Here is a 54,922-nt window from a genome sequence, read left to right as displayed (position 1 = left end):
GAGCGCTGTACGCCGAGCCGGGCGAGCCTGGCCCGCACCCGGTTCGACGAGCCGCCGGAGCGGGTCGTGGGGGCGGTGGCGGGCACCGGGCGGCCCGCGGGCTTCGCCGGGGGCTTCGGGGCGGACGCGGCCGGGGAGACGGGCGCGGCCGGCTGGGCGGGCGAAGCGGGGGCGGCGCCGGATGCGGGGGCGCCCGCCCGGTCCGGCCCCGCGCCGGGCTCGGGCGCCGGGGGCTTCGGCTTGTCCGCGGGCTGCTTCTTCCCGGGCGTGGCTGGGGCCGCCGCGGGCTTGTCGGGCTGCGGGGCGGCGACTGGCTGGGCCTCGTCTGGCAAGAGCGCTCCTCGTGCGGATCCGGGTACCCGGAGAGGCCATCGTATCGAGCCTGCGGCCGGACCTCCCCCGGGGACCGCGGGACTCCTGAGAACGCGGGACGGGCACCCGGTTGTTCCCGGGTGCCCGTCCTGTGCGTGTGTACCCCTGCCGGGAGCGGCCCGGGCGGCTCAGACCGTGATGAGAACCTCCAGCGGGGCGCCGCGCAGGCCCTCCTCCAGCCGGGTGCGTCCGGGCAGGAAGCCGAGCTCCATGAGGACGGCGACGCCCGCGACCTCGGCACCGGCCCGCCGGATCAGCTCCAGCGAGGCCTCGGCGGTGCCACCCGTGGCGAGGACGTCGTCGATGACCATGATCCGGTCATCGGCGGACAGGTCCTCGGCGTGGACCTCGATCTCGGCGGTGCCGTACTCCAGCTCGTACGCCTGGGTGAGCGTGGCACCGGGCAGCTTGCCCGCCTTGCGGACGGGGACGAAGCCGAGCCCGGCCCGGACCGCGACCGGCGCGGCCAGGATGAAGCCGCGCGCCTCCAGGCCGACGACCTTGGTGGCGCCGTGCCGTACGCACAGCTCCGCCAGGGTGTCGGTGAGGGCCGCGAAGGCCACCGGGTCCGCGAGCAGCGGGGTGATGTCCTTGAAGAGCACCCCCGGCTTCGGGTAGTCCGGCACGTCGCGGATCCGGCTGAGCAGGAGCTCGCGGGTGCTCTGGGTGGTGCTGGTCATCGACGCTTCCCCGGGGTCCGGCCGTGGCCCCTGGGGGGCTGCTGGCGCTGGCCGACGACCGCGGCGGCGGGCGCGTCGTCCTGCGGGAAGCCGTCGTCCGACGACTCGTCCTCGGCGGACTCGCCCTTGGCGGCGGCTGCCGCGCGCTTGGCCAGGATCCGCTTCTTCAGGGCCTTCATCTGCGGGTCGTGTTCCTTGAGGTCGGCGACGAGCGGTGTGGCGATGAAGATCGAGGAGTAGGCACCGGCGGCGAGGCCGACGAAGAGCGCCAGGGAGATGTCGTTCAGCATGCCGGCGCCGAGGACGCCGCCACCGATGAACAGCAGGCCGGCCACCGGCAGCAGGGCCACGACGGTGGTGTTGATGGAACGGACCAGCGTGCCGTTGATGGAGCGGTTGGCGATCTCGCTGTACGTCCAGCGGGTCTGCTTGGTGATCCCCTTCGTGCCCTCCTTGAGGCTGTCGAAGACGACGACCGTGTCGTAGAGGGAGTAACCGAGGATGGTCAACAGACCGATCACGGTGCCCGGGGTGACCTCGAAGCCGACGAGGGCGTAGACACCGACCGTGATGGTGATGTCGTGGATCAGCGCGACCAGGGCCGCGATGGCCATGCGCCATTCGAAGGCGATGGCCAGATAGATCACGACGAGGACCATGAAGATGCCGAGGCCGGTCCAGGCCTTGTTGGCGATCTGCTCGCCCCAGCTGGGGCCGACCAGGTCGGCGGCGATCTTCTCCGCGGGGACGTTGAGGTCCTTGGAGAGCTTGCCCTTGATCTCGTCGGACTTCGCGGTGTCGACCTCGGTGATCTGGATGCGCAGACCGCCGTTGCCGAGCTTCTGGACGATCGCCTGGTGGCCGGAGGCCTCCGTGGCGAGGTCCTCCGCCTTGGCGACGGTGACGCTGGTCTTCGGGGTGGTGAAGACCGCGCCGCCCTTGAACTCGATGCCCATGTTGAGGCCGCTGACCGCCAGGCCGACGATGGCCGTGATGGTGATCAGGATCGAGATCCCGTACCAGATCTTGCGCTTGCCGATGAAGTCGTAGCCGACCTCGCCGCGGTAGAGACGGGCGCCGAGAGTGCCGAGTCGCGACATCTCACGCCTCCTTCGGGTCGGTGGGGGCGTTGACACGGCGCGAGCGGCGCAGCGGCGGCTTGGCACCGAGCCGCTTCGGGTCCAGTCCGGACCACGGGTGACCGCCGGCGAAGAACTTCGTACGGGCCATGAGGGTCATGACCGGCTTGGTGAAGAGGAAGACCACGACGACGTCGAGCAGGGTGGTGAGACCCAGCGTGAACGCGAAGCCCTGCACCTTGCCGACGGTGACGACGAAGAGCACCGCCGCGGCGAGGAAGGACACGAAGTCGGAGACCAGGATGGTGCGCCGGGCGCGCGGCCAGGCCCGCTCGACGGCGGGGCGGAGCGTGCGGCCCTCGCGGATCTCGTCGCGGACCCGCTCGAAGTACACGATGAAGGAGTCCGCGGTGATACCGATGGCCACGATGGCTCCGCAGACCGCCGGGAGGTTCAGCGCGAAGCCGATGGCCGGGCCGAGCAGCGACATGAGCGTGTAGGTCAGGATGCCGGAGACCAGGAGGCTCAGGAGCGCGATGAGCGCGAGGCCCCGGTAGTAGGCCACCAGGTAGATGACCACGAGGGCCAGACCGATGGCACCGGCGATCAGACCGGCCTGGAGCTGCTCACCGCCGAGCGCGGCGGTGACCGTGGTGACGCTCTGCTCCTTGAAGGAGAGCGGGAGCGCGCCGTAGGAGAGCACGTTGGCCAGGTCCTCGGCGGACTGCTGGGTGAAGCTGCCGGAGATCTCGGCGCTGCCGCTGAGCGTGGTGTTCACCTGGGGCGCGGAGACGACCTCGCCGTCCAGCGCGATGGCGAACTGGTTCTGCGGGGACTGCTGGGAGGAGAGCTTCTTGGTGATCGTCTGGAACTGCTTGGAGCCCTGCTTGGTGAACTCCATGTTGACGATCCACATGCCGCGCTGCTGGTCGAAGCCGGCCTTGGCGTTGTCGACCTCGGTGCCGGACACCTCCGACGGGCCGAGGATGTACTTCGCGTCGCCCTCGGAGCTGCATGCGACGACCGCGTCGGTGGGCTTGGCCCCCCGTGCGGCCGCGGCGCGGGACGCCTTGCTGGAGCAGTCGAGGGCCGCGAACTTCTTCTGCAGATCGGCCGCGGCGGCCTCGTCGGCGGCGGAGGCCGACGGCGTCGTGTCGGCCTTGGGGGTGTTGCTCGCCTTCGGCGTGCTGTCGGCCTTGAGGCCGTCGGTGACCGCGCGGCCCTGGGTCGTGGCGCTCGGATCCGGCGTCGACGAGCCCTTGCCCTTGTCGGCGGTGGGGGCGCTCGGGTCGGCGGACGAGGTGGGCTTGCCGGACGACGAGGCGCTGGGCGTCGGGGTGGGCGTGCCCTGGGCGACGGTCAGCACCGGCCGGAAGTAGAGCTTGGCCGTGGTGCCGACCTGCTCCCGGGCCTGGGCGGAGTTGGTGCCCTTGGGGATGTTGACGATGATGTTGCGATCGCCCTGTGTCTGGACCTCGGCCTCGGAGACACCAAGACCATTGACACGGCGTTCCATGATCTGGACCGCCGTGTCCATGTTGGTCTTGTTGATCGCCGACTCCTGGCCCGGCTCGCTCTTCGCCTCCAGCGTGATGGACGTGCCACCCGCCAGGTCGATGCCGAGCCGTGGGGTCGGCTGATCCGCCAGGAACATCCCGCCGGTGAGCGCGACCATGGCGATCAGGATCAGAGCCAGGGAACGCCCCGGCCTGCCCTGACCGCCGGCCGGTCCCCGGCTCTTCTTCGGTGCTGCCACCTTCTCGTTTCTCCCTGTCCAACCGCCCCGCGCCGGGTACGCGCCCGAGCGGCCACGAAGTGTAGTGGGGACCCGCCCCCGCAGAAGATCGCACGGACCGGGGAGTGCCGGACGCCGGTGGGCTCACGGCATTCCCCGGGCGTGGCTTACTTCGCGTCGGCCTCGCCGTCGTCCTTGCCCTCGGACTTCTTGCCGGAGTCGGCGTCCTTCGGCGCGGCCTCGTCGGACTTCTCCTCGGCCTTCTTGCCCAGGTCGATCCGGGAGTCGTCCGAGGTGTCCTCGTCGGTCTCGGTCAGCGAGGAGGCGTCGTCCGGGACGACCGTGCCGTCGAGGTCGAGGCCGCTCTCGTCGTCGCCGTGGACGATGCGGTTGTACTCCGCGTCGTCGAGGACGGCGCCGATGGCGTTCTTGGCGTAGATGGCGTGGACGCCGGGCGCGATCTCAAGGAGAACCGTGTCGTCGTGCAGCTCCTTGACGGTGGCGTACATGCCCCCGATCGTCCGGACGCCGGTGCCGGGCTGCATCTCGTTGCGCATCTGGGCGGCGGCCGCCTGCTTCTTCTTGGCGGACCGCGTCATCAGGAACATGGCCCCGATGAGCACGATGAAGGGGAGGAGAGTCACGGGATTCACGGGACGAGTTTCCTTCGCACGACCGCGCTGGAAGGCGGCCTGTATCTACGGGGGTGGGTACACCGACCTGTAAGGGCGGCATCGGCGGAGTCTAAGCGAGTCCGCATCGATGGAACAACGCCCAGCATGGCACCGGGGTTCCTGCTCCGGCCAACCTGTGACGGATCACGCCCCGAAGAGGCCCTGTTGTCCCTTTCCGCCGTGCTGCGGAGGCACCAGACCCAGATGGGCCCAGGCCGCGGGGGTCGCGACCCGGCCGCGCGGCGTCCTGGCCAGCAGCCCTTCCCGTACCAGGAAGGGCTCCGCGACCTCCTCGACCGTCTCGCGCTCCTCCCCCACGGCGACCGCGAGGGTGGAGAGGCCGACGGGGCCGCCGCCGAAGAGCTTCAGCAGGGCGCCGAGCACCGCGCGGTCGAGCCGGTCGAGGCCGCGGGCGTCGACCTCGTACACCCCGAGGGCCGTGGCCGCGACCGGGCGGTCGATCCGTCCGTCGGCCTTGACCTGGGCGTAGTCCCGGACGCGGCGCAGCAGCCGGTTGGCGATGCGGGGGGTGCCCCGGGAGCGTCCGGCGATCTCGGCGGCGCCGTCCACGTCTATCTCCACGTCGAGCAGGCGGGCCGAGCGGTGGATGACGCGTTCCAGCTCGGTGGGCGCGTAGAACTCCATGTGGCCGGTGAAGCCGAAGCGGTCGCGCAGCGGCGGCGGCAGCAGCCCTGCCCGGGTGGTCGCGCCGACCAGGGTGAAGGGCGGCAGTTCCAGCGGGATGGCGGTGGCGCCGGGACCCTTGCCGACGATGACGTCGACCCGGAAGTCCTCCATCGCCATGTAGAGCATTTCCTCGGCCGGCCGCGACATGCGGTGGATCTCGTCGAGGAAGAGAACTTCACCCTCCTGGAGGGACGAGAGGATCGCGGCGAGGTCGCCCGCGTGCTGGATGGCGGGGCCGGAGGTGATCCGGATCGGCGCGCCCATCTCCGCCGCGATGATCATGGAGAGGGTGGTCTTGCCGAGGCCGGGGGCGCCGGAGAGCAGGACGTGGTCGGCGGTGGCGCCGCGGGCGCGGGCCGCCTTGAGGACCAGGTCGAGCTGTTCGCGGACCTTCTCCTGGCCGACGAACTCGTCGAGGTCCTTCGGCCGCAGCGCCGCTTCGACCGCGGTGTCCTCGCCGTCCGCGTCGGCCTGGACGATCCGCTCGTCGAGCCGCTCGTCGGTGTCGGGTCCGGTCTCGTCCCAGTTCATTCGGTCTGTTCCCGCCTCGGGTGTCTCGGTGCCGTGCGGTGCCCGGCCCGGCGTCAGGGTGTCGCGGCGGGGTCAGCGCGCGCGGTTGAGGGTCTGGAGCGCGGCGCGCAGCAGCTGCGGCACGGGGGCCTGGCCGCCTTCCGCGATCGCCGCCTCGGCCCGGGGCGCGACGGCGGTGACCGCTTCGTCGGCCTCGCGGGTGGCGTAGCCGAGGCCGATCAGGGCGGCCTGGAGCTGATCGCGCCAGGAGGAGGTGACGGCGGTGCCGATGCCCTGGCGGCCGATGTGGGCACCGACGGGCTCGCCGAGTCTGTCCTTCAGTTCGAGGAGGAGTTTCTGCGCGCCCTTCTTGCCGATGCCGGAGACGGCGGTGAGCGCCTTCTCGTCGCCGGTGGCGACGGCGGTGCGCAGGGCGTCCGGGCTGTGGGTGGCGAGCATGGCCTGGGCGAGCCGGGGCCCCACCCCGCTGGCGGTCTGGAGCAGCTCGAAGACCTGCCGCTCGTCGTCGTCGGCGAAGCCGTAGAGCGTGAGGGAGTCCTCCCGGACGACGAGGGAGGTGGCGAGCCGGGCCTCCTTGCCGATCCGGAGACCGGCGAGAGTGTTCGGCGCGCACTGGACGGCCATGCCGATGCCGCCGACCTCGATCACGGCCGTGGTCGGGGCGAGGGCGGCCACGGGGCCGCTGACGAAGGCGATCATCGGGGGACCTTCCGGACGGGGACTGCGGGTGTACGGGGGGCGCGGGCCGCGGCGGCCGCCGCGTGCGCCTGCTGGAGGCGGTTGACCGCGGGGGCCCGCCAGATGTGGCAGATGGCGAGGGCGAGGGCGTCGGCCGCGTCGGCCGGTTTCGGCGGGGCGTCGAGCCGCAGCAGCCGGGTGACCATCGCGCCGACCTGCGCCTTGTCGGCGCGGCCGGTGCCGGTGACGGCCGCCTTGACCTCGCTGGGGGTGTGCAGGGCGACGGGGATGCCGCGGCGCGACGCGCAGAGCATGGCGACGGCGCTGGCCTGGGCGGTGCCCATCACCGTACGGACGTTGTGCTGGCTGAACACCCGCTCCACGGCGACGAACTCGGGCCGGTGCTCGTCGAGCCACTGCTCGATGCCGCGCTCGATGGCGACCAGCCGGTGACCGAGCTCCGCGTCGGCCGGGGTGCGGACGACGCCCACGCCGAGCATCGTCAGGGGGCGGCCGGCGACGCCCTCGACGACGCCGACACCGCACCGGGTCAGCCCCGGGTCCACGCCCAGCACCCGCATGGACGCCCCCTCCGTACCGATCGGTCAACTGTTCCCGCAGGCTATCGGCTCGCACTGACAATGCGACGGGCCGACGGGGTGTGTCCCCGTCGGCCCGTCCGTGGAGACCGCGCTGAGCGCGGCTCAGGCGTCGACCTTCTCCATGACCTCGTCCGAGACGTCGAAGTTGGCGAAGACGTTCTGCACGTCGTCGCTGTCCTCCAGCGCGTCGATCAGCTTGAAGATCTTGCGCGCGCCCTCCTCGTCCAGCTCGACCTGCATGGTGGGCAGGAAGTTGGCCTCGGCGGAGTCGTAGTCGATCCCGGCCTCCTGGAGCGCGGTGCGGACCGCGACCATGTCGGTGGCCTCGCTGACGACCTCGTACGTGTCACCGAGGTCGTTGACCTCCTCGGCGCCCGCGTCGAGCACCGCGCCCAGGACGTCGTCCTCGGACAGCTCGCCCTTGGGAACGATGACGACGCCCTTGCGGTTGAAGAGGTACGAGACCGAACCCGGGTCGGCCATCGAGCCCCCGTTACGCGTCATCGCGACGCGCACGTCGGACGCGGCACGGTTGCGGTTGTCGGTGAGGCACTCGATGAGCACCGCGACACCGTTCGGGCCGTAGCCCTCGTACATGATCGTCTGGTAGTCGACGCCGCCCGCTTCGAGACCGCCACCGCGCTTGACCGCGGAGTCGATGTTCTTGTTCGGTACGGAGCTCTTCTTCGCCTTCTGGATCGCGTCCACGAGGGTCGGGTTTCCCTCGGGGTCCACACCGCCGGTGCGGGCCGCGACCTCGATGTTCTTGATCAGCTTCGCGAAGAGCTTGCCGCGCTTGGCGTCAATCACGGCCTTCTTGTGCTTCGTCGTAGCCCATTTAGAGTGGCCGGACATCTGCCTTCTCCTTCGCGTCACCAAAAACGATTCGAACCCGAGAGATCCTACCGGGATCGAGTCAGCCGACTGCGCGCACCATGTCCACGAACAGGGCGTGAACACGGTGGTCGCCGGTCAATTCCGGGTGGAACGACGTGGCCAGGGCGTTTCCCTGGCGTACGGCGACGATGTGGCCTCCGTGCTCCGCCACGACCCTGGCCTGCGCACCGACCGATTCCACCCAGGGGGCGCGGATGAAGACGCCTTCCACGGGACCGCCCTCGACTCCGGCGACCTCGACGGCCGCCTCGAAGGACTCGTTCTGCCGTCCGAAGGCGTTGCGGCGCACGATCATGTCGATCCCGCCGACCGTCTCCTGGCCCGCGCGCGGGTCGAGGATCTTGTCGGCGAGCAGGATCATCCCGGCGCAGGTGCCGTAGACGGGCATCCCGTCCCGCACCCGCTCGCGCAGCGGGTCCAGCATGCCGAAGAGCGCGGCGAGCTTGGACATCGTGGTGGACTCGCCACCGGGGATGACCAGGCCGTCGACCTCGGCGAGTTCCTCGGGACGCCGGACCGGCCTGGCCAGGGCGTCCGCCGAGGCCAGGGCGATCAGGTGTTCCCGGACGTCGCCCTGGAGGGCCAGGACTCCGATCACAGGCGTGTCGCTCATCGGTGACTACCAGCCGCGGTTGGCGTAGCGCTCGGTCTCGGGCAGGGTGTCGCAGTTGATGCCGACCATGGCCTCGCCCAGGTTGCGAGAGGCGTCCGCGATGATCTTCGGGTCGTCGTAGAAGGTGGTGGCCTTCACGATCGCGGCGGCGCGCTTGGCCGGGTCCCCGGACTTGAAGATCCCGGAGCCGACGAAGACGCCCTCGGCGCCGAGCTGGCGCATCAGCGCGGCGTCGGCGGGGGTGGCGACACCGCCCGCGGAGAACAGCACGACGGGCAGCTTGCCGAGTTCCGCGACCTCCCTGACCAGCTCGTACGGGGCGCGGAGCTCCTTGGCGGCGGCGTACAGCTCGTTGTTGTCGTAGCCGTGCAGGCGGGCGATCTCGTTCTTGATCTGCCGCAGGTGGCGGACGGCCTCGACGACGTTGCCGGTGCCGGCCTCGCCCTTCGAGCGGATCATGGCGGCGCCCTCGGCGATCCGGCGCAGCGCCTCGCCCAGGTTGGTGGCACCGCAGACGAACGGGGTGGTGAAGGCGAACTTGTCGCTGTGGTTGACCTCGTCGGCCGGGGTGAGGACCTCGGACTCGTCGATGTAGTCGACACCGAGGGACTGGAGGACCTGGGCCTCGACGAAGTGGCCGATGCGGGACTTGGCCATCACCGGGATGGAGACGGCCTCGATGATCTCCTCGATCATGTTCGGGTCCGACATCCGGGCCACGCCGCCGTCCTTGCGGATGTCGGCGGGGACCCGCTCCAGGGCCATGACCGCCACGGCGCCCGCGTCCTCGGCGATCTTCGCCTGCTCGGCGTCGACGACGTCCATGATCACGCCGCCCTTGAGCTGCTCGGCCATGCCGCGCTTGACGCGCGCGGTGCCGGTGGCCGGGGAGTCCGAGGACTGCGAAGTGGTGGGAAGCGTGGACATGGATCGACCTCACTCGGAGAAAAGTTGCCGAAAAGCGCTGGTTGGTGCAGTGCTGAGCAAACTCTCCGGGACCAGTCCACTGCAAGGGCCAATGGCGGGCCGGTGGATCGTTTTGGACGCGTACGCGCGGGGATGTGGCCCCCGTCACGTACGGATACGGCCCCCGGGTCAGCCGACGGGCCGGTCGGCCAGGGCCACCGGGGGCTCGTCGTCCATCTCGAAGGCCAGCGGGAACGGGGCGTGCCCGGCCAGCCGGAACCACCGCACCTTGCGGTGCCGGCGCAGCGCGCGCGCCGCGCGCACGGCGTCGTTGTGGAACCGCCGGGCCATCGGCACACGGCGCACGGCGGCGGCGAGTTCGGAGGCCGCTTCCTCACCGCCGGGGATCTCCTTCACGGCCTCCACCTGCGCCGGCTCGCCGAAGACCGCCCGCAGCGCCGCGCTCAGCTCGCTCTCGGCGACCTCGCGGTGCTCCTCCTCGGCCTGCCGGGCGGCGTGCGCGGCCTCGTACAGGACGATGGAGGCGGCCGGGTCGAGGACACCCGACGTGGCCAGCTCCTGGGTGACCGACGCACGGCGCAGCAGCTGCGCGTCGAGGGCGGCCCGCGCGGCGTCGATGCGGGTGTGCAGCCGGTCCAGCCGGCCGGCGGTCCAGCTGAGGTACATACCGATCGCGACGACCGCGACGGCGATCCAGATGAGGGTTTCGATCACGGGCGGCAAGGCTACCGCCGGGGCGCGGGCGGCGGTGCCGCGCGGGCCCGCCCTACTCCCGTGCCAGCCCGAACCGGGCGCGCAGGCCCGTGCGCTCGTCGGCGGCGACCGAGGCCGCGCCGTCCGTCACCGTCTCGTACACCGCGAGGATGTCCGCCCCGACCGTCGACCAGTCGAACCGCCGGACGTGCGCGGAGCCGCGCTCGCGCAGTTCCGCGCGCCGCTCCGGGTCGCCGAGCAGCCGGACCGCGGCCGCCGCCAGCGCGTCCGCGTCCTCGTTGGCGAAGAGTTCGCCCGCCGCACCCTGGTCCAGCACCTGGGCGAACGCGTCCAGATCGCTGGCGAGGACCGGGGCGCCCGCCGACATCGCCTCGACCAGGATGATCCCGAAGCTCTCGCCGCCGGTGTTGGGCGCGACGTACACGTCCACGCTGCGCAGCAGCCGGGCCTTGTCCTCGTCGCTCACCATGCCGAGGAACTCGACCCGCTCGCGCATGGCCGCGGGCAGCGAGGCGACGGCCTCCTCCTCGTCGCCCCGGCCGGCGACCAGCAGCCTGGTGTCCGGGCGGGCGGCGAGGATCGCGGGCAGCGCCCTCATCAGGACCGGCAGGCCCTTGCGCGGCTCGTCGATGCGGCCGATGAAGCCGATCGTGCCGCCCTGCCATTCGGGCCTGGGCTCGGCGCGGTCGAAGAAGCCGACGTCGACCCCGTTCGGGATGACGACCGCGTCGCCGCCCAGGTGCTCGACCAGGGTGCGCCGGGCGTACTCGCTGACCGCGATGCGTGCGCTGATCTTCTCCAGGGCGGGCTGGAGGATCGGGTACGCCGCGATCATGGCCCGGGAGCGCGGGTTGGAGGTGTGGAAGGTGGCGACGATCGGCCCCTGTGCGGCCCAGCAGGCGAGCAGCCCCAGCGAGGGCGAGGTCGGCTCGTGGATGTGGATCACGTCGAAGGTGCCGTCGTGCAGCCAGCGGCGCACCCGGGCGGCCGAGAGGAAGCCGAAGTTCAGCCGGGCGACGGAGCCGTTGTACGGGACGGGCACGGCCCGGCCCGCCGACACCACGTACGGGGGCAGCGGGGTCTCGTCGTCGGCGGGTGCCAGCACGGACACCTGGTGTCCCAGCCGGATCAGGTGCTCGGCCAGGTCACGGATGTGGAACTGCACCCCGCCGGGCACGTCCCAGGAGTACGGGCAGACGATGCCGATCTTCACGTCCGGTCCTCCCGGGGCTCCAGATCGGCGAGCCAGAGCCGTTGCAGCATGTGCCAGTCCTCCGGGTGGTCGGCGATCCCGGCGGCGAAGGCATCGGCCAGCGCCTGTGTCATCGAGGACGTCTTCTCGGCGCGGTCCCCCGACTCGGGCGGCTGCACCGGGGCGTGGATCCGGGCCTTCATCACGGGCGTGTCGTCGTAGTGGAGCGTCACCGGCAGCAGCAGCGCCCCGGTCTGCTGGGCCAGCAGCGCGGGACCGGCGGGCATCCGCGCGGTGGAGCCGAAGAACGTCACCTCGACGCCGGAGGCGGACAGGTCACGGTCGGCGACCAGACAGACCAGGCCGCCCGCGCGCAGCCGGCGCGCCAGGGTGCCGAAGGCGGCGCCGCCGCTGTGCGGCAGGACCTCCATGCCCAGGCCCTCGCGGTAGGCCACGAACCGGTCGTACAGCGTCTCGGGCCTGAGCCGTTCGGCGACCGTGGTGAAGGGCACCTTCAGGTCGGTGGTGACCCAGGCTCCCGCCAGGTCCCAGTTGGCCAGGTGCGGCAGGGCGAGGACGACGCCGCGGCCGGTGTCGAGGCCGTCGGTCAGCCGGTGCGCGTCGGTCACCTCTATGGACGACCTGATCCGCTCCGGGCTCCAGGTGGGCAGCCGGAACGACTCCATCCAGTACCGCATGTACGAGCGCATCCCGGCCCTGGAGAGCTCCGCCAGCCGGGCCGGTGACGCACCGGGCACGACCCGGGCCAGATTCGACTCCAGCCGCAGCACGCTCTTGCCGCGCCGCCTCCACGCCTGGTCGGCGATGGTGCGGAAGAGCGTCCGGGCGACCGGCTCGGGGAGCTTCTTGACGGCGCCCCAGCCGAGCCCGTACAGCCCGTCGGTCAGCCGGTCCCGCAGACCGGGCCGCGCAGCCCCCGGGTCGTCGCTCACCGGGCGGTCCCGCTCCCCGGCCCGGCGGCGGCCTCGGCCGCGTCGGCCTCCGCGGACTCGCGGCGCACGGTCACCACCCGCTGCACCAGCGTGATCAGGCTGCCCACCGCGACGATCCACAGCGCGATCGGCAGCAGGACCTGGATCCCGGGGACGCCGAACTTGTGCAGGCCCGCGAATCCGGCCGCGACCAGCGAGATCACCAGCCGCTCGGCACGCTCCACGAGGCCGTTGACCGCGACCGGCAGCCCGATCGACTCGCCGCGCGCCTTCGTGTACGAGACCACCTGGCCGCTGGCCAGGCAGAAGATCGCGACGGCGCAGAGCACGTCGTCGTCGCCCTTGCCCGCGTACCAGAGGGCGAAGCCACCGAAGATCGCTCCGTCGGCGACCCGGTCCAGGGTCGAGTCCAGGAACGCGCCCCAGCGGCTGGAGATGCCGGCCTGCCGGGCCATGTTGCCGTCGACGAGGTCGGAGAAGACGAAGATCGTGATGACGATCGTGCCCCAGAAGAACTCTCCCCGCGGGAAGAAGACCAGCGCACCTGCCATCACCCCGGCCGTACCGATCAGAGTGACCGCGTCCGGGCTCACGCCGAGACGGAGCAGCAGCGCGGCGAACGGTGTGAGGACACGCGTAAAAAATGCACGCGCGTACTTGTTCAGCATGGCCTTCCCGAGGGTCGGTGGGCCGAGCGGCCCCTTCGGCCACCGGCTGGCCCATCGTAGTCACGCCCGCCGGACTCCACCGTCCGGGCACCCGGCCGCGCGCGGCGCAGTGCCTTGGATGGACGCGGCCCGGCCCGAGTGGAAAGCTCGAACTACCGCGGGCGTCGCAGAAGCCGCCGCGGCGGCTCCCCGGTTCCCGCGCACCTCTCCCCCACCTCGCGCCGGTATTTCCCCCGAATCCGCGCCATCACCCGGGAGGCACGCATCATGGGCGACAGGACACACGCACACACCGGCGCCGCCGGCAGGGCAGCGACGGCCGACCGGCCCTCATCCGTACGGAATGTGGTGCTGGTCGGCCACAGCGGCTCGGGAAAGACCACGCTCGTCGAGGCCCTCGCACAGACCGCGGGCGCGGTCAACCGGGCGGGCCGGGTCGAGGACGGCGCCACCGTCTCCGACTACGACGAGATCGAGCACCGCCAGCAGCGTTCCGTACAGCTCTCGCTGGTCCCCGTCGAGTGGGACGGGTGCCGGATCAACCTGCTGGACACCCCCGGGTACGCCGATTTCGTCGGGGAGCTCAGGGCCGGGCTGCGGGCGGCGGACGCGGCCCTGTTCGTGGTGTCCGCGGCCCAGGAGGCCGACGCGGTGGCGGGGACGACCCGGGCCGTGTGGGAGGAGTGCGCGGCGGTCGGCATGCCGCGCGCCATCGTCGTCACCCACCTGGACACGGCACGCACCTCCTTCGACGGGATGACCCGGATCTGCGGCGAGATCTTCGGCGGCGACGACCCCGACGCCGTGCTCCCTCTCTACCTCCCCGTCCACGGTCCCGAGGGCGCGGACGGCCATGCCCCGCTCACCGGGCTCACCGGGCTCCTCACCGAGCGGGTCTTCGACTACTCCTCGGGCGAGCGGCGGGAGAACCCTCCCCCGGAGGACCGGCGGGCGGCGCTGACGGAGGCCCGTGGACGGCTCATCGAGGGGATCATCGCCGAGAGCGAGGACGAGACCCTGATGGACCGCTACCTCGGCGGGGCCGAGGTCGACGTCGGGACGCTCGTCGACGATCTGGAGCGCGCCGTCGCCCGGGGCACCTTCCACCCGGTTCTCGCCGCGGCCCCGGCCGCCGCCGGTGCCCGCCAGGGCATCGGGACCGTCGAGCTCCTGGACCTGGTCACCCGCGGTTTCCCGACCCCGCTGGAGCGCCCGCTCCCGGGCGTCACCGGTCTGCACGGGGCGCCGCCGCCGGAGCTGACCTGCGATCCGGACGGACCGCTGGCCGCCGAGGTGGTCAAGACCGCCTCCGACCCGTACGTCGGCAGGGTCTCGCTGGTACGGGTCTTCTCCGGCACCCTGCGTTCCGACGAGACCGTCCATGTCTCCGGCCACGGCCTCGCCGACCACGGCCGGGAGGCGCCCTTCCACGAGACCGAGGCGCGCGTCGGCGCGCTCTCCTCCCCCTTCGGCAAGCAGCAGCGCCCGCTGGCCGCCTGTATCGCGGGAGATCTGGCCTGTGTGGCCAAGCTGGGCGGCGCCGAGACCGGGGACACCCTCTCCGATCCGGAGCGGCCGCTCCTGATGGACCCCTGGGACGCTCCGGACCCGCTGCTCCCGCTCGCCGTCGAGGCGCACAGCAAGGCGGACGAGGACAAGCTCTCCCAGGGGCTCTCCCGGCTGGTCGCCGAGGACCCGACCATGCGCCTCGAACAGAACCAGGACACCCACCAGGTGGTTCTGTGGTGTCTCGGCGAGGCCCACCAGGACGTGGCACTGGACCGGCTGCGCAGCCGCTACGGCGTCCAGGTGGACGCCGTCCCGCACAAGGTGCCGCTCCGCGAGACCTTCGCCGCGCCGTCGAGCGGGCGCGGTCGGCATGTGAAGCAGTCCGGCGGCCACGGCCAGTACGCGATCTGCGAGATCGACGTGGAGCCGCTGCCCGCGGGCTCGGGCATCGAGTTCGTCGACAAGGTGGTGGGCGGAGCGGTGCCCCGCCAGTTCGTGCCGTCCGTCGAGAAGGGCGTGCGCGCCCAGGCCGCCCGCGGGGTCGCGGCCGGGCACCCGCTCGTGGACGTACGCGTCACCCTGCGGGACGGCAAGTCGCACTCGGTGGACTCCTCCGACGCCGCGTTCCAGACCGCGGGCGCGCTGGCCCTGCGGGAAGCCGCCGCGGAGACCCGCATCCAGTTGCTCGAACCCGTCGCCGAGGTCCGGGTCCTGGTTCCCGACGACTATGTCGGGCCGGTGATGAGCGATCTGTCCGGGCGGCGCGGCAGAGTGATCGGAACCGAACAGTCCGGCCCCGGCCGGACCCTCGTACGGGCCGAGGTACCCGAGCTGGAGATCGGCAGATACGCGGTCGACCTGCGCTCCCTCTCCCATGGCGCCGGCCGCTTCGACCGGGCGTACGCCCGGCACGAAGCCATGCCCCCACAGCTCGCCGAACGCCTCGGGGAGCAGCGGGAGAACGATCCGAACAACGCGTGATCAGCCATGTCGCCCGTCTTTGTCCACAGGGGCGGACGGCGCGGCGGTCCGGGCGATACGCTTTGGTCCCAGCTCAGAAGGTGTGCCGGGCACGGCAGTTGGGAAACAGCCGCAGGAGCAGTTCCTCGGCGCCGAGTGGGGGCGACAGTGGCCAGCGACGGATTCGATTTCTCTCCCGGAGCACAGATCCCGCTCCAGGGATCCGGCGGACAGGCGGTGGCGACCAACGCCCTCGCCTCCGCCGCGTACCGGGACAGCCCGGTGGAGAAGATCCTTGACGCCAACAGCGAGTGGCACAAGTCCGAAGTCAAGGTGGGCCGTTCCAAGCTCTTCAAGTCCGACTACTTCAAGCCGAATCTCGGCGAGGCGTACTCCCGCGCCGTCCAGGAGCGCATGCTGGGCGGCGCCCGCGCGGCGCTCATCCAGTCCTTCGGGACCGATCCGCAGACCGTCGTCGAGCACTGCCTGTCCGCGACCCGGCTCCGCAAGAGCCGCGACACCAAACTCACCGCCGTCACGGCGCTGTTCGGCTTCCTCTTCCTGCCCGGCATGCTGCTGTGGTTCCTCGCGTTCCGGCTGCGCGACCTCCTCGGCAGGACGAAGGACAAGGCGCTCTCCACGCTGGGCAGCGCCCTGCTCCCGATCATCGGCATCGTGGCGCTGATCTTCCTGGTCAAGCTGCCGCTCAACGGGTTCCTGGCGCTCTACGCCCGTCTGATGATCATCGCTCCGGTCGTCGGCTGGCTCATCGCCAAGCGGATCGCCGAGGCCTCCGCGAAGGACATGCGCGCCCGCTGGGAGGGGCTGCTCTCCGGCGGCGGGGTCATCGCCAAGATCCCGGAGGCCGTGCCGAAGAACCCCAGCGAGACCTCCCGCGAGGCCCTGCGCCAGGGCCTGGAGAAGCTCTCCGCCGAGCAGCAGTCCAACTCGGTCTTCTACGCGGGCCCCAAGGGGATCCTCGGCATGGGCACCCGGTGGGGAAGCTGGCAGCTGGCCGAGGAGCTGGTCTCCAAGGAGCCCGGCAAGGAGTTCCACCAGTTCCGCAGCTGGGACCTGATAAGGGCCATCCACGACCAGCTCAAGATGCTGGAGCGCGGCCCGCTGAACACCGGGGGGTTCCCCACCCCGTCGGTCACCCACTGGATCGTCTCCCCCGTCGGGGAGAACGCCGGCTCGGTCTCCCGCCCCGACGGCGAGGACGTCGCCACCTTCCAGGTCAAGCCGCACGAGATACAGCGCATCTGCAACCACCAGCAGTTCGGCAGCGGTGACCGGCACTATCTGGGGGTCCAGTTCACCCTCTGGGAAGGCCAGTTGATCATCACCATGATGATCACGGTCACGGTGCTCCACGAGACCCTGCGCATCGAGGTCACCGGGTACGCGCTCGGCCCGGTCCACTCGCTCTTCACCAGCAAGCCCGCGGCCAAGACCAAGACGGTCAACAAGACCGTCCGGTTCTGGGAGACCCGCGACATCACGCTGCCGCTGGTGGAGTCCAGCGAGGTCGTCCGCCTCGCCCTGCGCGCCCCCTTCACCTGGTACCCACCGCTGCTGGACTACCTGGGCGGCAAGATCGCCCTGCCCGAGCCCTTCGGTCTGCGCCATGCCTGGGCCGAGAAGCCGTGGCGCCACCGCTTCATGGCGGACGACGCGATGCGCGCCGCGACGCCCGTTCTGCGCGTCGTCCACAGCGCCGCCCTGCGCGTCCTCCAGGAGAACGGCGTCGACGTCGAGCGCTTCGACAACCGCTCGATGGTCCTCAGCGGCATGGTGCAGGACCCGTCCCCGCGCAAGGCCGACCTGTACGACGCGTAGCCCCGCGTCCGGAGACGCGAAGGCCGCCCCGGTGCGGAGCACGAGCCGGGGCGGCCCAGGCAGAGGCGGAGGCCGGGATCAGTCGACCGGCCAGGCGTCGGCCAGCATCTTCCGCGTGTCGGCGAGGAGTTGCGGCAGCACCTTCGTGTGCCCGACCACCGGCATGAAGTTGGTGTCGCCGCCCCAGCGCGGCACCAGGTGCTGGTGCAGATGGGCGGCGATCCCGGCCCCCGCCACCGCGCCCTGGTTCATCCCGATGTTGAATCCGTGCGCCCCGGACGCCGCCCGCAGGGCCACCATCGCCCGCTTGGTGAAATCGGCCAGCTCCATGGTCTCCGGGCCGTCCAGCTCCGTGTAGTCGGCGACGTGCCGGTACGGCACCACCATGAGGTGGCCGCCGTTGTACGGATACAGATTCAGCACGGCGTAGACATGGCTGCCACGCGCGACGACGAGCCCGTCCTCGTCCGAATTCGACGGGATCCCGCAGAACGGACAGCCGTCGCCGGCCTCCGGGCCGGTCGGCTTGTTCTCACCCTGGATGTACGCCATCCGGTGGGGCGTCCACAGGCGCTGGAACGCGTCGGGCGTCCCCACTCCGATCTGCTGCTCCGGCTCACTCGTCATGGCGATCAGCATATTGCTTCACTCCCGGGGTGCGTGTCGCCGGGGCCGCCCCCGATGACGTACGGGGATGCTGAGGCGATGAGCGCCCCCTCCGCCGACTCCGCCCCGCTCCGCTTCCGGCGCTGGGAGCAGCGCACGGAAGTGCCGCTCTTCGGGGCCTCCCTCCTCTTCCTGCTCGGCTACGCGGTCCGGGTGCTCGCCCCCCGGGACGCCGAGCCCTGGCGGGACATCGCCCTCGCGCTGGTCCTCGCCACCTGGCTGGTCTTCGCCGCGGACTACGCCGTACGGCTCCGGCTCAGCGGCCTCGGCCACCGCTTCGTACGGGTGCACTGGCTGGACACGCTGGTGCTGCTGCTTCCGCTGCTGCGCCCGCTGCGCCTGATCCGGGTCTACACCGCGGTCCAGCAGCGCCGGGCCCAGCCGCGGCTCAGCCTGTACGCCCGGGTGATCTCCTACGCCGGCGCGACCGCCGTGCTGCTCGGCTTCTCCGCCGCGCTCGCCGTCTACCACCAGGAGCACAGGGTCCCGGACGCCACGATCCGTACCTTCGGCGACGCGGTGTGGTGGGCGTGCGCGACGCTCACCACGGTGGGGTACGGGGACGCCGTGCCGGTCACGCCGGGCGGCCGGGTCGTCGCCGCCGGGCTGATGGCCTGCGGGCTGGGGCTGCTGGGGGCGGTGACGGGTTCGTTCTCGTCGTGGCTGTTGCAGGTCTTCACCCGGGAGGACGAGAAGAGGCCCCCGGAGGGCGGGTAGCTCTCCGGGGGCCTCTGTCGCGAGCGTCAGACCTGGACGCGGTCCTCGACGGCCTTCTGGATCTTGGCGATGGCGTCCTCGACCGGGATGCCGTTCTCCTGCGATCCGTCGCGGTAGCGGAAGGAGACGGCACCGTTGGCCATGTCCTCGTCGCCCGCGATGATCATGAAGGGGACCTTGGCCTTCTGCTGGTTCCGGATCTTCTTCTGCATCCGGTCGGAGGAGGCGTCCACCTCGACCCGCAGCCCCTTCTTCCGGGCCTCGGCCGCGAACTCCTGGAGGTACGGGACGTGCGTGTCGCCGATCGGGATGCCGACGGCCTGGACCGGGGCCAGCCACACCGGGAAGGCACCCGCGTAGTGCTCCAGGAGCACCGCGAAGAAGCGCTCGATGGAGCCGAACAGGGCGCGGTGGATCATGACCGGACGCTGCTTGGTGCCGTCCGGGCCGGTGTACTCCAGGTCGAAGCGCTCCGGCAGGTTGAAGTCGAGCTGCACGGTCGACATCTGCCAGGTGCGGCCGATGGCGTCCTTGCACTGCACCGAGATCTTCGGGCCGTAGAACGCGGCGCCGCCCGGGTCCGGGACCAGCGGCAGGCCCTGCTTCTCGGCGACCTGGCGCAGGGTCTCGGTCGCCTCTTCCCAGATCTCGTCGGAGCCGACGAACTTCTCCGGGTCCTTGGTGGAGAGCTCCAGGTAGAAGTCGGTCAGACCGTAGTCGCGGAGCAGGTTCAGGACGAAGGTGAGCGTCCGGTCCAGCTCCTCGGCCATCTGCTCCTTGGTGCAGTAGATGTGCGCGTCGTCCTGCGTGAAGCCGCGCGAGCGGGTGAGGCCGTGCACCACGCCGGACTTCTCGTACCGGTACACCGTGCCGAACTCGAAGAGGCGCAGCGGCAGTTCGCGGTAGGAGCGGCCGCGCGCGTCGAAGATCAGGTTGTGCATCGGGCAGTTCATCGGCTTGAGGTAGTAGTCCACCCCGTCGTCGAGCTGCATGGGCGGGTACATGCCGTCGGCGTACCAGTCCAGGTGGCCGGACTTCTCGAAGAGCTTGCCCTTGGTGGCGTGCGGGGAGTAGACGAACTCGTAGCCCTCCTCCTCGTGGCGCCGGCGCGAGTAGTCCTCCATGGCCCGGCGGATGATGCCGCCCTTGGGGTGGAAGACCGCGAGACCGGGACCGATCTCGTCCGGGAACGAGAAGAGGTCCAGCTCGTTGCCGAGCTTGCGGTGGTCGCGCTTGGCGGCCTCCTCCAGGAACTCCAGGTGCGCCTTCAGCTCGTCCTTGGTGGGCCACGCGGTGCCGTAGATGCGCTGGAGCATCGGGTTCTTCTCGCTGCCCCGCCAGTACGCCGCGGCGTTGCGCATCAGCTTGAACGCCGGGATGAACCGGGTGGTCGGCAGGTGCGGACCCCGGCAGAGGTCCTTCCAGCACAGGTCGCCGGTCTTCGGGTCGAGGTTGTCGTAGATGGTCAGCTCGCCGCCGCCCACCTCGACGTCCGCGCCGTCGTCCGTGGACGCGGCGCCCTTGATGCCGATGAGCTCCAGCTTGTACGGCTCGTCGGCCAGCTCCTCGCGGGCGGACTCGTCCGTCACGACCCGGCGGGAGAACTTCTGGCCCCGCTTCTGGATCTCCTGCATCTTCTTCTCGATGGCCTTGAGGTCCTCGGGGGTGAACGGCTTCTCGACGTCGAAGTCGTAGTAGAAGCCGTCCTTGACCGGCGGGCCGATGCCCAGCTTGGCCTCGGGGAAGAGCTGCTGCACGGCCTGCGCCATCACGTGCGCGGTGGAGTGCCGCAGGATGTTCAGGCCGTCCTCGGAGGAGATCTCGACGGGCTCGACGACCTCGCCGTCGGCCACGACGTACGCGAGGTCCTTCAGCTCACCGGCGACCCGGGCGGCGACGACGGTGCGCTCGCCGGGGAAGAGCTCGGCCGCCGTAGTGCCCGTCGTCACCACGCGCTCTTCCCGCTCGGAATCGCGTTGGATGGTCACACGGACGTCTGACACCGGTCTCTCCTGACTCAGGGGGCGCACCCGCATTCCTCCAGCGCGTGCCAGGGGAATCGTACCGAGCCGACGGCCCCCCGTGCGAAAGGGCCGGGTCCCGGGGCCCGCGCCCCGCTACTCGCCGGTGCACGCCTCCTCGAATTGGTCGACGTTCTCCTGGAGGGACTTCATCAGCCGGTCCCGCTCGGCGTCGTCGACCTGAACGGGCACGACGTGCGAGGTCCGGGTCAGCCGCCGGAAGCCGCCGCGGCTCTCCAGCCTGCCCTCCACCCGGATCGGCAGCCCCACCAGATGGGCGTGGCCGGCGATCCGGTACGCCTCCTCGTCCAGCTCCAGCCGCACGTGCGGCACCTCGGCACCGGCCAGCACCCGCAGCCGTACGATCCCGGCGCCGCGCGGGGCCGAGCGGCGCATCCGGACGACGGCCCCGGTGATCCGTACCGTCACGGCCGGCTCGTCCCGGAGGTAGCGGGCGCCCGCACGGCGCAGTGCGGGCAGGTCGCCCGGCGAGAACTCCACCGGGTCGGGCCGGTCGGGGCAGCCCTCGGGGGTCCCGGCGGCCGGCGCCCACTCCAGCGCGATCCGCGCCCCCTCCGAGCCCTGGACGAGGGCCACGACGGCCTCGGTCAGTTCCCGGCTGACCCCCGCCCCCACGGCCGTGTCGAAGGCGTCGAAGCCACCGGTGGCCCGCTGGTAGTCCACGGCCTCGCGGGTGGCGTGCAGGGCCTGGTAGAGCCGTACGGCGACGGCGCGGCCGGATGCGACCGGCACGAACGCGGTGAGCTCGCGCCCGCCGGGAGCGGGGCCGACGAGCATGCCGTCGAGCGCCGCACGGGCCCTGCGCCGGTGGCGGGCGCCGTGGTACCCGGTGTTCGCGCGTACGGCGAGGGCTCCGGCCAGCAGTATCTGCCGGGCGGCGGTGTGCAGCCGCTCCGCCCCGGTCCAGCCCGCAGCGCCCGCGGGTTCCTCGGGGACCTCGCGGCGCCAGCGGATCTCGTCGCTGGGGACCGCGAGGGAGACCAGGACCTCGCGGGCGGAGGGCGCCGCGCTGCGGGCGAGCGCGGTCAGCGCCTCGCCGAGCAGGTCCTCGCTGTCGGGGAAGGCGGTGGTGTCGGGGACCAGGAGGCTCGTCGCGCCCCCGGGCGGGGCCGGTGGACCCGGCGGGGTCCAGCGGCTGTAGCGCCCGGCCGCCCCGCCTCGGCGCTGCCAGCCGTGCCGGGCGAGCAGGGCGCCGAGGACCGCGGGGTCGACGCGGGCGGGGTCGGGTGTCCCGCCGGGCGGAGGGGAGGCGTCGGGCCGCTGCCCGGTGGACTCGGCGGGGTGCGGGCGGCCGGCGGGCGGGACCGCCCCGTCCCCGTGTGCGTCGTATGCCTCCGGCGGACGGTGCATCAGGGCCTCCCTCCCGCCCCTACGCGGGTCATGATCCCGCAGAGCGCCCGGTCGTCGAAGATGCGCGAGGTCGGGATCCGCACGGTGGTCCGGTGCCGGCCGGTCACCGCGTGGCCGGCCAGGTTGGTCCAGTAGCAGCAGTGCCGCAGGTCGAGCCGGTCGTGTCCGGCGCGCAGCCAGTCGTCCTGGCTGCGCGGCACGATCATCACGACGAGGATCTTGTGCACGGACACGGGGGTCCGGGCGAGCTTCACGAGATGGGCGTTGTCGAGCGTGAAGGCGAAGGTCGGTCCGGGCGGGCGGGGCGGGATCTGGTAGGTGCACTTGAGCTGCACCTTGATGGTCACCTCGTCGTCCACGGCGTGGCCGGGGGCTCCGTGGCTGACGTGCCAGTCGATGCCGTTGTCGGGGAAGGGCTGCGACAGGGAGCACCCCGCCGCGGCCGCGACCGCGTGCAGATAGCCCACCTGGAGCGTCTCCATGCAGGCGGTGGTTGCGAGTGTGCCGCGCAGCGGTTCGGTCCGCTGGGACAGCAGCCCGCTCGGTTCGGGCTGCGCGAGCGCCATGGCTGGGTGTGCCTTCCGGGCCGTGCCGATCGGATCTCCGGTGCGGGTGACGGACAACTTCCGTTCCCCACACCTGTGTTGTCACCGCACCGGACGGCCCGCAAACGGCGTATCAGGCAAAGGGCGCGGGTATCACCGAACCGGGCAGGGGAATCACACCATCTGCCGTTCGGGCACGAGGAGTTCGGGGATGACGCACTGGTACGAAGGGCCGCTGGCCGCATTTGACACCGAGACAACAGGAGTCGACGTCGAGGGGGACCGGATCGTGTCGGCCGCCCTGGTCGTCCAGGACACGGCGGGCGGGCGGCTGCGCGTCACCCGCTGGCTGGTGAATCCGGGGATACCGGTGCCCGTGGGGGCCACCGAGATCCACGGCCTGACCGACGACCACCTCCAGCGCAACGGGCGCTGGCCGGCACCGGTGGTGGAGGAGATAGGCCGTGCGCTGGCCGAGCAGTGCTCGGCCGGGCGGCCGCTGGTCGTGATGAACGCGCCGTTCGACCTGACGCTGCTGGACCGCGAGCTGAAGCGCCACCGCGCGTCCTCGCTCGCGGCGTATCTGGAGAACTCCCCGCTGTGCGTGCTGGATCCACGGGTGCTCGACAAGCACCTGGACCGCTACCGCAAGGGCCGGCGGACCCTCACCGACCTCTGCGAGCTCTACGGCGTGGTACTCGACGGCGCCCATGACGCGGCGGCCGACGCGGCGGCCTCGCTGGAGTTGGTCCGCGCGGTGGGGCGGCGCTTCTCGTCCCGTCTGGAACGGCTGACACCGGCGGAGCTGCACACCCTCCAGGCCGTGTGGCACGCGGCGCAGGCGCGCGGGCTCCAGGCGTGGTTCGCGAAGAACGGGACGGCGGAGACGGTGGATCCGGCCTGGCCGCTGCGCCCGGTGCTTCCCGCCGCGGCGTGAGCGGGTGTCCCACCGCCTCCTCGGGCACTCCGGACACGCGAAAGCCGGCCCGTCGATTCTGCTGACGGACCGGCCTCTCCCGGGTGGGCGATACTGGGTTCGAACCAGTGACCTCTTCGGTGTGAACGAAGCGCTCTCCCACTGAGCTAATCGCCCGGGAACGGGTTGAACCATACAGGGCTCGGCGGGTCCGGTTCAAACCGCTGCCAGCCGGGCCGCGAGACCCCGCCGCCCGGCACGCATCATCAGGGCGTGATTGGCCCGGAACACCGGGCGCCCTGGCACCGCCAGCAGCCGCATCAGCGGTCTGCGTACGTCGACCTCCTGCTCGTAGACCACCCGGCTGCCGCCGCCGTGCGCGGTGACCGTCCACCGGATCCAGCCGTCGAGGTCGCCGCTGAGCGTCGCCTCGATGATCCCGGCCCCGGGATCGCGGCGGCGTTCGCGGACCGTCATCACGAGGTCGTACGGGAGGAAGGAGCGGATCCGGGTGGTGCCGGTGGTGTCGTTGACCAGGGCCGCCTCGCGGACCTGCGGCCACCATCGCGGGTAGTCCTCGGCGCGTTCGAGGATCCCGTACACGGCGCCGGGCGGGGCGGGCAGCTCCCAGATACTCACGAATCGGTAGTGGCTCCAGTCCATGGATCCAGTCTGCGCGTACTCAGCCGGGGAACTGAGTATCCGAGCGCATGTCCGATCCCGTGGCCCGCACCACACTCACGTCCATGGAACATGTGCCGCCGCCCGCCGAGGAATTGGCGCTGCTCGATCGCGAACTGGCCCGGCTGGACGCCCGCCGGTCCCAGCTGCTGGTCCGCCGCGCCTGGCTGCTGAGCGTGCTGACGCCGCCCGCGCCGCCCTTCGCCGCCCCGGCCGGGCCGCCCGCCCCGTTCGCGCCGCCTTCCGGGCCGCCCGCCGCGCGAGCCGGAGCACCCGGCGCGCAGAACGTGCTGCTCACCCTGGGCGGACTGCTGCTGACGGTCGCGGCGCTCGCGTTCACCCTGCTCAGCTGGGGTCACCTCGGGATCGCCGGCCGTTCGGCGGTGCTCGGCGTGGTGACGCTCGCCGCGCTCGCGGCGCCCGCGGTGCTGCTGCGTCGCGGTCTGTCCGCGACGGCCGAGTCGCTCGGCGCCCTGGCGTCCGTGCTGATGGTCCTGGACGCCTACGCGCTGCACCGGGTGGCGTTCCCGGAGGCCGACGGCCTCGGTTTCGCGGCGGCCGCCTCGGCGGTGCTGGCGGTGGTGTGGGGCGGATACGGGCTGCTGCTCGGACGCCTGCGGCTGCCGTTGCCCCTGGCGGTGGCGAGTGCCCAGCTGCCGCTGCTGCTGTGGGCGTGGTCGGCGGGGGCCGGGGCCACCGCGTTCGGCTGGGCGCTGCTGCTGACGGCCGCGCTGGACTGCGCGATCGCGGTGGGGGGCCGGGGCGCGCCGGTCCGGCTGACCGCCTGTGTCGGCTGCTGGACGACGGGCCTGCTGGGGCTGCTGGTGGCCCTGACGCAGTCCATGTCCGCCGGGACGGCGTCGGGGGCGGTGGCACCGGCCGCGCTGCTGCTCGCGGGTGCGGCGGTCGCGCTGTCCGGGGCGTGGCGCGCGCCCGCGGGTCTCGCGGTGGCGGGCGGTGCGCTGGCCGGGCTGTGCGGGGTGGCCGCGGTGGGCGGCGTGCTGCGCGCCGGGACGGCCTGGGGCTGGTCGGTGCCGGTGTATCTGCTGTGCGGTGCGGTGCTGCTGGTGACGGTGCGCGCGCCGCTGCCGCGCCCGGTCGGGCGGGGGCTGCTGTGGGCCTCCTCGGCGGTGACAGCGGCCGCGGTGCTCTTCTCGGCGCCGCCGGTCGGCATGTCGCTGATGGGCACCGTGTCGCGGGCGGCCCGCGTCTGGTCCGGCGCTCCCGACGGTGGTGTCCGGGGCGCCCTGGGGACGGCGGACGTGGCCTGGTCCCACCTGGCCGGGGCCCCGGTCGGACTGCTGATGGCGGCCGCCCTGCTGGGGCTCGCGCACCGGTGGTGGGACCGGCTGGTGCGGGTGGCCGGGCCGGTGTTCTCGCCCGGTCCGGCCTGGCGGGGCGCGGCGGGGGCCGCCGCCTCGGCGCTCTGCTGGGCGGGGCTCACCACACTGCCCGCGGTGCTGGGTCTGTCGTACGCGGCCGCGGTGTCGGTGCAGTCGGCGCTGGTCGCCGGGGCGTTCGCGGCGGCGGTCGCGGGCCTGCGTCGCGGTGCGCACGCCGTGGGGACCAGCGCGCTGGTCTGCGGGCTGGCCGGTGCGGTGAGCACGGGGTTCCTCTCGCTCGCCACACGGACGGCGACGTACGCGGTGTTCACGGTGGTGCTGGTGGTGCTCGGGGCGACGGCGGTGCTGCTCGACGGCGCTCTCGCGCGGGCCGTGCGGGCGCTGCCGGACACCCGGGCGGAACGTGCGGCACGGGCTCTGCGGATCGCCCAGGCGGTACCGGCGTGCGGGGCCGTGGTGTGCGCGACGGTGCTCGCCCGCGCGGCCGGGGCCTCACTGGGGCTCGACGGCTACCGGGCTGCCCCGGTCCTGCTGGCCGTCCCCGCGGTGACGGCCCTGCTCGGGGCCCGGCTGCGGGACCACCCCGCCGCGCCACCCGTCGAGCTGACCGGGGCCGTGGCGGCCGCGGCGGCGGTGCTCGTGGCGCTGCCGGACCGGCCGTTCCTGGCTCTGGTGCTGGCGCTGAGCGGGGTGCTGGCGGCGGGCACGGCCGTACGGGCCGAACGACGGCCGATGGCCGGGTACCTGGCGGTGGCGCTCTTCGTCCTGGCGACCTGGGTGCGGCTCTCGGCCTCGGGGGTGTCGGCCCCGGAGGCGTACACGCTGCCCGTGACCGTGCCCGCGCTGGCGATCGGTGTGCTGCGCCGGCGCCGCGACCCGGAGGCGTCCTCGTGGACGGCGTACGGGGCGGGCCTCGCGGCGACGCTGGTGCCGAGCCTCTTCGCCGCCTGGGCCGATCCGCACTGGGCGCGGCCGCTGCTGCTCGGTGTGGCGGCACTGGCGCTCACCCTGGCCGGCGCCCGGCTGCGGCTGCAGGCGCTGCTGCTGCTCGGCGGAGCGGTGCTGGGCCTGGACGCCGTGCACGAGCTGGCGCCGTACGTGGTCCAGGTCGTCGGCGCGCTCCCGCGCTGGCTGCCGCCCGCCCTGGCCGGAGTGCTGCTGCTGGTGGTCGGCGCGACGTACGAACAGCGGCTGCGCGACGCGCGGCGGCTGAAGGAGACCGTGGGCCGGATGCGCTGACGGTACGTCGTACGACGGGCCCGGAGTTCCCCGGCGGGGTGCTCCGGGCCGTCCGCCGGACGCGGTCGCGGTGAACTCGCCCATGAAATCGAGCAGTTCGTACGTGTGACCGCTGCCACGGAATTGCGAGGGAGTTCCGGAATCAGTGGGGCATTGGCCACGGATTCCGTGAGCCGTTCCCTTTCCGGGAATTCCGGTGGCCGGGGAAGGAGGTACGTCGGGGATATCCGGACGCCCCTGCCCGGTCGGCGGATGCCGCGAGCGCGGGGCCCCGATCGAATCGTTCGCGAAAGCGCCGGAGAATCCTCCGCCGAGACACCGGCGGGCGGAACCGCGACCGACAGGCGGACCGGACGGACGCGGAAAACGCAGAGGGCCCGTGAGACTCTGCGGTCTCACGGGCCCTCTGTCCGGGGTGGGCGATACTGGGTTCGAACCAGTGACCTCTTCGGTGTGAACGAAGCGCTCTCCCACTGAGCTAATCGCCCGGGCGCAGGCCAAACATTACCCCATGTCAGCGGCGCCCCATGACCACCCCGGGGTCACTCGTGGATCTTCCACGGCATGGTGATGCCGAACTTCCAGACATAGATCCCCACCAGCACGGCGATGATCACCAGGCCGATCGAGGTGAGGATGATGTTGCGCCGCCGGACCTTGGGGTCGAGCGCCCGCTGGGCGGCCTCGGTGACCTTCCGCCGGGTCCAGCGCAGCACCAGCTGCGCCCAGACGAACTCGGTCGCCCAGATCGCCATGCCGCCGAAGATCACCAGCCAGCCGGGGCCGGGCAGCGGCAGCATGATGATGCCCGCCACGACCACGGCGAAGCCGACCACGAAGACGCCGACCTGCCAGCTCAGGTGCAGCGGCCGGGACGCCTTGATGAACCCGGGCGCCCGGGAGCCGAGCTCCCGTTCCCCGGCCATGCCCTCCGCGGCCCCGTCCGTCACGCCGTCCGACCTGTCCGCCGCGGACGCCGGGGCCGTCGGTGCGGCACCCCCGTCCCGCGCGTCACGCTCCGCATTCATAGGAGTCAACCTACCGGAACGGCCTTCATCACCGGAATGGCCGTATAACCGAAAGTTACACACCGCCGTACGAGCTACCTGAAGGAACACAAAAAGGTCAGAGGGGTTTACAACGCCACCGTAGGTGGCATGTCGATTTCGCCGACGTGCGAATCCCCGAGCGCACACTGAGCGAAAGGCCCTGGCGCTTATGAACACCACGGTCAGCTGCGAGCTGCACCTGCGCCTCGTTGTGTCGAGCGAGTCCTCACTGCCTGTACCCGCGGGCCTGCGGTATGACACGGCCGATCCGTATGCCGTGCACGCCACCTTCCATACCGGAGCGGAGGAGACGGTCGAATGGGTATTCGCCCGTGACCTCCTTGCCGAGGGGCTGCACCGGCCCACCGGCACCGGAGACGTCCGCGTCTGGCCATCCCGAAGTCACGGCCAGGGCGTCGTCTGCATCGCGCTGAGCTCCCCAGAGGGCGAAGCCCTGCTCGAAGCCCCGGCGAGAGCCCTGGAGTCGTTCCTGAAGCGGACCGACGCCGCGGTGCCGCCGGGCACCGAGCATCGCCACTTCGACCTCGACACGGAGCTCTCACACATCCTGGCCGAGAGCTGAGCCAGGCCGAGAGCTGCACGGCGCCGTCCGACTCGGGGAGACGGCGCCGCGCGGAAAACCTCATAGGGCTGACACCGACGCCGTCACCGCGGAACCCACCGCGGTGACGGCGTCGGCGCTCGTCCGGGGCTCCAGCGCCCCCACGGCCCGGCCGCGGCGCACACCGGCCCCGAGGTACCGGCCCGTGGCCGGTATCCGCTCTCCGCGCCCTCCACTGGCCCTCTCGGGCCGCTGTGCGCCGCGGCCGAGCCAGTAGAGTCAGCCCGCATCGGCGGACACCCGCCCGCCGGGAGCAGGGAGCGAAAGCGTGCTGATCCCCCACGACACCCGGATCGCCCTCGACACGGTGGTCGAGCTGGTGAACACCGCACCGGAGAGCGAGCCGCCGTCGGGCGGGCAGCCGGAGGCCGGGCGGAGCGACGGCCTCGCCGACATCACGGCGCTGTACGACTTCGCGCGGCGCCATCGCATCAGCGGCGTCGGCGAGCTCCACGAGAAGGACCTGCGGGCCGTACGGGACGTACGGACGCGCTTCGCCGAGATCTTCGCGACGGACGACGCGCAGACCGCCGCCTCGCTCGTCAACACGCTCGTCGCCGCCGCCGGCACGACGCCGCAGCTCAGCAATCACGACGGCTACGACTGGCACGTGCACTACTTCGCGCCCGACGCGTCGATCGCCGACCACCTCGCGGCCGACTGCGGCATGGCGCTGGCCTTCATCGTGGTGGCGGGCGAGCAGGAACGGCTGCGGCGGTGCGAGGCGCCGGACTGCCGGCACGCCTTCGTCGACCTGTCCCGGAACCGCTCACGGCGCTACTGCTCCAGCCGCACCTGCGGCAACCGTCTGCATGTGGCCGCGTACCGGGCGCGCCGCAAGGAAGCGGCCGGCTGACCGCTCACAGCATGAAGAGATCATGCACCGCGGCCATCAGCAGCAGACTGCCGACGACCGCGAGGAAGATCATCAAAGGGGGCTGGGAGAGCGCGAAGAGGCAGCCTCGCGGCTCTTCGGCAGGGGTGGTGGGGGCATCGCCCCGGGAGGTGTCGACCATCGCGGGACGATCATGACTCACTCCGGAGCGGTTGGCGATCAATACGCCCTCCGATACCGGGAGTTCACCCGCCCCGGCCGGTCCGGATTCGCTCCGGCGTCCGATCGGACATCACATATTCGTACGGCGTCCGGGGCCCTCCCGCGCCGCAACTCCGGGGAAACCGCGGCCGCTACGGCATCCCGCGTCCTTCGCCGCGGGCCAACGCCGCCCCGTACAGGGTGAATTCGAGATTTCCCGGGTACGGCTCCCCCGGTCTCAGCGCGGGACCGCGCTGGAGGCCCGCACCACGAGTTCCGGCTGGAGCACCACGCCGCGGTGCTCATGGGTGCCGTCCTCGTCGTACGCCTCCTCCAGCAGGAGCTCCGCGGCCATCCGGCCCATCACGGCCGCGGGCTGGCGGACGGAGGTGAGCGGCACTGCGGCGGCGGCGGCGAATTCGATGTCGTCGTAGCCCACGATGGCCATCTCGTGCGGTACCCGGACGCCCGCCGCGTACAGCGCCTGGAGCACCCCCAGGGCGAGCAGGTCGTTGGCGCAGAAGACCGCGGTCGGCCGGGGCACCAGGCCGAGCAGCCGGGCTCCGGCGTCACGGCCCGCCGCCACGTCCAGGCGGTCGGAGGGGATCTCGACGAGCGCCTCGGGCGGCAGCCCGGCCTCGGAGAGGGCCGCGAGGGCGCCTTCGCGCCGGTCCCTGATCTGATGGAGGTCGCCCGGTCCGCTGACGTAGGCCACCGAGCGGTGGCCGCCCGCGACCAGGTGGCCGACGGCGAGGGCGCCGCCGCGCACGTCGTCGACGGAGACCGCGCAGGTCCCCGTGCCGGAGGCCACCCGGTCCACCAGCACGAAGGGGATCCGGTGGCGGCCGAACGCCTCCAGGTTCCGGCCGGTGGCGTCGGCCGGGGTGACCAGGACGCCGCAGACCCGCTGCTCGGCGAAGAGCCCGAGGTACTCGGCCTCCTCCGCCGCGCTCTGGCCGCTGTTGCACACCATGACGCCGAGCCCGGCGCCCCGGGCGGCGCGCTCGGCGCCCCGGGCCAGGTCCACGAAGAACGGGTTGCCCATGTCGAGGACGAGCAGGGCCATGATCCGGCTGCGGCCCGCCCTCAGCTGGCGCGCCGACTCGCTGCGCACGTAGCCGAGCTCCTCGATGGCGGCGAGCACCCGGGCGCGGGTCTCCGGCAGCACCGCGTCCGGCCGGTTGATCACGTTGGAGACGGTGCCCACGGAGACCCCGGCCCGCCGGGCCACGTCCTTGATCCCTGCCACGCGCGCCACTCGCCCTGCCCCACTGATGCCGTCGGCCGCGCCGGTCCGCGGCGGGCCCTCATCGTACGGACGTCCGCTCCCCGCCCCGGGCGGAGGGCCGGGGTCAGATGCCGTGCTTCTTGAGGATGGCCTCGATGTCGCTGAAGTCCTCGGCCGGTGCGGCGGACCGCTGCGGGGACGCCGCCGCCGGACGCGTGCGGGAGTCCGTGGCCCCCGCCCCCAGCGAGGGCGCCGAGGCCGCGGGCGCGACCGCCTCGCCCCGGGCCGCCCGCGCGGCGGCCCTGCGCTCCTTGCGGGTGCCGCCGCCCCGGCGCTCGATCGCGCGGGTGGTGGCGAAGAGCAGCCAGGCCACCGCGAGCAGTCCGAATCCGAGCCAGACACTCGGCTTGAAGGCGATGCCCGCGACCCAGCCCACGATGCCGGTCAGCACCAGGGCGACCGGGACCAGGGAGTAGACGGCGATCCGGGTCGCGTCGAGGAAGCGCTTTCGCCAGGCGGTGACGGCGGCGATGCCCAGGCCCGCCGCGGACACCGCGGAGCAGATGGTCTCGGCAAGCATCGGTGCCTCCAGGCGCAAGGGGAAACGTCCCTTCCATCCTGCACCGGTGACCGGCCGGGTGGCCATGATCCCGAGCCGCATCAGGGACATTTCAGGGCCGGTATCCTCCCCAGGTGCCGATCGGAGGCGCGCGGGGGGTACGGCCCCGGCGGACCGGGGGTGCCGGTGGGAAGGCCCGCCCGGGTCCTGGGAGACTGGCCGTATGAGCGATTCCACCCCCGCGGCCCCCGTCGTCCTCGACCTCTGGTGCGAGCTCCAGTGCCCCGACTGCCACCAGGCTCTCAACGATGTGCGCGCCCTGCGGGCCGCGTACGGCGACCGGCTGGAGGTGCGGCTGCGGCACTTCCCGCTGGAGAAGCACAAGCACGCCCATGCCGCCGCGCAGGCCGCCGAGGAGGCGGCCGCGCAGGGCAAGGACTGGCCGTACGTCGAGGCGGTGCTCGCCAGGACCGACGACCTCGCCCGCACCGGCGAGCCGCTGCTGATCGAGGTGGCCCGCGAACTCGGCCTGGACGCCGAGGAGATGGACACCGCGCTGATCGACGGCCGGCACATGCTGATCGTCGACGCCGACCAGGCCGAGGGCAAGGCGATCGGGGTCACCGGCACCCCGACCTATGTCATCGGCGACGAGCGGCTGGACGGCGGCAGGAGCCAGGACGGGCTGCGCGAACGCATCGAGGAGATCGTCGACCGGCTGCTCGCCGAGCGGGGCTGAGCGGCTCCGCCCTCAGAGGCTCTTGGCCAGGTTGTACTGGGTCGTCCGGTATCCGAGCGACTCGTACAGCCGCAGGGCGGGGGTGTTGGCGGCGAACACGTGCAGTCCGAGGCGCCGGGCGCCCGCGGCCAGGGCGATGTGCTCCGCCTGCCGCATCAGGGCACGCCCGTGGCCCCGGCCCCGGTACTCCTCGTCCACCTCCACGTCGTAGACGAAACCAGTCACCTCGCCGTCGTCGTCCTCGTGCACCGAGACCCATACATGGCCGACGGCCACTCCCCCGGTGACGAGGACGTGGAAGCGCATGCCCTCGGTGTCCATGCCGTCGGGCAGGTTGCGGGCGTGGTCGGTGCGGGACTTGTGCAGCGCCTGGTCGGCCGGAACCCCCTGGTCGATCCAGGACTGCGCGTAGGTGTCGACGCTGGTGCGCTGCCAGGCCGCGAACTCCTCGGCCGACATCTCCCTGGCCATGACACCGTCGGGCAGCGCGGGGGCCGTCGGGCCGATGTCCTTGAGCATGTTGCGGCTGCGTCCGGTGTACCCGAGTGCGGCCGTCAGTCGTGCGGCCCCCTCGTTGCCCTCGGGCACCGACACGTGCACCTGGCCGCAGCCCCATCCGCGCAGCACCTCCTCGGCGGCGAGCACGGCGATGGTGCCGCGGCCCCGGCGCCGGCTCGGCTCGTCGATGGTCAGGGAGCGCAGTTCGCCGGTGGCCGTGCCGAACCGCGGATCGGTACCGATCTCGACGGCACCGACGGTCCGTCCGTTGTCGCACACGTCGTAGGTGCGGACCTTCGCGCCGTCGGCGCCCTGCTGGATCGGCCCGGTCGGCCGGAGGGTGGTGGTCATCACGGATGTTCTATCCGCTGCGCCCCGGCGCGTCACCTCGATTTACGGGTCGAGGTCGTTCCCGGCCCGCTCGTCGAAGATCCGCATGGCCTTGGCGGTCACCGGTCCGGGCCCGCCGGGCAGCTCCCGTCCGTCCACCCGGTGGACGGCCTGCACATCGCGCAGGGTGGAGGTGAGGAAGATCTCCTCGGCCCGCTCCAGGACGTCGAACGGCAGCTCGGTCTCCTGCGCCCCCGTCCACTCCACGGTCAGTGCGCGGGTGATCCCGGCGAGGCAGCCGGAGGCGACCGGCGGGGTGTGCAGCTGCCCGTCTAGGACGACGAAGACATTGGAACCGGTGCCTTCGCAGAGCTGTCCGGCCGTGTTGGCGAAGAGCGCCTCCGAGGCGCCGTGCTCATGGGCCCGCGCGAGGGCGACGACGTTCTCGGCGTACGACGTGGTCTTGAGCCCGGTGAGCGCGCCGCGTTCGTTGCGGGTCCAGGGCACGGTGATCACGGCGGTGGTGTCGGGCCGGCGGCCCGCCTCGCCGAGGGCGACGACGAGGCCGGGCCCGGCGTCGCCGCGGTCGGAGCCGAGCGGGGAGAGCCCTCCGGTGTAGGTGATCCGCATCCTGCCGCGCGGCATCGGGTTGGCCTCGACGACCTCGGCGCAGGCGCGGCGGACCTCGTCGAGGTCGGGCGCGGGAAGCCCGAGGCCGCGGGCCGAGCGGTCCAGCCTGGCGAGGTGACGGGTGAGGGCGAAGGGCCTGCCGTCGAGGGTCTTGACCGTCTCGAAGACGCCGTCCCCCACGGTGAGTCCGTGGTCGAGCACGGACACCCTGGCGTCCTCGGCATCGCACAGTTCGCCGTTGACCCACATCCTCATCACGGGTTGCCTCCTGTTGTCCGGTGGGCGCCCGACGCCACGTCGAGCAGTCTGGACGCCTTGAGTTCGGTCTCGTCCCATTCGTCTTCCGGGTCGGAGCCCCAGGTGATGCCCGCCCCGGCGCCGAAGCGAAGGACGGGGGCGGGGCCGGTGCGGTCGACCCAGAACGTGCGTATGCCGACGGCGAGGGACGCGGTGCGGCGGTCGGCGTCGACCCAGCCGATGCCTCCGCAGTAGGGCCCGCGCGGCGCGGTCTCCAGTTCGGCGATGATCCGCAGCGCGCTGGACTTGGGCGCCCCGGTGACCGAGCCGGGCGGAAAGACGGCCGCGAGGAGCTCGGGCCAGCCGGAGCCCTCGGCCAGCTCCCCGCGCACGGTGGAGACGAGGTGGACGAGACCGGGGTGCTTCTCGACCGCGCAGAGGTCGGGGACGGTGACCGAGCCGGTGGCGCAGACCCGGCCCAGGTCGTTGCGGACCAGGTCGACGATCATCACGTTCTCGGCGTGGTCCTTCGCCAGCAGGTCGGCCTCGGTGCGGCCGGTGCCCTTGATCGGTCCCGACTCGACGGTCCGGCCGTTCCGGCGCAGGAAGAGTTCGGGGGACGCGGTGGCGATCTCCACGCCGTGCCCGGGGAGCCGAATCGTTCCCGCGTACGGGGCCGGGTTGCCGCGGGCCAGCAGCGCGGTCAGCGCGTCCACGTCGGAGGCGGCCGGGTCGGGCAGCGGCGCGGTCATCACCCGGCAGAGGTTGGCCTGGTAGACCTCGCCCGCCGCGATGTACGCGCGGATCCGCCGGACGCCCTCCATGTAGGCGGCGCGGTCCAGGGAGGAGTCCCAGTCACCGGCGGCGGGTCCGCGCCAGGCGCCCGGCACGGGGGCGGGCACCTCCTCGGTACGTACGGAACCGAAGCGCGCGCAGACGAGGCGGCCTTCGAAATCGGCGGACACGGCCCAGAAACCGGTCGATTCGAGGGCTGCGGGATCACTGGTCACGTCCCGCAGATCGGACGCTACGAGGCCGCCGAAGCGGGCCATTGGGGCGAGGTCGAGCACGTCGTCGAGTCTAGGGCGGTCCGCGATGACCTGCGCCGGGGCGGGCGCACCTCAGCACGCTGCACAAACGCGTTTTTGTACTGGCCCGGGAATCCGCTAGAGTTCAACACGTCGCCGGGACGCGCAAGCGGACCGGGAAAGACAAGCGGACGTAGCTCAGTTGGTAGAGCGCAACCTTGCCAAGGTTGAGGTCGCCAGTTCGAACCTGGTCGTCCGCTCGCAGAAGGTGGGGGATCTTCCCGAACCCCCATCCCTGGTGGAGTGGCCGAGAGGCGAGGCAACGGCCTGCAAAGCCGTCTACACGGGTTCAAATCCCGTCTCCACCTCCAAGGACGATTAGCTCAGCGGGAGAGCGCTTCCCTGACACGGAAGAGGTCACTGGTTCAATCCCAGTATCGTCCACCGGTCCGCAAGGATCCCCGCGCGATTAGCTCAGCGGGAGAGCGCTTCCCTGACACGGAAGAGGTCACTGGTTCAATCCCAGTATCGCGCACCAGCAGAAGCCCCGGTCGTTCCGACGACCGGGGCTTTCTCGTGTCCGGAGGGCGGGTCGGGGCCGCGGGCCCGGACGGATGCGTCCGGGCCCGCGGTCGGACTCGCGTCGGAGCCGGCCCGTTCAGGAGGAGAAGAGCATGTGGCCGAAGCTCTTGTGCCGGTAGTGACCGCCGTGGTGGCCGCCGTGGTGCTGCGGGGCTCCCCAGGCGGGCGCCGGTGCGACCGGGTAGCCCTGCGGGGCCGGCGGGACGGGCGGGGCCTGCTGCGTCCACTGCGCCTCGATGCGGGTGAGGGCCTCCAGCTCGCCGTAGTCGAGGAAGATTCCCCGGCAGCCGCTGCACTGCTCGATCTGTATGCCGTTGCGGTTGTACGTGTGCATCTGTGCGTGGCACTTGGGACACTGCATGGTGGGGCTCACTCCTCGCCGTCGGGTCGCCGTCGACGGAATGCGGGCCCGTGGACGGTCGGTTCAGCCTACGACGGGAGTGCGGCGCCCAACTCCGGCGGGAGGGCGGCGATTCGGGCACAGGCGTCGATCATCGTCTGCTCCACCTCGTCCGGAGTCCGGCCCTCCGCCGCGGACTTGGCGCAGGCCAGCGCGGCGGCCTGGACGGTGAGGGCGCGGGCCGGTACGTCCAGCTCCGGCCAGGGGTCGCCCTCGGCCCGCACCGCGGGGCCGCCCGCGGCCCGGTACGCGTCCAGGAAGCGGAGCCAGACCTCGGGGGGCAGGATGCCGGCCGCGTACCAGGCGGCGGGGCGGGCGAGGTCCCAGGCGGGGTCGCCGAGACCGGCGTCGTCCACGTCGATGAGCAGCCAGGGCCCGTGCGGGGCCGGGTGGCGGACGAGCTGGCCGAGGTGGAGGTCGCCGTGGCAGACGAAGCGCGAGCGGTGCGGGGGCGCCGGGGCCTCGTCGCGGGCCCACGCGGGCAGCCGCCGCCAGGCTTCGAGCACGGGGGCGGTGACCGGGTCGGCGGGGCGGGCGGCCCGCATCCGGGCGACGGCGAGCGCGGCCTTGGCGGGGCCCCGCATGGGTGGGAGCGCGAGGGCGGAGGGGACCGGGGTCCGGTGCAGCCCGGCCAGCAGCCTGGCGGCCTCCTCCCAGGGGGCGGCGTCCGGGTCACCGGGGTCGACGGGCCGGCCGTGGGGCCACAGGGTGACGGGCCGGCCGTCGAGGGCGGGGGCGGCGGGCCGGGGCTCCAGCGGGGCGAGCAGGATGCCGGTGAGGCGCGGGTCGTGCGCGAGGCGCAGCCGGGCGCGCAGTCCGGGGAGGTCGGTGCCCGGGGCGTGGGCCTTGGCGACGACGGTCCCGCTGCGGACCACGGTGCCGTCCGCGCGGTCCGCGAGCACCGCCGGGGCCGGGCAGGCGCAGGGGGCGCCGGGGAGTGCGTGGGCGGTCCGGTGGGCGAGGGCGCCCAGCGCGCGTACGACTGCGGTGGTCACGGTCTCCCCCGGTGGCGGACTGCTGTCGGCGGGTCCGGTGCGCACGGGCCCGCCGACGAGCGTACGCGGGAGGCCGTCGCGGGCGGTCCGGCCGGCGCCGCCGCGTGCGGGGCCCCGAAAAGCGAGATGTCCGGTCAGCTCCCCAGCTGACCGGACAAACGCTGCCGTCCGCCGCACCCCCGTCCCCACGGGGTTGTTGGCCGGATGTCCCGGTCCGGACCGCTCTTCCGGACCCGGGGCGCCGCTCAGCGCCCCAGCATCACGCCCACGGACGACGCCTGTGTGACCACTGCGTCCCAGCCGCCGAAGACGACCACGAGCAGGGCCGCCAGAGGAAGAACCATCGCCGTCGCCACCAGGGGGTGGCGCGTCCCGGACGACGGGCGGCCGCCGTACGGGGCAAAGATCCTGCGCCCCGCGCGGGTCATGGTCCGCGTTGCCGTGTCCGCCATGGTTCCTCTCCTGACTCGATGTGGGGCGGCGGGTGCGTGGCCTCGGGGTGCGAGTGCCGTACCCACCGCTCGACCTCAACACTAGGGACGCGCGGGACGGCGGGCGTCATGCCCGCGTACCGATTGCCGGGCCTCCCGGAGGATGAGCCCCGGACCACCGATGTACTCCCCTGGGTGGAGACCGGGCTGATCTTCCCGGGGACATCCCTGAGGGGTCCCGGGGGCGTCCCACGGTGCCGGGGCGTCCAAGGGCGCGCCCCCGGTGCGTACGGCCGTGTCCACCGTGACTTCACTCACCCTCCCCGCCCCGGGTTCGCCGCGGTCGGCCCCGCTGCGCCGGCACGGGCGTCGCGCGTCGGCGCGGGCCGCGGGGCGTACCGCCGCGCCGGTCGTCCGGGGCTGCCCCAACCCCCCGTCGCCGCACCCTCCTTGGGGCCGCGGCCGTTCCGGCGTCCGGTCCCCGCCGGCCGTACGGTCCGTCATGGGCCGTGCCGCGCGCCGACAATCGGTCGACGGGTGAGGGCGCGGCCTCTGAGCGCCCCGGGCGCCGGGTACGTAAGCTGTGCCTCGTCAGGCGGACCAGGCAGCGGGGATGGGCAGACATGGCGATGATGCGGCTCCGGCGCGAGGACCCGCGTGTCGTCGGCTCGTTCAGGCTGCACAGGCGGCTGGGGGCAGGCGGCATGGGTGTCGTCTACCTGGGTTCGGACCGGCGGGGACAGCGGGTGGCGCTGAAGGTGATCCGCCCGGATCTGGCGGAGGACCAGGAGTTCCGCTCGCGTTTCGCGCGCGAGGTGTCCGCCGCCCGCCGGATCCGGGGCGGCTGTACGGCGCGCCTGGTGGCCGCGGACCTGGAGGCGGACCGCCCGTGGTTCGCCACCCAGTACGTCCCGGGGCCCTCGCTGCACGACAAGGTCGCCGAGGAGGGGCCGCTCCCGGCCGCGGAGGTGGCCTCGATCGGGGCCGCGCTCTCCGAGGGGCTGGTGGCGGTGCACGAGGCCGGGGTCGTCCACCGCGACCTGAAGCCGTCGAACATCCTGCTCTCCCCCAAGGGCCCCCGGATCATCGACTTCGGGATCGCCTGGGCGACGGGGGCCTCCACCCTCACCCATGTCGGTACGGCGGTGGGCTCCCCGGGATTCCTCGCCCCCGAGCAGGTGCGCGGCGCGGCCGTGACGCCCGCGACCGACGTGTTCTCGCTCGGTGCCACACTCGCCTACGCGGCCATGGCCGACTCGCCCTTCGGACATGGAAGTTCCGAGGTGATGCTGTACCGCGTGGTGCACGAGGAACCCCAGCTGCGCGATGTCCACGACGCGCTGGCACCGCTGGTGAGCGCCTGTCTGGCCAAGGATCCCGAGGAGCGGCCGAGCACGCTCCAACTCTCCATGCGGCTCAAGGAGATCGCGGCGCGCGAGGCGCACGGGCTGCATGAGAGGCGGCCGCCCGCGCAGCGTTCGGCGCAGGAGCTGGACCGGCCGACCGGCCGTCTCGACGGCCCGTACACCGAGCAGCAGACCCGGCGTGCGGCGCCGCCCGCGCCCCGTCAGCAGAAGCAGAAGCAACCGCAGGGCGGCAGGCCGTCCCCGTCCTCACGGGCCGGATCGCCCCGGACCGGTGGTTCGCGCCCCCAGCAGCCCCGGTCGGCGCGGGGCACCCGGCCGGGCAGGCGCCCGCAGGGCACGAAGGGGACGAACGGCCGGCCGGGCACCCGTCCCGGGACCCGTACGACGTCGACCGGTCTGCGTCCCGCCAATCCGCGGCTGCTGCGGCAGCGGCTCGTCGTGTTCGTGGTGGTGACGCTGCTGGTGGCGCTCGGCATCGCGGCGGCCCAGGGCTGCCAGGGGCCGTCCCGGGGGCTGGGTACGGATCCGGGCAGGCAGGTCACCACGGTCCAGGCGCGGGCCGAGGCCCCGCCCGAGGTCCATTCGCTCCGCTGAGGGCGTTCCGCGATCCCGGGCGCGCGTGCGAACGACGGCCGGGGGCCACGGGGCGGCCCTCGGGGCCGTTCGTCCGGGCCGGGCCGGTCGTCAGTCCTGCGGGCGGCCCGAGGCCACGGCGTAGAAGGCGACCGCCGCGGCCGCTCCCACGTTGAGCGAGTCGACGCCGTGCGCCATCGGGATGCGTACCCATTCGTCGGCGGCCACCAGGGCGCGGGTGGAGAGCCCGTCGCCCTCGGCGCCGAGCATCAGCGCCACCTTGTCCATCCGGTGGGGTGCCGCCTCGTCGATGCTGCGGGCCTTCTCGTCCGGAGTGAGCGCGAGGAGCCTGAAGCCCGCTTCCCGCACCGCTTCCAGGTCCTTGGGCCAGGTGTCGAGACGGGCGTAGGGGACGGCGAAGACCGCGCCCATCGAGACCTTGACGGAGCGCCGGTAGAGCGGGTCGGCGCAGTCCGGGGAGAGCAGTACGGCGTCCATGCCGAGGGCGGCGGCGCTGCGGAAGATCGCCCCGATGTTGGTGTGGTCGTTGACGGCCTCCATGACGACCACCCTGCGGGCCGTCGTCAGCAGTTCGCCGGCCGTCGGCAGCGGCTTGCGCTGCATCGAGGCGAGGGCGCCGCGGTGGACGTGGTAGCCGGTGACGCGTTCGGCGAGCTCGGGGCTGACCGCGTAGACCGGGGCCGGGACCTCGTCGATGACGTCGCGCATCAGGTCGACCCACTTCGCCGAGAGCAGCATCGACCGCATCTCGTACCCGGCGTGCCGGGCGCGTCTGATCACCTTCTCGCCCTCGGCGATGAAGAGGCCCTCCGCGGGCTCCCGCCTGCGCCGGAGTTCGACGTCGGTGAGTCCGGTGTAGTCGCGCAGTCGGGGGTCGTCGGGGTCGTCGACGGTGATGAGATCAGCCACGGGTTCGATACTGCCTTGTCCGGTGTGTGGTGCCAACGGCTCGGAAGAAGATCTGTTACCGCTGGTTACTACTCGGTGGGGGTGCGGGTGCCCGGGTCCGGCTGCCCGGCGGAGAGCGGTGCGGTGTCGGGGCCGATCGCGACGACGTCTCCGATGACGATGACGGCCGGGGGGCGTACGTCCTCGGCGGCGGCCCGCTCCGCGACCGTCGCCAGGGTGGCGTCTACGCGGCGCTGGGAGGCCGTGGTGCCTTCCTGGACCAGGGCGACCGGTGTGTCCGGGGACTTGCCGTGGGCGACGAGGGCCTCGGCGATGGCGCCGATCTTGTCGACGGCCATCAGCAGCACGAGGGTCCCGCGCAGCCGCGCGAGCGCCGCCCAGTCGACCAGTGATCGCTCGTCGTCGGGGGCGACATGGCCGCTGACGACGGTGAACTCATGGGCGACCCCGCGGTGGGTGACGGGGATTCCGGCCGCTCCGGGCACGGAGATCGAGCTGGAGATACCGGGGACGACGGTGCACGGGATGCCTTCGGCGGCGAGCGCCTGTGCCTCCTCCATGCCCCGGCCGAAGACGAACGGGTCGCCGCCCTTGAGCCGCACGACGGCCTTGCCCGCCCTGGCGTGCTCGATGAGCGCCCGGTTGATCGCCTCCTGTGCCATGAAACGGCCGTACGGGATCTTCGCCGCGTCGATCACCTCGACGTGCGGCGGCAGTTCGTCGAGCAGGTCGCGCGGGCCGAGCCGGTCGGCGATGACCACGTCGGCCTCGGCGAGGAGGCGGCGGCCGCGCACGGTGATCAGGTCGGGGTCGCCGGGGCCGCCGCCGACCAGGGCGACGCCGGGGGTAGGCCGGGTCCGGTGGTGCGGGGCGGCGAGCGTGCCGTCGCGCAGGGCCTCGACGACGGCGTCGCGGACGGCGGCGGAGTGGCGGGGGTCGCGGCCCTGGGCGTCGGTGGAGAGGACGGCGACGGTCACGCCCTCGCTGCGGCCGGTGGCCGGGGTCCAGGCGGTGGCCACATCGGCGTTGTCGCTGCGCACGCACCAGGTACGGGTGCGCTCGGCCTCGGCGGACGCGGCGTCGTTCGCGGCGTCGTCGTCGGAGGCGACGAGCGCGTACCAGGTGTCGGCCAGGTCCCCGTCCTCGTACCGGCGGCGCTCCCAGCGGATCTCACCGGCGTCGGCCATCGCCTCGACGGACGGGGTCGCGGACGGCGATACGAGGGTGATGTCGGCGCCCGCCGCGATGAGTGCCGGGAGGCGGCGCTGCGCGACCTGGCCGCCGCCGACGACGACGACGCGGCGCCCGGCCAGGCGCAGTCCGACGGGGTACGCGGGGTGATCGGCGTGCTCGGCCATGGCGGTGCGGACTCCTCGTGCGATGCGGGGTGCTGCGGGCCGCTGCGGCGATGGAGCGGCTGTGACGTGCGGTTTCGTGGGGCGTGGGTCCACGATACGGGGTGCGCCGGGGAGGGCGGCGGGCGCTGCGGTGGCGGGGCCGGGCGCCTGAGGCGGACTCGGGGCGGGGCTCCCGGGGCGGGGCCTTGTGGCAGGGCCGCCCCTCCCCCGGCCCCGGACCCCGCCTCCTCGTTCGCCGGAGGGGCGTGAGGAGGCGGGGTACGGGGTGCGGTCTGCCGCTCCGTCGCGCCGGGAGGGGTGTGACGGGCGGGGTGCGGTTACTTCTCCGTCACGCCCGCCGAGTCGAACGTCGCCACCTCGTGCATGGCCCGTGCGGCGCTCTGGACGATCGGGAGCGCCAGGAGCGCGCCCGTGCCTTCGCCGAGGCGGAGGTCGAGGTCGACCAGGGGCCGCAGGCCCAGCTTGTTGAGCGCGGCAACGTGGCCGGGCTCGGCGCTGCGGTGGCCGGCGATGCAGGCGGCCAGTGCCTCGGGGGCGATGGCCCGCGCGACCAGGGCCGCGGCACCCGCGCTCACACCGTCGAGGACGACGGGCGTACGGAGCGAGGCGCCGCCCAGCAGGAAGCCGGCCATCGCGGCGTGCTCCAGCCCGCCGACCGCCGCCAGGACGCCGATCGGGTCGGCCGGGTCGGGCTGGTGGAGTTCGAGGGCCCGGCGGACCACATCGACCTTGCGGGCGTGCATCTCGTCGTTGATGCCGGTACCGCGACCGGTCACCTCGGACGGGTCCAGGCCCGTGTACACGCAGATCAACGCGGCCGACGCGGTGGTGTTGGCGATTCCCATCTCACCGGTGAGCAGGCCCTTGTTGCCCGCCGCGACCAGATCACGGGCGGTCTCGATGCCGACCTCGATCGCCGCGAGCACCTCCTCGCGGGTGAGCGCGGGGCCGGTCGTGAAGTCGGCGGTCCCGGCACGCACCTTGCGGGGCAGCAGACCCGGTGTCGCGGGCAGTTCCATGGCGACGCCGACATCGACCACGCAGACCTCGGCGCCGACCTGGGACGCGAAGGCGTTGCAGACCGCGCCGCCGCCGAGGAAGTTGGCGACCATCTGGCCGGTGACCTCCTGCGGCCAGGCCGTCACGCCCTGGGCGTGCACGCCGTGGTCGCCCGCGAAGACCGCGACGGCCGCGGGTTCCGGGATCGGCGGCGGGCACATCCGGGAGAGCCCGGAGAGCTGCGCCGAGATGATCTCCAGCATGCCGAGCGCCCCGGCCGGCTTGGTCATCCGCTTCTGGCGCTCCCACGCCTCGCCGAGCGCCTTGGCGTCCAGCGGGCGGATGTTGGAGATGGTCTCCTGCAGCAGGTCGTGCGGCTCCTCGCCGGGCAGGGCGCGGCGGCCGTACGTCTCCTCGTGGACGACCCAGGACAGCGGGCGGCGCTTGGACCAGCCCGCCTGCATCAGCTCGGGCTCCTCGGGGAACTCGTCGACGTACCCCACGCACAGGTACGCGACGACTTCGAGGTGCTCGGGCAGGCCCAGGGCACGGACCATCTCGCGCTCGTCGAAGAAGCTGACCCAGCCGACGCCCAGGCCCTCGGCGCGCGCGGCCAGCCAGAGGTTCTCGACGGCGAGCGCGGAGGAGTACGGGGCCATCTGCGGCTGGGTGTGCCGACCGAGGGTGTGGCGGCCGCCGCGGGTCGGGTCGGCGGTGACGACGATGTTGACCGGGGTGTCGAGGATGGCCTCGATCTTCAGTTCCTTGAACTGCTTGGCCCGGCCCTTGGGCAGCGACTTGGCGTAGGCGTCGCGCTGGCGCTGGGCCAGTTCGTGCATGGAGCGCCGGGTCTCCGCCGAGCGGATGACGACGAAGTCCCAGGGCTGCGAGTGGCCGACGCTGGGCGCCGTGTGCGCGGCTTCGAGGACACGGAGCAGGACCTCGTGCGGGATGGGGTCGCCGCGGAAGCCGTTGCGGATGTCACGGCGCTCACGCATGACGCGCAGCACCGCCTCGCGCTCGGCGTCGTCGTAGCCGGGGGCCGGCGGACCGGCGGGGGCGGAGGGGGCGGCGGCGGGCTCCTCGGTCCCGGACACCTCGGGGGCTTCCGGCGCTCCGGGGGCTTCGAGGGTTTCCGGGGCTTCGGGGGCTTCCGTCCGAGCGGCCTCGGCCTCGGGCGTCGCCGCCGCGGCCGGTGCCTGCGGCGCCTCCTCGGGCTGCCCGGCGTCCGGGTGCCCGGCCTCCGGGGCCGCGGCGCTCTCCGCGAGCGGGGTGGCCTCCGCGGTGTCGACCGGGGCCGGGGCGTTCGTGGGGTCGGGGGTCTCGACGGCCTCCGGGCCCTGCTCGGGCTCCGGCTCGGTCACCGCCGGGGCCTCGGGGGCGGGGGCGACAGCAGTGGCGGGCTCGGGGGCGGTGGCGGGCTCGGGGGCCTCGACCGCCTCGACCACCGCCGCGTTCTCGACGACCTCGACGGCTTCGGTGACCTCGGCGCCCGGAGCGGGCTCGGGCGTCCCGGCGTCCACGACGGGCTCGGCAGGCGCAGCCGGCTCGGCGGGTTCGACCGCTCCCCCGGCCGCCACGGACTCGGCGGTCTCCGGCTGGGGAGCCGGCACGGGCTCCATGGCGATGGCCGCCCGCACGGGCTCGGCTTCGGGTTCGGGCTCGGCCACGGGCTCCGCCGCTGCCACGGCCTCGGCCACGGGCTCCGCCACGACCGGCTGCTCCGCGACGGGCGTCGGGGCCAGGTGCGGCGTCGTCGGCAGCGAACCCTCCACGGGCACGAACCGGCCCATGGGAACGGCGTCCACGGCGTCCGTGGCTTCCACGGCTTCCTGCGGCGCGGTCGCCTCGGTGGGCGTCCCGGCCTCGGCCGGGACCGGCTCGGCCACCGGAGCGGGAACGGGAGCGACCTCGGACGGAGTGGACTCGGAGGGAGCCGCTTCGGCCTCCGGCGCCTCGGCCGGAGCGGTTTGAACCGGCTGCTCCGCAGGGACGGGCCCGGCGGACTGCTCCGGAACGACCGATTCTGCGGCCACCGGTACGGCCTCCGGTACGGCCTCCGGCTCCGGCGCCTGGGCCGCCCACGGGCTGCCGCCCTGCGGAAGGATCTCCCCGAGCTGCGGGCCCGGCAGCGCGGACGCGTCCTCGGCCGGTGCCTCGAAGTACTCCGGGCCGGCGGTCGGCGGGCCCGAGTGCCGCGCGGGGGCCTGGGTACGGGCCTGCGCCTGGGGCGCGCCCGCGGGGCCGCGGTCGGCGAGCGAACGCACCACTCCGCCGGTCGGCGCACCGCCGTAGGACGGCGAGCCGTCGGCCCCGACCGGGCCCCGGTGCAGCGGCCGGCGCACCGGAGCCTGGGGCTGGGCCTGGGCGGCCGGAGCGGGGGCCGGGGCGGGCGACGGGATGCGTACGCCCCTCAGGTCGACCGAACCGGAGTCGCGGCCGCCGGACTCATGGGTTCCCTGGCCGGTCCCGGGCAGCGGCTCCGCCACCGTCTGCTGGGCGGCGTACGCGTCGGCGGGCTGGGCCTGGACGGGCTCCTGCACCTGTACGGGGCCCTGGGGCTGCGCGGAGGGCTCGCCGGTCTGCTGGACGTAGGGCTGCTGTGCCGCCGGCCGGGCCTGGGCGCCCTGGCCGGGCAGCGGCGCCCGCCCCACGCCCTCGGGGTACGGGTGGCCCGGGGCCGGTACGGTCTGCGGGTCGCTCCAGGCGCCCTGGGGGCTCGGCATCAGGAGGAGGTCGTCGTCCTCGGAGACATGCTCGGAGGGAGCGAGGTAGGCGTAGGCATCCGGGGCGGCGACGCCCGGCTGCTCCACCATGCCTGCGTTCTCCGGCAGTCCCTCACCCGGGATCTGGCCGGTGTCACTCATGCGTACCCCTCGCCCATCGTCAGTGCTCCTTCGGCCCTACGCCCGGGACGCCCGAACACGGCAGGCCGGTGCTCGTCAACAAGAACGAGCGGGCTCGCCGCGCGGCACGAACCGGTCGCGGACATACTGCATTCTCGCGGCCGTTCGCCGCCGCGGCAGCTCATTTCGCCACGGCCCGCTGTGGACTGCGCCACGTTGCGCATCCCCCGGTCCTGCCGTACCACAGCGGGGTCCAAAAGAGTCCCCTTTTCCGGACATTGACGAACGAAGCGACGAACGTCCGGGCGCGGTGCAACGATCGGCCAGCCTACCTCCCGCCGTACGCCGACCGGGTCAGGGGGCGAGGTCGGAGCGCACCGCCGAGAGCAGGAACACCACCGAGCGTTCCCGCTCCGACCATGCGGCCGTGTCGAGTTCGACGGACTGGAGGAGCGAGCACCGGACGGTGTATCCGTTCGCGCCGAGGGCGGCGCCGAGCGCCTCGGCCTCGTCCCGTGTCGAGGCGTGGGTCACGATCCGCTCCGGCCGCCGGTCGGTGACGGCGGTGACGACGGGGACCCCGCCGCCGCCGATCCGTACGACGTCGGGTTCCGGCAGCCGCTCCAGCGCGTGGGGGGCCCGGCCCTCGACGACCTGGAGCTGGACCCCGTGCGCCCGCGCCGCCGCCGCGGTGCGGGCACAGGCGGCCGGGTCGCTGTCGACGGCCAGGACCGCCGCGCCGAAGCGGGCGGCCTCCACGGCCAGGGCCCCGCTGCCGGAGCCGATGTCCCACAGGAGATCGCCGGTGCGAGGGCCCAGGCGGGCGAGCTGGGCGGCGCGCAGCCCCGGGGACTCGCCCTCGCCGCTCGCCCCGCCGTCGTCGGCGCCGCCGGGGTACGCCTCGGCGGGCAGCGCCCAGCCGCGTACGCCCTGCGGGTCGGCGGGGTGCTGGCCGGCGATCCAGGCGCCGGCGGCACGGGGCTCGGGTCCGCCGCCGATGACGACGACGACGTTGGGGTCGCGCCAGACATGGTCGGCGGCCTTGTCGGAGGTGACGACCGTGACCTGTTCGCGGGCGGTGCCGAGTTCCTCGCAGATGACGAAGGTGCGGTGGACGCCTTCGAGGAGCAGGGCGAGTTCGGCGGGGCCCGCGCCGGGCGAGGTGAGGACGGCGACCTTGTGGTGGGCGCGGCAGACGTTGACCGCGCGGCGCAGGGTGCGCGGGTGGGCGACGACGATCCGGGCGTCCTCCCACGGCATCCCCGCACGGGCGAAGGCGGCGGCGACGGAGGAGACGGCCGGGACGACCTCGACCTCCAGGCCGTGTTCGGGCGCACGGAGGTTGCGGACGACTCCGAAGAAGCCGGGGTCCCCGTCGGCGAGGACCACGGCGCTGCCCCGGTGGCCGGCGATCCGGCGGGCGGCCAGGTCGATGGAGCCCAGGCGGATCCGTTCGGCGTTCGCCGGGACTTCGGGAAGTGCGAGGTGGTGGGCGGCTCCGGCGACGAGCGTGGCGGCCGAGAGCGCGGACGTGGCCGCTCCGGTCAGTGGCGAGCCGTCCCAGCCGATCACGGTGACCCGATCGGCCATCTGTCGTCAGTCTCCTGGAATTGTCGCAGGTGGGGATGGTGGTGAGGAAGGGGCAGGGTGAGAGTACCCGGTGTGTGACCGCAGGCGGCCGAAGCCCCTTCGCGGGGTCAGTTCCAGTCGTTGTAGGCGCCGTAGCCGCCCGCGTCGGCCAGCTGCTCGGCGACGCCGTCGAGGTCCTCGGGCAGCAGGCCCCAGACGATCAGGTCGGTCCTGATGTCGGTCCAGCCGCCGTCCGTGCCGTTCTCCGTACGGGTGCGCGCTATGCGGGCGTTGCGCAGGACGCCCTCACTGATGCAGCCGAGCTTCTGGGCGACCTGCTGGGAGGCGGTGTTGTCGGCGGCGGTGCGCAGTTCGATGCGTTCGAAGCCCTGGTCGCGGAAGAGCCACTGGGCGACCGCCAGCATGGACTCGGTGGCGTATCCCTCGCCGCGGGCCCAGGGGGCGGTGATGTAGGCGGCCTCGGTGGCGAGGGTGCGCCAGTCGGTGTTGCGCAGCCGGACCGAGCCGACGAGCCGCTGGGTGAGGAATTCGGTGACGGCCAGGACGATGCCGTCACCGGTGGTGCGCTGGGCGGGCGCGATCCTGCGGACCCAGCGTTCGGCGTCGACCTCGGTGTAGGGGTAGGGAGCCTCGGTCCAGGCTACGACCAGCTCGTCGTTCATCATCTCGATGTACGCGGGGACGTCCGCCATGTCGAACGGGCGCAGCACCAACCGATCCGTGCTGATGGAGATGTCCGGAAAGGTGGATTTCATGCGCAGCTCCATACCGAAGACCGTTAAAGGCACAGCATGCAGCATCGGCCCGTTGTCGTGCATGGGCGGGTCCGCACGGCGGAGCCCCGCGCCCCCTCGGTGGGGTGCGCGGGGCTCCGGCGTACAAATGCCTTGCGGGCGTCAGGACTTGGCGGCGGTGCCGAAGGCCGGGATGACGGAGCCCTGGTAGGTGTCGTCGATGAACTTCTTGACCTCGTCGGAGTGCAGGAGCTTCACGAGCTTCTGGACCCGGGGGTCCTTCTCGTTGCCCTTCTTCACGGCGATGATGTTGGCGTAGGGGTTGCCGTCGGCCTTTTCGAGCGCCAGGGCGTTCTTGGCGGGCTTCAGACCGGCCTCGATCGCGTAGTTGCCGTTGATGACGGCGGCGTCGACGTCGCCCAGGGCGCGGGGCACGGTGGCGGCCTCCAGCTCCTTGAACTCCAGGCCCTTCTTGTCGGTGATGTCGCTCAGCTTGGCGCTGGTGCCGACGCCGTCCTTGAGGGTGATGAGGCCGTTGTCGGCGAGGAGCTGGAGGGCGCGGCCCTCGTTGGTGGTGTCGTTGGGGATGGCGACGGTCTGGCCGGCCTTGATGTCCTTCAGGTCCTTGACCTTCTTGGAGTAGAGGCCGAGGGGCTCCAGGTGGACGGTGCCGACGGAGACCAGGTGGGTGTTCTTCTTCTTGTTGAAGTCGTCGAGGTACGGCTGGTGCTGGAAGAAGTTGGCGTCGACCTGGCCGGTCTCGGTGGCGGTGTTCGGCAGGACGTAGTCCGTGAACTCCTTGACCTCCAGCTTGAGGCCCGCCTTCTCGGCCAGGTTCTTCTTGACGAAGTCCAGGATGTCGGCGTGCGGCGTCGGGGACGCGGCGACGACGAGCGCCTTGGAGGTGTCGGCCTTGGCACCGGTCTCGCCCTTGGCGCCCGGGTCGGACGAGGTGCCGCAGGCGGTGAGGCCGAGGGCGAGGGCGGCGGTGGCGGCGGCAGCCGCGGTGATCTTGATGTTCTTGCGCACGAAAAGTGCCTCTTTCTGGTGGTGAGGTGGTGCGCCCGGACAAGGAGTTCGGGCCTGTGAGCGGAGAGAGGTCTCAGGAGGCGGTGCGGCCCCGGCGGGCGAGCAGCCGTACGGCTCCGTCGCCGATCAGCTGGATCACGGTCACGATGACGATCAGCAGCGCGACGGTGATGAGCATGAACCGGTTGTCGAAGCGCTGGAATCCGTAGGTGACGGCCTTGGAGCCGAGCCCTTCGCCGCCGACCGCACCGGCCATCGCGGAGTAGCCGATGAGCACGATGACGGTGGTGGTGACGCCGGAGACGAGCGAGGGCAGCGCCTGCGGCAGCAGCACCTTGCGGACGATCGTCGGGATGGATCCGCCCATCGACTGGACGGCCTCGACGAGCCCGTGGTCGACCTCGCGGACGGCGGTCTCGACGAGCCGGGCGAAGAACGGGATCGCGCCGACGGAGAGCGGGACGATCATCGCGGACGGGCCGATGAAGGTGCCGACGACCCAGGTGGTGAAGGGGATCAGGGCGATCAGCAGGATGATGAACGGCAGCGAGCGGCCGATGTTCACGATCACGCCGATGACCTTGTTCACCACGGTGTTCCGGAGCAGTCCGCCCTTGTCGGTGAGGACCAGCAGGACGCCGAGCGGCAGCCCCACGAGCACGGTGACGACCGTGGACCAGAGCACCATGTAGAGGGTGTCGACGGTCCCCTGGGTCAGCAGCGGCTGCATTTCGGACCAGGTCACTTCGCCACCTCCTCGGTGAGCGGTGCGGGAGTCTGTACGGGGACGGCCGGTCCGCCGTCCGTCACGACCTCGGCCTGGAGGCCCTGCTCGCGCAGGAAGCCGATCGGGACGACGTTCTCCTCGAAGCGGCCGGGCAGCTCGATGCGCATCCGGCCGATCTGCTTGCCGCCGACGGTGTCCATCGCGGCGCCCAGGATCGAGATGTCGATGTTGTACGTGCGGGAGAGCTGGGAGATCACCGGCCGCCCGGCCGCGTCGCCGTGGAAGGTGACGTCCACGACCGTGCACTCGGGGCCGGAGGCCGTACCGCCGACGGGGAAGAGTTCGTGGGCCAGTTCGGAGCCGGGGGTGGCGAGGAGTTCGCCGACGGTGCCGGATTCGACGATGCGTCCCTTCTGCATCAGCGCGGCGGAGTCGCAGACCGTCTTGACGACGTCCATCTCGTGCGTGATGAGCAGGACGGTCAGGCCGAGCTGCTGGTTGAGGTCGCGCAGCAGCTGGAGCACGGAGCGGGTGGTCTCGGGGTCGAGGGCCGAGGTCGCCTCGTCGGAGAGCAGCACCTCGGGGTCCCCGGCCAGGGCGCGGGCGATGCCGACGCGCTGCTTCTGGCCGCCGGAGAGCTGGCCGGGGTAGGTCCTGGCCTTGTCGGCGAGGCCGACCAGGTCGAGGAGTTCGAGGGCCTTGCGGGAGCGGTCCCGGCCGGAGACGCCGAGGATCTCCAGCGGGAGTTCGACGTTGTCCTGGACGGTGCGGGAGGCCAGCAGGTTGAAGTGCTGGAAGACCATGCCGATGCGGCTGCGCGCCCGGCGCAGCTCCTTGCCGGCCCGGCGGCCCCGTCCGGCGAGTGCGGTGAGGTCCTGGCCGGCCACGGTCACGGTGCCGGTGGTGGGGCGTTCCAGGAGGTTGACGCAGCGGATCAGGGAGGACTTGCCGGCGCCGCTCTGTCCGATGACGCCGTACACCTCGCCCTCGCGGACGTGCAGGTCGACGCCGTCCAGGGCGGTGACCTCACGGCCGCGCGACTGGTAGACCTTCGTGAGGCCCGAAGTGGTGATCACAGGGGTTTCCGTCACTGTCGAGTGCGCGGCGCGGTGTCCGCCGGGCACGGGGCATTCGTCTGATGAGACTGTCGGGACGCTTCGGTCGGACGTTCCGAGCGGGGGTCTCGGCACGGCTCAGGCACGGCGGATGGCCGGGCGGCGGTGCTGGGGCACGCGCGTTCCGCTGGATGCGGACGGCGGCGGGCTCGGTCTCGCTTCGGGGCGCGAGGCTCAGGCGTGGGCCCTCAGAAGGTGCGCATTCGACACATACAACGAGCACCGGGCGTCGTGATCGCCTCGGTCGCAAGGATGCGGCTGCTCGTCGTGGTCATGGAGCAAGTAAAACAGACGTAACGTTCCGCCCGGTCCGCGTGTCCGAATAGCGGACAGTCCTGGATGGTGCCGCGCATCGGTCCGGCCGCTCGCGGTGTTTTCCGGGCGCACGGCTGTGACCTGCGTCGATACGGTGGAGTGGGCGGCGGTGGCGAGGTCCGCGGGTCACCCGGACCGGTCGTGGGCTGTGGCCAAGGCCACGGCCTTCGTCCGCGCCGCCCGTCCGGTCCCCGGCCCGGCGGGGCGGGGGCGCACGCAGGGGGCCGACGGGCCCGTAATACTCTCGTCCCCATGCTTGACGCCCTGACGGTCGCGGTCGCCGTGGCCGCGCTCGCCCTCGCCGCCTGGTGCGGATTCGCCGCCTACCGGGACCAGCCCACCAAGGACTGGCACTTCATCGGGATGGCCGTGGTCTCGCTGCTGGCGCTGGCCCAGCTGGTGGTGGGCGTCGTGCAGCTGTCCCGGGGCGAACGGCCCGAGCAGGGCATGACGATCTTCATCGCCTATCTGATCGGGGCCTTCCTCGCGGTGCCCGCGGCCGGGTTCCTGTCCCTGACGGAGCGGACCCGGTGGGGTTCGGTGACGGTGGCGGCGGGCGCGGTCGTGCTGGCCGTCCTGGAAGTACGGCTCTACGACATCTGGGGAAACTGACCGTGACCGACACCGAACGCACCCCCGCGGCGGGCACCGGCGAGAAGCAGCCCTTCGACCTCGGCACCGGCCCCGGCCGGGTTCTGGTCTGGTTCTACGGGGTGTTCACCGTGGCCGCCGCCTCCCGCTCGATCGTCCAGATGATCCTGGACTTCGGCAGGGCACCGCTCGCCTATGTGCTGTCGGCCGTCGCCGCGGTGGTGTACGGGTTCATCACGTACTCACTGGTGCGCGGGGGCGAGACGGCGCGCCGGACCGCGCTGGTGTGCTGCGCCGCCGAGCTGCTGGGCGTCCTGGTCGTCGGGACCTGGACGATGGCGGAGCCCTCGGCGTTCGCGGACGCCACCGTCTGGTCCGACTTCGGCATGGGGTACCTGTTCATCCCGGTGATCCTGCCGATCACCGGGATGATGTGGCTGCGCCGGGCGCGGAAGGCGTAGAGCCTCCCGGCCCGCCCCGACGGCAGCTCAGGCGCTGGCCACGTACGCGGGCTTGGCGGAGTCCTTCTCCAGCAGGATCATCAGGACGCCGTCCCGGCCGGTCTCGTTGCCGACGGGGGCGTAGCCCGCCCGCCGGTAGAGCCGGAGATTGTTCTCGCTGCGGTGGCCGGTGTGCAGCCGGAAGCGGGTGGCCGACCGCTCGTCGGCGAGCCCCGCCTCCGCCGCCCCCAGCAGCCGGGCGCCGAGTCCGTGGCCCTGGAGCCTGGGGTGGACGCAGAGCCTGCCGATCTCCCCCGCGCCGTCCGGTCCGACCGTCCCCCGGACCGAGCCGACGACCTCGTCGCCCAGCCGCGCCACGAACACCAGATTGGTGGCGATCTCGGCGTGCAGGGATTCGAGGGTCTGGACGAGCGGGTCGATCCGGTAGTTCCCGTACAGCTCCGCCTCGCTCTGGAAACAGAGGTACTGGAGCTTCAAGATCTGTTCGGCATCCTGTGCCGTCGCCGCCGAGATGATCACGCTCATGCCCATCTGCGCATGCCTCCGCCCACCTGATCCACCGGTTGTCTAACGCTCCTTTCCCCGCAGTTCAGGAGCAGCAACCTCCGCCGCCAGCATTCTGCGCAGACATCCAAGGCAACGGGAACGGATCGGGCCCAAACTCCCCTGTGACATACCCAACTTCCCTGCGATTTCCCGGTAGGTGGGATCGCTGGGCGCGAGCAGCGCCGCCATCAGCCGGCCGCACCTCCCGGGCAGCCGGTCCACCGCGGCGCGCAGCGCCCTGCGTTCGTCGGCTCCGACGGCGAGCCGCTCGGGGCAGCCGCCCGGATCCGCGGCGGTCTCGTCGCGGTAGGGACGTTCGTGCCGGGCGGTACGGCGGGCCCTGCGGGCCTCTCCCCGTACGGCGTTCCGCACCCAGCGGGCCGGGTCCACCGGCGGGCCCTCCCCCGCGAGCCGCTCCAGCAGCCGCAGCCAGACGGCCTGTTCGAGATCGGCCGGTTCGATCGCCGCGCCCGTCGCCGAGGCGGTCGCCTCGGCCAGGGCCTCGGCCCGCACCAGCGGATACAGCGCGCGGACCACGGAGACGGGAGCGGGAGCATGATCGAGAAGGGTCATGCACGGGCCGACGCGCCCGTGCGGGCGGCCGGTTGCCGTACCGGAGGAGCACCACCCGACCGGGGCACGCCCCGGCCGGGTGCTGACGCCGGTGTCACTTCGCGGTGAAGTCCGCCGCGGCGAGCAGGGCGGTGTCCGGGTTGTCGGAGAAGACGCCGTCGATGCCGGTGGCGAAGTACGCCCGGAACGCGCCGAAGGCGTCGCCGTAGGCGTTGGGGTCCGTGCCGCGCCGGAAGTCGGCGGGCAGGAAGGTGTTCTCGTTGCGCATGGTGTAGGGGTGCAGGACCAGACCCTGGGCGTGCGCGTCCCGCACCAGGGTGGTCGGTGCGGTGAGCCGACCGGAGGCGTCCTTGGGGATGACCAGGTCCAGGGTGGGTCCGATGCCCTGGGCGAAGGAGGCCATCCACTTCAGCCCCTCGGGCTTCACCAGGTCCGCCACGGTGCGCGGGTCGCCGGAGGTGACGAAGTCCCAGGGGCGCTCGCCCGCGCCGGAGAGGAGCACGACGCGCGGGGTGTCGACCAGCCGGGCCAGCCGCTGGATGCTGCCGGGCTCGAAGGACTGGAGGATCAGCGGGGACTGCTTGCGGTGCCGGCCGTAGCGGCGCAGCAGCTTGGCGAGCGGCTCTTCGAGGCCGAGGCCCAGGCCCCGGAAGTAGGTGGGGTGCTTGGTCTCGACGTACAGCCAGACGGGCTTGCCGCGGCGGCGGCCCTCGCGGTCGGCCCAGCGCAGGACCTCCTCGAAGGTGGGGATCTCCCAGCGGCCGTCGTAGAGCGTGTTCTTCTGGCGGGTGCCGGGGATGCGCTCCTTGGCCCGGAGCGTCTTCAGCTCGGCGAGGGTGAAGTCCTCGGTGAACCAGCCGGTGAGGGCGGTTCCGTCGACCTTCTTCGTGGTCCTGCGGCCCGCGAACTCGGGGTGGTCGGCGACATCGGTGGTGGCGGTGATGTCGTTCTCGTGGCGGCACACGAGATGGCCGTCCCTGGTGGGCACCAGGTCCTGCTCGACGATGTGCGCGCCCATGTCGAGGGCCAGCTGGTAGGAGCCGAGCGTGTGCTCGGGCCGGTATCCGCTGGTGCCGCGGTGTCCGATGACGGTGGGCACCGGCAGGTCGAGGCGGAAGCCGTGGCCGCCGGGCCGCCCGGCGGCGCTCGCCCCGGTGCCGGCGGCGGCCGGGCCGCCGGCCAGTCCGAGGGCGGCGGTGCCCAGTACGGCGGCTCCCGCCCCCAGCATGGTCCTGCGGCCGGGGCCGGCCTGCGCGCGCTCAGTCATGGATGCTCCTCGCGTGTGATGTCTGGCACCTGTCGGGCGAGGCCCGAGCGTAGGCAGCGGTACCGTCATGGGGGCAGCTCCTGGGCGAACATGGCGCAAACTCATGTCAACACCGCGTATCCGGTCCGTGTACCCGATGTGCGGGCGGGGAGTACCCGCGAGTATCGTCCTCACGTGCATGGACCGTCATGATCCCGCCCCCGGCCGGCCCGGCCACTACACCGGAGGAACCGTTGTCCCGACACGCACTCATCAAGGCAGTGCTCGGACCGATCTTGCGCCTCATGTTCCGCCCCCAGGTGGAGGGCGTGGAGAACATCCCCGGGGACGGTCCGGTGATCCTCGCGGGCAACCATCTGACGTTCATCGACTCGATGATCATGCCGGTCTGCTGCGACCGCCCGGTGTACTACATCGGCAAGGACGAGTACGTGACGGGCAAGGGGATCAAGGGCCGGGCCATGGCCTGGTTCTTCACCGGCTGCGGCATGATCCCGGTGGACCGGGACGGCGGCCGCGGCGGTGTCGCGGCGCTGATGACGGGCCGCCGGGTGCTGGAGGAGGGCAAGGCCTTCGCCATCTACCCCGAGGGCACCCGCTCCCCCGACGGCCGGCTGTACCGGGGACGCACGGGCATCGCCCGGCTGACGCTGATGACGGGCGCGCCGGTGGTGCCGTTCGCGATGATCGGCACGGACAAGCTCCAGCCCGGCGGCGCGGGCCTGCCG

At 72.6% G+C, this 54,922-nt stretch carries 53 protein-coding genes and 6 tRNA genes (2 of these 59 only partly in view); 16 read left to right on the top strand and 43 right to left on the bottom strand.

Features of this window, described 5'->3' with window-relative positions; genetic code table 11:
- From ACFVFH_RS19025 to pgsA, 15 genes are all read right to left on the bottom strand, one after another.
- Positions 1-332 carry the start of a RelA/SpoT family protein gene (locus ACFVFH_RS19025; protein WP_383769768.1) on the bottom strand. Its footprint begins 2,248 nt before the window's first position, so only the first 332 of its 2,580 coding nucleotides appear in the window; the start codon lies at positions 330-332; its stop codon lies beyond the left edge, outside the window.
- Between the two features lie 168 nt (positions 333-500).
- A complete protein-coding gene (locus tag ACFVFH_RS19020; RefSeq protein ID WP_383769765.1) occupies positions 501-1,052 on the bottom strand; it encodes an adenine phosphoribosyltransferase in 552 nt (183 codons plus the stop codon).
- Positions 1,049-2,152: a protein translocase subunit SecF gene (gene secF / locus ACFVFH_RS19015; RefSeq protein ID WP_383769762.1), complete on the bottom strand. Its 1,104-nt coding sequence runs from the start codon at positions 2,150-2,152 to the stop codon at positions 1,049-1,051. Before secF ends, ACFVFH_RS19020 begins: the two co-directional genes overlap by 4 nt.
- A gap of 1 nt (position 2,153) precedes the next feature.
- Complete coding sequence (secD, locus tag ACFVFH_RS19010) at positions 2,154-3,887, bottom strand: protein translocase subunit SecD (RefSeq protein WP_383769759.1); 1,734 nt, start codon at positions 3,885-3,887, stop codon at positions 2,154-2,156.
- Positions 3,888-4,033: 146 nt separating this feature from the next.
- Positions 4,034-4,519: a preprotein translocase subunit YajC gene (gene yajC / locus ACFVFH_RS19005; RefSeq protein WP_383769756.1), complete on the bottom strand. Its 486-nt coding sequence runs from the start codon at positions 4,517-4,519 to the stop codon at positions 4,034-4,036.
- A gap of 165 nt (positions 4,520-4,684) precedes the next feature.
- The gene (ruvB, locus tag ACFVFH_RS19000; RefSeq protein WP_383769753.1) at positions 4,685-5,758 is read right to left on the bottom strand and encodes a Holliday junction branch migration DNA helicase RuvB; all 1,074 of its coding nucleotides are present in this window, start codon (positions 5,756-5,758) and stop codon (positions 4,685-4,687) included.
- A 72-nt stretch (positions 5,759-5,830) separates the two neighbouring features.
- The gene (gene ruvA / locus ACFVFH_RS18995; protein ID WP_383769751.1) at positions 5,831-6,457 is read right to left on the bottom strand and encodes a Holliday junction branch migration protein RuvA; all 627 of its coding nucleotides are present in this window, start codon (positions 6,455-6,457) and stop codon (positions 5,831-5,833) included.
- Positions 6,454-7,017 carry a crossover junction endodeoxyribonuclease RuvC gene (ruvC, locus tag ACFVFH_RS18990; RefSeq protein WP_383769749.1) on the bottom strand — a complete coding sequence of 188 codons (564 nt, stop codon included), beginning with the start codon at positions 7,015-7,017 and terminating at the stop codon, positions 6,454-6,456. The genes ruvA and ruvC overlap by 4 nt, the downstream gene beginning before the upstream one ends.
- A gap of 123 nt (positions 7,018-7,140) precedes the next feature.
- Positions 7,141-7,893, bottom strand: a complete 753-nt coding sequence (locus tag ACFVFH_RS18985; RefSeq protein ID WP_093541068.1) for a YebC/PmpR family DNA-binding transcriptional regulator — start codon at positions 7,891-7,893, stop codon at positions 7,141-7,143.
- Positions 7,894-7,954: 61 nt separating this feature from the next.
- A complete protein-coding gene (pdxT, locus tag ACFVFH_RS18980) occupies positions 7,955-8,548 on the bottom strand; it encodes a pyridoxal 5'-phosphate synthase glutaminase subunit PdxT (RefSeq protein ID WP_383769746.1) in 594 nt (197 codons plus the stop codon).
- Positions 8,549-8,554: 6 nt separating this feature from the next.
- The gene (gene pdxS, locus ACFVFH_RS18975; RefSeq protein ID WP_383769744.1) at positions 8,555-9,475 is read right to left on the bottom strand and encodes a pyridoxal 5'-phosphate synthase lyase subunit PdxS; all 921 of its coding nucleotides are present in this window, start codon (positions 9,473-9,475) and stop codon (positions 8,555-8,557) included.
- A 168-nt stretch (positions 9,476-9,643) separates the two neighbouring features.
- A complete protein-coding gene (locus tag ACFVFH_RS18970; RefSeq protein ID WP_383769951.1) occupies positions 9,644-10,141 on the bottom strand; it encodes a hypothetical protein in 498 nt (165 codons plus the stop codon).
- Positions 10,142-10,241: 100 nt separating this feature from the next.
- A complete protein-coding gene (locus tag ACFVFH_RS18965) occupies positions 10,242-11,402 on the bottom strand; it encodes a glycosyltransferase family 4 protein (protein ID WP_383769741.1) in 1,161 nt (386 codons plus the stop codon).
- Entirely contained in the window at positions 11,399-12,334 is a 936-nt protein-coding gene (locus ACFVFH_RS18960; RefSeq protein WP_383769739.1) for a phosphatidylinositol mannoside acyltransferase, read from the bottom strand. Before ACFVFH_RS18960 ends, ACFVFH_RS18965 begins: the two co-directional genes overlap by 4 nt.
- A complete protein-coding gene (gene pgsA, locus ACFVFH_RS18955) occupies positions 12,331-13,002 on the bottom strand; it encodes a phosphatidylinositol phosphate synthase (RefSeq protein ID WP_383769736.1) in 672 nt (223 codons plus the stop codon). The genes ACFVFH_RS18960 and pgsA overlap by 4 nt, the downstream gene beginning before the upstream one ends.
- 267 nt (positions 13,003-13,269) lie before the next feature.
- Here pgsA and ACFVFH_RS18950 point away from each other — a divergent pair, with 267 nt between their 5' ends.
- Positions 13,270-15,492: an elongation factor G-like protein EF-G2 gene (locus ACFVFH_RS18950; RefSeq protein WP_383769734.1), complete on the top strand. Its 2,223-nt coding sequence runs from the start codon at positions 13,270-13,272 to the stop codon at positions 15,490-15,492.
- 147 nt (positions 15,493-15,639) lie between these two features.
- Positions 15,640-17,310: a hypothetical protein gene (locus ACFVFH_RS18945; RefSeq protein ID WP_383769731.1), complete on the top strand. Its 1,671-nt coding sequence runs from the start codon at positions 15,640-15,642 to the stop codon at positions 17,308-17,310.
- 78 nt (positions 17,311-17,388) lie between these two features.
- Here the strand turns inward: ACFVFH_RS18945 and ACFVFH_RS18940 are convergent, their stop codons facing one another.
- On the bottom strand, positions 17,389-17,949 hold the full coding sequence (locus tag ACFVFH_RS18940; protein WP_383769728.1) for an HIT family protein: 561 nt from the start codon (positions 17,947-17,949) through the stop codon (positions 17,389-17,391).
- A gap of 66 nt (positions 17,950-18,015) precedes the next feature.
- On the opposite strand from ACFVFH_RS18940, the gene ACFVFH_RS18935 reads away from it, so the two are divergent.
- A complete protein-coding gene (locus ACFVFH_RS18935) occupies positions 18,016-18,693 on the top strand; it encodes an ion channel (protein WP_383769725.1) in 678 nt (225 codons plus the stop codon).
- 26 nt (positions 18,694-18,719) lie between these two features.
- Here the strand turns inward: ACFVFH_RS18935 and thrS are convergent, their stop codons facing one another.
- From thrS to ACFVFH_RS18920, 3 genes are all read right to left on the bottom strand, one after another.
- A complete protein-coding gene (gene thrS / locus ACFVFH_RS18930) occupies positions 18,720-20,696 on the bottom strand; it encodes a threonine--tRNA ligase (protein ID WP_383769721.1) in 1,977 nt (658 codons plus the stop codon).
- A 114-nt stretch (positions 20,697-20,810) separates the two neighbouring features.
- Positions 20,811-22,085 (bottom strand): hypothetical protein, encoded by a 1,275-nt coding sequence (locus ACFVFH_RS18925; RefSeq protein WP_383769718.1) that lies wholly within the window; start codon positions 22,083-22,085, stop codon positions 20,811-20,813.
- Complete coding sequence (locus ACFVFH_RS18920) at positions 22,085-22,651, bottom strand: DUF4365 domain-containing protein (RefSeq protein WP_383769716.1); 567 nt, start codon at positions 22,649-22,651, stop codon at positions 22,085-22,087. The genes ACFVFH_RS18925 and ACFVFH_RS18920 overlap by 1 nt, the downstream gene beginning before the upstream one ends.
- A gap of 190 nt (positions 22,652-22,841) precedes the next feature.
- Here ACFVFH_RS18920 and ACFVFH_RS18915 point away from each other — a divergent pair, with 190 nt between their 5' ends.
- Positions 22,842-23,567, top strand: a complete 726-nt coding sequence (locus ACFVFH_RS18915; protein ID WP_383769713.1) for a 3'-5' exonuclease — start codon at positions 22,842-22,844, stop codon at positions 23,565-23,567.
- 84 nt (positions 23,568-23,651) lie between these two features.
- Here the strand turns inward: ACFVFH_RS18915 and ACFVFH_RS18910 are convergent.
- Both ACFVFH_RS18910 and ACFVFH_RS18905 read right to left on the bottom strand, forming a co-directional pair.
- Positions 23,652-23,723: transfer RNA gene (locus tag ACFVFH_RS18910), tRNA-Val, on the bottom strand.
- A gap of 39 nt (positions 23,724-23,762) precedes the next feature.
- Positions 23,763-24,209, bottom strand: coding sequence for an SRPBCC family protein (locus ACFVFH_RS18905; RefSeq protein ID WP_383769711.1), 447 nt, complete (start codon positions 24,207-24,209; stop codon positions 23,763-23,765).
- Positions 24,210-24,292: 83 nt separating this feature from the next.
- Here ACFVFH_RS18905 and ACFVFH_RS18900 point away from each other — a divergent pair, with 83 nt between their 5' ends.
- The gene (locus tag ACFVFH_RS18900; RefSeq protein ID WP_383769708.1) at positions 24,293-26,809 is read left to right on the top strand and encodes an SCO7613 C-terminal domain-containing membrane protein; all 2,517 of its coding nucleotides are present in this window, start codon (positions 24,293-24,295) and stop codon (positions 26,807-26,809) included.
- Between the two features lie 416 nt (positions 26,810-27,225).
- On the opposite strand, the gene ACFVFH_RS18895 is transcribed toward ACFVFH_RS18900, so the two are convergent.
- A tRNA-Val gene (locus ACFVFH_RS18895) sits at positions 27,226-27,297 on the bottom strand.
- 54 nt (positions 27,298-27,351) lie between these two features.
- Positions 27,352-27,837 carry a TIGR02611 family protein gene (locus tag ACFVFH_RS18890; protein ID WP_383769705.1) on the bottom strand — a complete coding sequence of 162 codons (486 nt, stop codon included), beginning with the start codon at positions 27,835-27,837 and terminating at the stop codon, positions 27,352-27,354.
- Positions 27,838-28,027: 190 nt separating this feature from the next.
- Between ACFVFH_RS18890 and ACFVFH_RS18885 the strand changes: the two genes are divergently transcribed.
- On the top strand, positions 28,028-28,441 hold the full coding sequence (locus tag ACFVFH_RS18885) for an SsgA family sporulation/cell division regulator (protein WP_003959770.1): 414 nt from the start codon (positions 28,028-28,030) through the stop codon (positions 28,439-28,441).
- A gap of 307 nt (positions 28,442-28,748) precedes the next feature.
- Entirely contained in the window at positions 28,749-29,336 is a 588-nt protein-coding gene (locus ACFVFH_RS18880; RefSeq protein ID WP_383769702.1) for a CGNR zinc finger domain-containing protein, read from the top strand.
- Positions 29,337-29,340: 4 nt separating this feature from the next.
- Here ACFVFH_RS18880 and ACFVFH_RS18875 read toward each other — a convergent pair whose 3' ends face one another.
- The 3 genes from ACFVFH_RS18875 to ACFVFH_RS18865 form a co-directional block, all read right to left on the bottom strand.
- The gene (locus ACFVFH_RS18875) at positions 29,341-29,496 is read right to left on the bottom strand and encodes a hypothetical protein (protein WP_353785347.1); all 156 of its coding nucleotides are present in this window, start codon (positions 29,494-29,496) and stop codon (positions 29,341-29,343) included.
- A gap of 258 nt (positions 29,497-29,754) precedes the next feature.
- Positions 29,755-30,774, bottom strand: coding sequence for a LacI family DNA-binding transcriptional regulator (locus ACFVFH_RS18870; RefSeq protein ID WP_383769699.1), 1,020 nt, complete (start codon positions 30,772-30,774; stop codon positions 29,755-29,757).
- 94 nt (positions 30,775-30,868) lie between these two features.
- On the bottom strand, positions 30,869-31,324 hold the full coding sequence (locus tag ACFVFH_RS18865) for a hypothetical protein (RefSeq protein WP_383769696.1): 456 nt from the start codon (positions 31,322-31,324) through the stop codon (positions 30,869-30,871).
- Between the two features lie 202 nt (positions 31,325-31,526).
- Here ACFVFH_RS18865 and ACFVFH_RS18860 point away from each other — a divergent pair, with 202 nt between their 5' ends.
- Complete coding sequence (locus tag ACFVFH_RS18860; RefSeq protein ID WP_383769693.1) at positions 31,527-32,042, top strand: DsbA family protein; 516 nt, start codon at positions 31,527-31,529, stop codon at positions 32,040-32,042.
- Positions 32,043-32,054: 12 nt separating this feature from the next.
- Here the strand turns inward: ACFVFH_RS18860 and ACFVFH_RS18855 are convergent, their stop codons facing one another.
- From ACFVFH_RS18855 to ACFVFH_RS18845, 3 genes are read right to left on the bottom strand one after another with little or no spacing between them, the layout of a single operon-like run.
- Complete coding sequence (locus tag ACFVFH_RS18855; RefSeq protein ID WP_383769690.1) at positions 32,055-32,891, bottom strand: GNAT family N-acetyltransferase; 837 nt, start codon at positions 32,889-32,891, stop codon at positions 32,055-32,057.
- A gap of 42 nt (positions 32,892-32,933) precedes the next feature.
- Entirely contained in the window at positions 32,934-33,755 is an 822-nt protein-coding gene (locus ACFVFH_RS18850) for an aminotransferase class IV (RefSeq protein WP_383769688.1), read from the bottom strand.
- A complete protein-coding gene (locus ACFVFH_RS18845) occupies positions 33,755-34,789 on the bottom strand; it encodes a chorismate-binding protein (protein ID WP_383769948.1) in 1,035 nt (344 codons plus the stop codon). The genes ACFVFH_RS18850 and ACFVFH_RS18845 overlap by 1 nt, the downstream gene beginning before the upstream one ends.
- A gap of 163 nt (positions 34,790-34,952) precedes the next feature.
- Here ACFVFH_RS18845 and ACFVFH_RS18840 point away from each other — a divergent pair.
- From ACFVFH_RS18840 to ACFVFH_RS18825, 4 genes are all read left to right on the top strand, one after another.
- Positions 34,953-35,025: transfer RNA gene (locus tag ACFVFH_RS18840), tRNA-Gly, on the top strand.
- A 37-nt stretch (positions 35,026-35,062) separates the two neighbouring features.
- A tRNA-Cys gene (locus ACFVFH_RS18835) sits at positions 35,063-35,136 on the top strand.
- A gap of 1 nt (position 35,137) precedes the next feature.
- Positions 35,138-35,209 (top strand) — tRNA-Val (locus ACFVFH_RS18830).
- A 19-nt stretch (positions 35,210-35,228) separates the two neighbouring features.
- A tRNA-Val gene (locus tag ACFVFH_RS18825) sits at positions 35,229-35,303 on the top strand.
- A gap of 120 nt (positions 35,304-35,423) precedes the next feature.
- Here the strand turns inward: ACFVFH_RS18825 and ACFVFH_RS18820 are convergent.
- The 3 genes from ACFVFH_RS18820 to ACFVFH_RS18810 form a co-directional block, all read right to left on the bottom strand.
- On the bottom strand, positions 35,424-35,708 hold the full coding sequence (locus ACFVFH_RS18820; RefSeq protein ID WP_383769684.1) for a zf-TFIIB domain-containing protein: 285 nt from the start codon (positions 35,706-35,708) through the stop codon (positions 35,424-35,426).
- 68 nt (positions 35,709-35,776) lie between these two features.
- A complete protein-coding gene (locus tag ACFVFH_RS18815; RefSeq protein WP_383769681.1) occupies positions 35,777-36,742 on the bottom strand; it encodes a phosphotransferase family protein in 966 nt (321 codons plus the stop codon).
- 245 nt (positions 36,743-36,987) lie between these two features.
- A complete protein-coding gene (locus ACFVFH_RS18810) occupies positions 36,988-37,194 on the bottom strand; it encodes a hypothetical protein (protein ID WP_383769678.1) in 207 nt (68 codons plus the stop codon).
- Positions 37,195-37,796: 602 nt separating this feature from the next.
- On the opposite strand from ACFVFH_RS18810, the gene ACFVFH_RS18805 reads away from it, so the two are divergent.
- Positions 37,797-39,134: a serine/threonine-protein kinase gene (locus tag ACFVFH_RS18805; RefSeq protein ID WP_383769675.1), complete on the top strand. Its 1,338-nt coding sequence runs from the start codon at positions 37,797-37,799 to the stop codon at positions 39,132-39,134.
- Positions 39,135-39,224: 90 nt separating this feature from the next.
- Here the strand turns inward: ACFVFH_RS18805 and ACFVFH_RS18800 are convergent, their stop codons facing one another.
- From ACFVFH_RS18800 to ACFVFH_RS18765, 8 genes are all read right to left on the bottom strand, one after another.
- A complete protein-coding gene (locus tag ACFVFH_RS18800) occupies positions 39,225-40,043 on the bottom strand; it encodes a TrmH family RNA methyltransferase (RefSeq protein WP_383769672.1) in 819 nt (272 codons plus the stop codon).
- A 68-nt stretch (positions 40,044-40,111) separates the two neighbouring features.
- Complete coding sequence (gene cobA / locus ACFVFH_RS18795) at positions 40,112-41,401, bottom strand: uroporphyrinogen-III C-methyltransferase (protein ID WP_383769669.1); 1,290 nt, start codon at positions 41,399-41,401, stop codon at positions 40,112-40,114.
- A gap of 317 nt (positions 41,402-41,718) precedes the next feature.
- Complete coding sequence (gene cobT, locus ACFVFH_RS18790; RefSeq protein ID WP_383769666.1) at positions 41,719-45,267, bottom strand: nicotinate-nucleotide--dimethylbenzimidazole phosphoribosyltransferase; 3,549 nt, start codon at positions 45,265-45,267, stop codon at positions 41,719-41,721.
- A 333-nt stretch (positions 45,268-45,600) separates the two neighbouring features.
- Positions 45,601-46,836 (bottom strand): precorrin-6y C5,15-methyltransferase (decarboxylating) subunit CbiE, encoded by a 1,236-nt coding sequence (gene cbiE / locus ACFVFH_RS18785; RefSeq protein ID WP_383769663.1) that lies wholly within the window; start codon positions 46,834-46,836, stop codon positions 45,601-45,603.
- A 107-nt stretch (positions 46,837-46,943) separates the two neighbouring features.
- The gene (locus tag ACFVFH_RS18780; RefSeq protein ID WP_383769660.1) at positions 46,944-47,591 is read right to left on the bottom strand and encodes a GNAT family N-acetyltransferase; all 648 of its coding nucleotides are present in this window, start codon (positions 47,589-47,591) and stop codon (positions 46,944-46,946) included.
- Positions 47,592-47,732: 141 nt separating this feature from the next.
- The gene (locus ACFVFH_RS18775; RefSeq protein WP_383769658.1) at positions 47,733-48,599 is read right to left on the bottom strand and encodes a MetQ/NlpA family ABC transporter substrate-binding protein; all 867 of its coding nucleotides are present in this window, start codon (positions 48,597-48,599) and stop codon (positions 47,733-47,735) included.
- A 73-nt stretch (positions 48,600-48,672) separates the two neighbouring features.
- Positions 48,673-49,344 (bottom strand): methionine ABC transporter permease, encoded by a 672-nt coding sequence (locus ACFVFH_RS18770; protein WP_383769655.1) that lies wholly within the window; start codon positions 49,342-49,344, stop codon positions 48,673-48,675.
- Positions 49,341-50,402, bottom strand: a complete 1,062-nt coding sequence (locus tag ACFVFH_RS18765) for a methionine ABC transporter ATP-binding protein (RefSeq protein WP_383769653.1) — start codon at positions 50,400-50,402, stop codon at positions 49,341-49,343. The genes ACFVFH_RS18770 and ACFVFH_RS18765 overlap by 4 nt, the downstream gene beginning before the upstream one ends.
- A 606-nt stretch (positions 50,403-51,008) precedes the next feature.
- Between ACFVFH_RS18765 and ACFVFH_RS18760 the strand changes: the two genes are divergently transcribed.
- Positions 51,009-51,368, top strand: a complete 360-nt coding sequence (locus ACFVFH_RS18760; RefSeq protein WP_383769650.1) for a hypothetical protein — start codon at positions 51,009-51,011, stop codon at positions 51,366-51,368.
- Positions 51,369-51,370: 2 nt separating this feature from the next.
- Positions 51,371-51,808, top strand: a complete 438-nt coding sequence (locus ACFVFH_RS18755) for a hypothetical protein (protein ID WP_383769647.1) — start codon at positions 51,371-51,373, stop codon at positions 51,806-51,808.
- 27 nt (positions 51,809-51,835) lie between these two features.
- On the opposite strand, the gene ACFVFH_RS18750 is transcribed toward ACFVFH_RS18755, so the two are convergent.
- From ACFVFH_RS18750 to ACFVFH_RS18740, 3 genes are all read right to left on the bottom strand, one after another.
- Positions 51,836-52,339, bottom strand: a complete 504-nt coding sequence (locus tag ACFVFH_RS18750) for a GNAT family N-acetyltransferase (RefSeq protein WP_383769645.1) — start codon at positions 52,337-52,339, stop codon at positions 51,836-51,838.
- A 36-nt stretch (positions 52,340-52,375) separates the two neighbouring features.
- A complete protein-coding gene (locus ACFVFH_RS18745) occupies positions 52,376-52,927 on the bottom strand; it encodes a sigma-70 family RNA polymerase sigma factor (protein WP_383769642.1) in 552 nt (183 codons plus the stop codon).
- 94 nt (positions 52,928-53,021) lie between these two features.
- A complete protein-coding gene (locus ACFVFH_RS18740; protein ID WP_383769639.1) occupies positions 53,022-54,194 on the bottom strand; it encodes a glycerophosphodiester phosphodiesterase in 1,173 nt (390 codons plus the stop codon).
- Between the two features lie 233 nt (positions 54,195-54,427).
- Here ACFVFH_RS18740 and ACFVFH_RS18735 point away from each other — a divergent pair, with 233 nt between their 5' ends.
- Positions 54,428-54,922, top strand: the 5' portion of a protein-coding gene (locus ACFVFH_RS18735; RefSeq protein ID WP_383769636.1) for a lysophospholipid acyltransferase family protein. It continues 177 nt past the right edge of the window; the window shows 495 of its 672 coding nt (coding positions 1-495); it begins with the start codon at positions 54,428-54,430; the stop codon falls past the right edge of the window.

Origin of the sequence: Streptomyces sp. NPDC057697 (assembly GCF_042799335.1) — a bacterium.
In the GTDB taxonomy this organism is placed as follows: domain Bacteria; phylum Actinomycetota; class Actinomycetes; order Streptomycetales; family Streptomycetaceae; genus Streptomyces.
The sequence above is the reverse complement of the archived record's forward strand: the minus strand, read 5'-3'. Positions and strand labels throughout refer to the sequence as shown.

Bases quoted from the DNA above. Each gene is read 5' to 3' on its own strand.
- ACFVFH_RS19020 (WP_383769765.1), bottom strand. From the start codon at position 1,052: ATGACCAGCACCACCCAGAGCACCCGCGAGCTCCTGCTCAGCCGGATC.
- secF (WP_383769762.1), bottom strand. From the start codon at position 2,152: ATGTCGCGACTCGGCACTCTCGGCGCCCGTCTCTACCGCGGCGAGGTC.
- ruvB (WP_383769753.1), bottom strand. From the start codon at position 5,758: ATGAACTGGGACGAGACCGGACCCGACACCGACGAGCGGCTCGACGAG.
- ruvA (WP_383769751.1), bottom strand. From the start codon at position 6,457: ATGATCGCCTTCGTCAGCGGCCCCGTGGCCGCCCTCGCCCCGACCACG.
- ruvC (WP_383769749.1), bottom strand. From the start codon at position 7,017: ATGCGGGTGCTGGGCGTGGACCCGGGGCTGACCCGGTGCGGTGTCGGC.
- ACFVFH_RS18985 (WP_093541068.1), bottom strand. From the start codon at position 7,893: ATGTCCGGCCACTCTAAATGGGCTACGACGAAGCACAAGAAGGCCGTG.
- pdxT (WP_383769746.1), bottom strand. From the start codon at position 8,548: ATGAGCGACACGCCTGTGATCGGAGTCCTGGCCCTCCAGGGCGACGTC.
- pdxS (WP_383769744.1), bottom strand. From the start codon at position 9,475: ATGTCCACGCTTCCCACCACTTCGCAGTCCTCGGACTCCCCGGCCACC.
- ACFVFH_RS18970 (WP_383769951.1), bottom strand. From the start codon at position 10,141: ATGTACCTCAGCTGGACCGCCGGCCGGCTGGACCGGCTGCACACCCGC.
- pgsA (WP_383769736.1), bottom strand. From the start codon at position 13,002: ATGCTGAACAAGTACGCGCGTGCATTTTTTACGCGTGTCCTCACACCG.
- ACFVFH_RS18950 (WP_383769734.1), top strand. From the start codon at position 13,270: ATGGGCGACAGGACACACGCACACACCGGCGCCGCCGGCAGGGCAGCG.
- ACFVFH_RS18940 (WP_383769728.1), bottom strand. From the start codon at position 17,949: ATGCTGATCGCCATGACGAGTGAGCCGGAGCAGCAGATCGGAGTGGGG.
- ACFVFH_RS18935 (WP_383769725.1), top strand. From the start codon at position 18,016: ATGAGCGCCCCCTCCGCCGACTCCGCCCCGCTCCGCTTCCGGCGCTGG.
- ACFVFH_RS18925 (WP_383769718.1), bottom strand. From the start codon at position 22,085: ATGCACCGTCCGCCGGAGGCATACGACGCACACGGGGACGGGGCGGTC.
- ACFVFH_RS18920 (WP_383769716.1), bottom strand. From the start codon at position 22,651: ATGGCGCTCGCGCAGCCCGAACCGAGCGGGCTGCTGTCCCAGCGGACC.
- ACFVFH_RS18915 (WP_383769713.1), top strand. From the start codon at position 22,842: ATGACGCACTGGTACGAAGGGCCGCTGGCCGCATTTGACACCGAGACA.
- ACFVFH_RS18905 (WP_383769711.1), bottom strand. From the start codon at position 24,209: ATGGACTGGAGCCACTACCGATTCGTGAGTATCTGGGAGCTGCCCGCC.
- ACFVFH_RS18900 (WP_383769708.1), top strand. From the start codon at position 24,293: ATGGAACATGTGCCGCCGCCCGCCGAGGAATTGGCGCTGCTCGATCGC.
- ACFVFH_RS18890 (WP_383769705.1), bottom strand. From the start codon at position 27,837: ATGAATGCGGAGCGTGACGCGCGGGACGGGGGTGCCGCACCGACGGCC.
- ACFVFH_RS18885 (WP_003959770.1), top strand. From the start codon at position 28,028: ATGAACACCACGGTCAGCTGCGAGCTGCACCTGCGCCTCGTTGTGTCG.
- ACFVFH_RS18875 (WP_353785347.1), bottom strand. From the start codon at position 29,496: ATGGTCGACACCTCCCGGGGCGATGCCCCCACCACCCCTGCCGAAGAG.
- ACFVFH_RS18865 (WP_383769696.1), bottom strand. From the start codon at position 31,324: ATGCTTGCCGAGACCATCTGCTCCGCGGTGTCCGCGGCGGGCCTGGGC.
- ACFVFH_RS18860 (WP_383769693.1), top strand. From the start codon at position 31,527: ATGAGCGATTCCACCCCCGCGGCCCCCGTCGTCCTCGACCTCTGGTGC.
- ACFVFH_RS18855 (WP_383769690.1), bottom strand. From the start codon at position 32,891: ATGACCACCACCCTCCGGCCGACCGGGCCGATCCAGCAGGGCGCCGAC.
- ACFVFH_RS18850 (WP_383769688.1), bottom strand. From the start codon at position 33,755: ATGAGGATGTGGGTCAACGGCGAACTGTGCGATGCCGAGGACGCCAGG.
- ACFVFH_RS18845 (WP_383769948.1), bottom strand. From the start codon at position 34,789: ATGGCCCGCTTCGGCGGCCTCGTAGCGTCCGATCTGCGGGACGTGACC.
- ACFVFH_RS18820 (WP_383769684.1), bottom strand. From the start codon at position 35,708: ATGCAGTGTCCCAAGTGCCACGCACAGATGCACACGTACAACCGCAAC.
- ACFVFH_RS18810 (WP_383769678.1), bottom strand. From the start codon at position 37,194: ATGGCGGACACGGCAACGCGGACCATGACCCGCGCGGGGCGCAGGATC.
- ACFVFH_RS18805 (WP_383769675.1), top strand. From the start codon at position 37,797: ATGGCGATGATGCGGCTCCGGCGCGAGGACCCGCGTGTCGTCGGCTCG.
- cobA (WP_383769669.1), bottom strand. From the start codon at position 41,401: ATGGCCGAGCACGCCGATCACCCCGCGTACCCCGTCGGACTGCGCCTG.
- cobT (WP_383769666.1), bottom strand. From the start codon at position 45,267: ATGAGTGACACCGGCCAGATCCCGGGTGAGGGACTGCCGGAGAACGCA.
- cbiE (WP_383769663.1), bottom strand. From the start codon at position 46,836: ATGGCCGATCGGGTCACCGTGATCGGCTGGGACGGCTCGCCACTGACC.
- ACFVFH_RS18780 (WP_383769660.1), bottom strand. From the start codon at position 47,591: ATGAAATCCACCTTTCCGGACATCTCCATCAGCACGGATCGGTTGGTG.
- ACFVFH_RS18760 (WP_383769650.1), top strand. From the start codon at position 51,009: ATGCTTGACGCCCTGACGGTCGCGGTCGCCGTGGCCGCGCTCGCCCTC.
- ACFVFH_RS18750 (WP_383769645.1), bottom strand. From the start codon at position 52,339: ATGGGCATGAGCGTGATCATCTCGGCGGCGACGGCACAGGATGCCGAA.
- ACFVFH_RS18745 (WP_383769642.1), bottom strand. From the start codon at position 52,927: ATGACCCTTCTCGATCATGCTCCCGCTCCCGTCTCCGTGGTCCGCGCG.
- ACFVFH_RS18740 (WP_383769639.1), bottom strand. From the start codon at position 54,194: ATGACTGAGCGCGCGCAGGCCGGCCCCGGCCGCAGGACCATGCTGGGG.